Genomic DNA, 57671 nt, shown 5'->3' on the forward strand with positions numbered 1-57671 from the left:
CATCTCCATGTCGGGAATGTCCAGGTACTGGGCAGCATCTATGCATCGAACTTCAGCATGCTCAAACTGTACCTCTTCCAGCTCAAATATCTGATCATCCACAAAAGCAACCGTATTCGCTCCGATATTAATGGAAGTTATGATGGATTGAATGGAGCTCGACTTGGAATTCCAGTGAATCTGGGGGTATAGGAAATATTCATGAATTCCGAATTCTTCAAGCTTCTCCATGGCTGTCTGATGGTCATTTTTACTGGCGATGGATTGCAGAACCCCCCGCTCGTCCAGTGTCCGGATCACATCCATAATTCCCTCTCTCAAGACAACATTCTCATCTTCCAGAAGGACACCTTCCCAGATTGTATTATCCAGATCCCAGACGACCAGCTTCACCTTCTCTTGCTTTTGCTTGTCCATTACCGAACTTACCGATGGATCACCCATACCTGAACCCCTCCTTGGCATATTGTTCCAAACTATTGCTTCAAGACCATCAGGCAGTCTATGCTGTCTTTCGTTCAATCAGTTCATTAATCTTGTTCAACGTACGGAAGTTGCTCAGATCCATATCCTGGGTCTCAATCCGAATGTTGAATTCTTTCTCCAGAAACATCACCATCTGCATCGCAAACAGGGAATTGGCAAAACCCAATTCAAAAATATCCTCATCATCCTGAATTTCACGTTTGCGATAGAAACGACTCAGAAATGTTTTCACTTTGACTTTGGACTCCATGCACAGTCACCTCGTATAATTTATAGTCGATACACTTACAGAATCACGTGCTCAAAGAAGCCTTGACCGCTTTTTGCTCCTAACAATCCGGCATCCACCATCTTGCGAAGCAAGGGACATACTCTGTATTTCGGGTCCTGATAACTCTCATAGAGTACATCCAATGAATGAACTACAGTATCCAAACCAATCAAATCCGCTGTGTGAAGTGGACCCATCTTATGTCCGAAACATTTGACGAATATGTCATCAACCTCTTCCGGTGAAGCTACCTGATCCTGAACGACAAAGGCAGCTTCATTCATGAGCAGATGGGATATTCGGTTAGATACAAAACCGGGAAGATCTTGTACCAGTATGGCTTCTTTGCCCATGGAATGGAGCAGGGATCTGGTCGCTTCAATCGTTGTATCCGAAGTGTGATAACCCTGAATAGCTTCGACTACGGGCTTTAACGGGACCGGATTCATAAAATGTACACCGATGACCTTGTCAGGCCGTTTGGTGATGGAACCAACTTTTGTAATCGAAATGCATGATGTATTGACCAAATAAATGCAAGAATCGGGGCAATAGTTTTCAAGCTGTTGATAGACCTCTTTTTTCACATCCCATTGCTCAGGCACGTTCTCAATAATAAAATCAGCATCGCTGAGCGAGTCATAATGTGTCGTAAACTCCACACGCGAGAGCACCGTTTCCGGGTCTTCGGTCTCGGTATCCTTGTTGTAGAATCCTGAAAATCGGATATTGGTAAACAAGGCTGTTCTCGCCTGATCCAAAACTTCATCACTCACATCGATCAAAACCACATTGTGCCAGGACTGGGCAAGGCTCTGTGCAACCCCTTTTCCCATGACGCCTGCTCCGATTACACCAACCTTCATTCCTATCAACGCCCCTCTGTGATCTGGCTAGAAATTGAAATTCACTTCTTCATCTACAGCTTCATCCGTGATATCCGTGACACGATCAACTTCAATATCATAGATCAATGTATCCGGCTGCTCTGAAACTATCTCAAGAATTTTCACAAAATCTTTGGCGATATATTCAGCTGTGCCAGGCAAGAACAAGCTTGTATTATATTCCAGAATAAACTCGATCGTACCATCCCGCTCAATCGCATCCAGTGCCAGATCAAACCTTGAAACTCCACTGTCATAATCGATTAATGTGCCTTTGAAAGCCTCAATCTCTCCGGTGTACATCCCTACATTTTGCAGTGCAAAATACACATCAAACAGCGGATTTCTGCTCGGATCACGTGTACTATTCACAAGCTGTACAATTCGGTCGAATTGACAGTCCTGATGTGCAAAAGCCGATAACGTATGCTGCTTCACGTCCAGAAGTAACTCCCTGAATGAGTCATCAGGCACAGGGTGATTTCTCAGGACGATTGTATTTACAAACATGCCAATGGTGGCATCAAAGTTACCCTGTTGGCGACCCGTTACAGGCGAACCGATGAGTATATCACTCTGGTTCGTATATTTATGCAACAGGACATTTAAGGCGGATAAGAGCAACATGTATAGCGTGGTACCTGTACGTGCTCCGAGCTTGCCTATACGAGCAGTAAGTACTCCGTCGGCATAAAAAGTCATTTTGGCTCCATCATAGGTTTTTCGATCAGGCCGTGAAAAGTCTGTTGGAAGTTGCAGTGTGGGCAATGGCCCTTTCAGCGTTTCCAGCCAGAAGGCTTCCTGTGATTTAATCGAATCCGATTGCTGATACTGGTTGCTCCACTCCGAGTAATCCCTATACTGATAAGGAATATTCGGTAGAGGTGAACCACTGTACATTGACGTGATTTCGTGCATCATATTGTCCATCGACATTCCATCTGTAACCAAGTGATGCACATCGAACATCAACAGATGGCGACCGTCATCCAACGAACCAACAATCATGCGGATCAACGGTGCTGCTTCCAGATCAAACGGTCGGACAAACCGCTTCACTACATCTTCCACTGCTTCCGTTCCACGAATAACATCTGGCAACGTTTCGATCGAAAAATCCACGTTCTCGTGAATTCTCTGAATCGGCTCTCCTTGTTCCCAGTGAAATGATGTACGGAACGATTCATGGCGCTGAATCAGAGTGTTCATATAACCGTTCAACGTGAATGGGTCAAAATTCCCCTCCATAATCAACGCTTTGTTCAGGTTATAGCTGATGTTGTCCGGGTCCTGAGTGCAAAGGTAGAATATCCTTTTTTGAGCTGATGAAAGTGGATATTTTTCTTTGACTTCTGCATGAGGGATAGACTGTTGTCCGACTGTTGCATTCTCCACATCGACCAGAGATTGCAGGTGAACTCCCAGTCCCCAGATCGTCGGATATTGCAGCACATCTGAAGGATTAACCTGTATCCCCGTTTCCCTGTATATATCCGATGCCATCTTGAGCCCAATAATGGAATCTCCACCATATTCGTAAAAATCATCATACAGATCCATTTCTATCAGTCCCAAATGAAGTGACCAAATCCGGGATAACATCTGTTCCATGGCTGTATATTGACCATCATTGCGGCCGTGTAACGAGACTTCTTTGTTCAGCATTGCCTTTCTCATCTCCACTTCAGCAATCACGCTGGCACTTTGATCTTGAATCGTGTTGTATACGTCCTCCGACATCATCATTGGCATATCACCTACGTAGGCCATATATTCCGAGTCATAATTCAGTTCGCCGATGATAGATCGATGCACTTTACGCTGAAAAGCCTGGTCAAAGGCCTTTAATGCAGATTTTGTTAAGACAGACTTGAACACCATGTCATCATTTACACCAAAATCTTTGGCCATTCCGGTCTCTTTCCAGGCCACCCAATTGATCGTTAACGTCCGTCCACCCCTGCGATTGCGATACGCTGCATAAGCATCCAGATAACTATTCGCTGCTGAATAATCTCCTTGACCCGGAGAGCTGAATAATGTCGAAGTGGTTGAGAACAGAACAAGAAAATCCAGAGAGTCGTGGGCTGTTGCCTGATCCATGTTCCAGGTTCCCTGGACTTTCGGAAGCAACACACGGTTAAAGGTCTCCGCATCCTTGGACGCAAGGAATCCTTCACCGGCTACCCCTGCTCCATGAACAATGCCATCCACTTTGCCGTACTGCTCTCTGATGTTCTCCATGAGTCTTGATACTTGTTGAAGATCACCTGTATCCACGCTGTAGAGACCTACTGTGGAACCTTTGGTCTCAATCGAATGTATCCATTTAATTTTGTTGCATTGCTCCAGATCCTTGTTATCCTCCAAAATGGCTGGCCATGTTTCCCGATCAGGGAAATCCGATCTGCCTGCAAGAATCAAGGTAACGTTGTGTCTGTTGGCAAAATGTTCTGCGAATGCTCGGCCAATGCCGCCCATTCCACCAGTGATGAGATAGACCCCTTGCTCCTTAATGGTTACATCAGAGAGCTCAGCTCCCAACAGATCTGTCTTCCTAAACTCTTCCACATATCGTTGACCCTTCCGATAAGCAGTGGAGTAGAAAACATCATCTGCATTCATTGCATTGAGCAAAATAGGAATAGCGGTGTCATCATCTATATCCATGACCTTGCATTCCAGCTGAGGATGCTCTTGTCCAATGGCTTTGCCCAAGCCAAACATCGTTGCATATTCAGGAGCAAGATGTAATTCGTGGCCGCTAACTTCGTGAACGTACTGGGATAACAGCACAATGCGCATTCGATTTCGCAATCCTGCACCTGCAATGGCTTTTGTGAGGTAAAACAAGCTATGCACCCCTCGGCATAAGGCATCCTCCAGTTCCTTCGGACTCTCGGGTGCTGTATGACCGTTTATGGTAAAGGTGTGAATAATCTGATCTATTCTGTGGTTCTTCGTAGCCTTCAATAATTGCAGATACTGCTCCTCCGAACCATCGATCTGATAATGAACCGGAGAGATCTTCGCATATGTTGCACCAAGCGTAACTTCAATTACATGTGCTCCACGTTCAGTAAGTTCCCGGGAGAGACTGTCACATAACGGAATTGTCCCCTTCAAAAGCAAGACGGTTTGCGGATTCGGAATGAGCCGCTCAGGATTACTCGCTTCCACCCAGCCAATGGTGTAATGCATCGTTGGTTCTTCCTTCTGCACAACGGATGGTTGAACCGCAACTCGTTCGGGAATATCAATCCAGCAACGATTGCGCTCGTAAGGATACGTTGGAAGATGGAGCCGGAAGGTTTCCTCTTCTGCGTACAATCTGGACCAGTCAATATCGGCTCCCTGTGTATAAAGAATCGATATTTCCTCCAAGTGCTGATCTTCCCATCCGTGCTCGTTAATGAGCCTCAGTACCCTGTCTGACTGCTCGTTTAATTCACGAAGTTTTTGTTCCGTCAATTCACCAACACCCGGCTCCTTCGTCTCAGGAACCATTCGATGTTCAGATGCATAAGCAACAGGCGGTTTAATCTCGCTAAACGGGCACCCACGCAGCTTGCCCATTCGGGCTACCAGCTCTTCTTTGTCTTTAAAAGCAATGGCGATACGCAACTTGTAGTGTCCTCTTCCCTGAGCGGCTGTTCCACACAGGCTCAACAAATCCAGTTCATCGTAACTATCGAGATAATCATGATAAGCTGCGATCAATCTGGACAGAGAGTCCTTACTTTTGGCGGAAAGAGGCAGAATATAAGGTCTGCGTTCCTCTGCTTGGACAAATGTCTGTACTGGGGCCTCTTCCAAGATAACGTGACAATTGGTTCCACTAATCCCAAACGCGCTGATCCCACAACGTCGCGGTCCTTCCTCGGAATGCCAAGTACGAAGACGGGTATTCACAAAGACCGGTGAATTGGAAAATTCAATAATTCGATTAGGTCGATTAAAGTACAGTGTCGGAGGAAGCTTTTTCTCACGCAGCGCCATAACCGCCTTCACCAAACTAATCACTCCAGCAGCCTCCGAAGAATGCCCTAAGTTGGTCTTGATGGAACTCACCGCACAGAACTGCTTGCGATCTGTGTAGCTCGACAGTGCATCGGATATGCCCTTAATTTCAATCGGATCTCCCAATGTCGTGCCCGTGCCATGAGTTTCAATGTAGGTGATTGTCTCCGGTTCAACTCCTGCATCCTCCAAAGCAGATATAATTACCTCTGTTTGAGATGCCGGATTAGGTGCCGTGATGCCTATTGAACTGCCATCCTGATTCACAGCCCCGCCTTTAATTACAGCATGGATCGAATCATGGTCATCCAATGCCTGCTGAAGCGATTTCAGCAGTACCACTGCAACCCCTTCTCCAATACCTGCTCCATCTGCTTCATCATCAAAAGCTTTGGAGCGATGATCTGTAGACTCGATACCAAGTTTCATATTTTCATCATCCACCGGGCACAGATTAATCTTGATTCCGCCAGCCAGTGCATAATCACATTGCCCGCTACGAATAGCTTTGCAAGCCATGTCTACAGACACCAATGAAGATGAACAGGCCGTATCAATAACCATGCTTGGACCCTTTAGATCCAATAAATATGAGATCCGGGCAGACATCATTGCTGTCAGATTACCCACCATGGAGCTTGATCCGCTCCCAGGATCAACTTCATATAAGAGACGTGCATACAGATCTCGCAAGGTTGCCGCATATCCCAGATATACGCCTGTTTTACTACCGCTCAATCTGGTGCCGCCATACCCTGCATCCTCAATTGCAGTCCACGCAGCTTCAAGAAATAATCGCTGATTGGGATCCATTAGACTTGCTTCCTTAGGCGATAACCGAAAGAAACCTGCATCAAACTTGTCTATGTCTTCCAGATACGCGTTCTCGTTGTATTTCATCTGTGCCTGGTCATGACCTGTGAACGCAAAATGCTTGTCAATATCCACTTTTCTCGATTCCGGAAACGACCGAACCAGATCCGTGCCGTTGACGAGATGTTCCCATAACTCCTCAGGTGTGGAAGCAAGCGGCACATTCACAGCCATGCCGATAATCGCAATATCTCCATCTCGTTCTGCCACAGTACGCTTCTTGAGATGCATTGCAGGAGAAGGACGCTGTTCCTCCTTCTTGTTTTTTCCACTGATAAATTTTGCGAGATGATGTACATTCGAGTATTCGAACAGGTCCGTAACATTAATGGCTCCTGGAAAAATTCGCTCAATCTCACTCTGAATTTTCATTAGCAGAATAGAGTCCGCACCTAGTTCAAAGAAGTTGTCGTGAATATCAATTTGATCAAAACCTAATATTTTTCTGCAACATTCGGCCACACGTTTTTCCGTATCACTAAACTCTTCGTTGAGACTTCCTGTCAGACTTACTTCTCCTGCTGGATTTGTTGTTACACTCTTTGCTTTGTTCGCTTTTTCCTGCTTCTTTTTTTCCTTAAATAGTTCAATTTGCGCAGTCAGCACAGGAGAGAGCATCACCCCTGATTTTTCGAGCAGGAAGACTCCACCGTTCTCATAATTGAGATAACCTACAAGTGCTCTCGGTACATTATGGGATAACACCTGCTCAAACCCTTCAAGAGCCTTACCGGTTGGCAACGTCTTAAAAATGGTATCGATTGTGAAACCACCTTCAAGGGCCATACCGGTTTCTTTCCAGGTCGTCCAGTTCACCACATGTGTCCTTCTTCCGAGCTTGTTCCGATATTCCCCGTAGGCATCCAGATAAGCATTGGCTGCGGTATAATCTCCTTGAACGGCTCCGCTAAACATCGTTGCTACCGAAGAAAACAGAATAAAGAAGTCCAGATCATCCGAATGGGTAACTTCATCCAAAATACGAGTACCCATCACCTTCGGATTGAAAATGCTTTTAAACTGGTCATCCGTACGATTCATCAATAAGTCGGATCTTCCGATTCCCGCGCCATGGATAACCCCCCGGATCTTCCCATGACGTTGACGCAGCTCTTCTACAATTGGAACTACCTCTTCTTTTTTGGAAATGTCAGCGCTGTATATTTCAACGGTAGCTCCCATATTTTCAATATCAAGCACTCCCTGAATCTTTCGGCATAACGACTGATCCTGCTTTGCTTCCAAAATCGCTTCCCATGTTCTCCGGGGTGGAAAGGCAGTACGATTAATCCAGGCCAGATGTACCTTGTCCCTGCCAGCCAAATATTTGGATACTTCAATCCCGATACCTCCGGCTCCACCAGAGACAAGATATATCCCTTCTGAATGAAGAGCCGGAAATTGTCCATTGTTACTGTCCGACTCTGCAACAGGCTGGAGTGTACCGAATGACTGAATATACCGTTTGCCCTCTCGAATGGCGGTAAGGAAGTGATCTGTTTTTCTGAAAACAGACTCTGCACTCCCTTTGCTCCATAGCATATCTTCCAGGTCGATAACTCGACATTGTATGTTCAGATGCTCCTTGCGTATGACCTTGGCAAGACCTTCTAGGGGTGCGAGCTCGGGTCTAAGAACCTGTTCTTTGCCTGTGACATGATGGACACATTGGGTCAAAATCACCATATCCATATCATAATCAATACCATGTCTGGTCAAAGAACGAACCAGATACAGCAGGCTGTAAACGCCGCGTTCCTGTGATTCATTCAACTCCACCAGATTCTGAACAGAAGTGTCCGAAGCAAAGGTAGATGCATAGATGACCTGTGACCATGTTTTTGAATCCAAAGCATTGACTAAAGAATCAAAATCGACCTCACTGGAACCAATTCGAAAATCAGTATCGTTCCGCTGTTCAAAGTAATCTCCCGGGCAAACCATAATGACGTCCTTACCCGATTGTTGCAAAAGCAATGCAAGGTCAGCCCCACCTTTGTCATCGGCTGTAAAGAGTACAACTCTCTCGCTTGAATGAACTTCGTTATCCTCGTAATCTCCCTCAAGCTCATGCCACGTAAGAGAAAACAATCCGTTGTCATGGTGGACACTCTCTTCTGCTGGTCTGCTTCCCATGTCAATCCAGCACTTCTGCGAATCAAAAGGATAACCCGCCAGAGGTACGGTCTTCGTAGACTTGCCCTCATACAGACGCCACCAGTCCACGGATGCCCCTTGCACGTAAAGAGTACACAGGCGCCCCCAGTCGAATGTAGCCTCATTCATCTGGTTCAATTCTTGCCGGACCTCTTCACTTAACGCACGAACGTTTTTCTGAGTAATATCATGTACCCCTGAAACTTCCCGATTGTCGCTGATCAGTCGGTGTTCCCCATAATGAAACCAAGATGCTGTGAACGTATGAATGTCTCCAGATATAACCTTGGTCAGCTTAATGCGCAAATCCTCCAAGTGTTCAGCCAAAATGATCACTCGGTGAGCATAATGTCCGCGACATGCATTGGCTGTTCGACACACATCCAGTAATGAATACCTGTCGGGGAAGGTAGATACTCCGTCCAGATACTGTTTCATCAGAACTTGAATTCCATTATCTGATCCCGCAGACAACGTGAATGGATGAACACCCTTATGCCCATCATGCGTAACGTTCAAAGTGGCCTGTACAGGAGCTTCTTCCAGCACTATATGACAATTCGTTCCGCTCAAACCAAATGTACTTATCCCGCATCTACGCGGATCAGCACCTCGCTCCCACTCTCTTAACCTTGTATTGACATAGACGGGTGAATTCCCGAAATCAATATTCAGGTTTGGATAATTAAAATGAAGGGAAGGCGGGAGTTTCCGATGATACAACGATAAAAGTCCTTTAATCAGACTGGCCATACCTGCTGTTTCATACAGATGACCGACATTGGTTTTGACCGAACCAATTGCACAAAATTGCTTTTTATTCGTATATTTTCGGAAAGCACGCTCCAGCCCCTGAATCTCGATAGGGTCACCCAGATTGGTTCCTGTTCCATGGGTTTCAATATAGGCCAGGGATTCCGGGTGGATGCCTGCTCGCTTCCACGCCTCCTCGATCACTTCGGATTGAGCAACCGGATTGGGGGCCGTGATGCCCATGGACGTTCCATCCTGATTCAAGGCGATGCCTTTGATTACACCATAGATGTGGTCTCCATCCTTCTGAGCCTGACGAAGCGGCTTCAAAATTACTGCAGCCACACCTTCGCCCATACCGGACCCATCTGCTTCTTTATCAAAAGCTCTTGTCCGGTAGTCGGTGGATTCAATCCCTATCTTCAGAAAATCATTATCCACTGGCAAAATATCCAGCTTAACTCCTCCGGCAATCGCCATGTTGCAATCCCCGTTCATCAGCGATTTACAAGCCAGATAAACGGATACTAACGAGGACGAACAAGCAGTATCCACTACCATGGTCGGTCCTTTTAGATTAAGCAGATACGAGATGCGGGTTGGAAGCATTGACGCGATATTTCCAGTCATCGCAATAGACAACTCTTCCGGATTGGTATCCTTGATCATTTCCTTATAGTTGTTGCTATTGGCAAATCCGGTAAAGACACCGGTATTGCTTCCTGCAAGCCTTTGCCCGCCGTAACCGGCATCTTCGATGGCATGCCATGCCGTTTGCAAAAATAAACGATGACAAGGGTCCATCAGACTGGCCTCTTTTGGCGAGAGACGGAAGAACTTATAATCGAATTGATCCACTTCATCCAGAAAAGCTCCATCCAGATATTGAAGGAATTCGTCTGAATATCCGCTTAGTCTGAGGTACTCATCCGTTACAGATTTTCGATCAGATGGATAATCACCTATGCAATCAATCCCCTGCTCAACAATGTGCCAGTAATCCTCCGGGCGATTCGCATGGGGAAATTTAAGGCTCATGCCTATGACTGCTATATCCTCTTGATGATTTGCTTCTTCCTGCTTCAGCAGATTGATAACCTGAATCCCCGTCACTTTGTCAATTTTGCCGGAGGCTATGTTTTCAACAACATGTTTGTAGACTTTCTCCACAAGCTCACTCCCCTGGCCGTATTTCATCCAAACGATGAAGAATGTCTTCGACAGATACTTCCCCGTCCTGCAACTTGTCCAGCATATGGCTTAATGAGTCATTCCAATCTCCGTCCTGCTCTTCTGATGCGGATGTTATCGGTGCAGCTTGCAGGATATGTTGCTCATTGCCTGCAATGTAATTGCTGAGTTTGTCTACGGTTGTATATTCGAACAGATCTACCAGTTTGATCTTATTGGGGAAATGCCGATCCAATAACTCATGCATCTGGCCCAACATGATCGAATCTCCCCCTAATTCGAAGAAACTGTCATAAATATTGATCTCACTGAACCCTAGTACCGAACCGAAGATTTTGGCAATCAGATCCTCAGCATCGCTATATGCTCCTTCTCCTGTCCTGCCATCCAGAGTAACTTCTGCATAACCGGTCTGGTTCTGAGTTTCAGGAAACACAGTTTTCTCATCAGTAGCCAGGGATCTTAGGTCATCCGATAGTCTCACAGCAACACTTGACATCATGCCAAGCAATTTGCTTTCACGATTGATCTCGCCGACGATTACCCGATTCAAGGTCATTCCCATCGCACGATCCAGCCATGCAATGCCCTGCTCCGTAGGAATGGCAGAGAATACACCATCCACATTGATGCCGTAACGAACGCCCATCCCCGTATCTCGCCATGTGTTCCAATTCATAGTTAGTGTTCGTTTCCCGAGCTTGCTTCGATATGCAGCAAACGCATCCTGGTATGCATTGGCAGCAGCATAGTCCCCCTGGCCCGGAGCAGCAAACACCGAAGAGATCGTGGAGAAAAGCAGGAAGAAGTCAAGACTATCCTCAAGTGTGACCTGATCAAGCGCCCATGTTCCTTGGACTTTGGGACCAAACACCGCTGAGAACTGTTCCTCCGTCTTACGCATCAGCATGCCTTCACCAGGTACACCGGCACTGTGGACTACGCCACGAATGGGACCGTAGTTTTGTCGAAGTTCATCAAATACCTCACGTAGCCTATCCAGGTGCCCGATATCCACTTGATAAAATGAACATGACGTTCCCTTCTTCTCCAGATCCATCACCCGGTTTATCGTCTCGCAAACTTCCCTGTCTCTGTTCTGATCAAGCCATTCAGTCCACTGGTCACGCGGCGGAAAAGGTGAACGGGCCAGCAAAGCAACATGTCCTGCTCCCTTGTCAGCCAAGTACTGGGCAACTTCCAGTCCAATGCCTTTCGTGCCGCCAGTAATCACGTATACACCGTCATTTTGCATTGCTGGCGAATGGCCGATCACCGTCGTATCGTCCAAAGTCTCGAACTGCTCCTCATAACGGGTACCTTCCCGGTAAGCAACAAGATACAAATCAGACTTTCGGCCGATCTCTTGTAACACATCTTCAGCAGAGACAACATCATCAACGTCCAGGAACTTGCAGGATATGCCCATCAATTCCTGACCTACAACTCGTCCCATTCCCATAAAAGGAGCTTGTTGTGGCTGAAGGACACGTTCATTACCTGTCACTTCGTTCACATAATCAGATACCAGCGTAAGGCTCAGCCCGCGTTCATAACCCACATGTGCCAGCGCCTGAGTAAGATACATCAGGCTGCGAGCCCCACGTTGCTGGGTCACCTCTAATTGTTCGATACTCTCAGGAAATACTGCTTGCTCAGTCGTTGACATATGGATAATATGTGTGAATTGATACTCGGATTGAAGATCTGTTAACAAGTCCTCATACGCCTGTTTATTTGAATCAACGCCATACCATCCATCGCCTGGAGTAGAATCCTTTTGAAGTCCAATCTCTACTCTTACAACCTTCCGACCCGCAGCTAGTAATCTCTCATAGATCGATGCCGAAAGAGCGGTTTTTCCTGTGAACAATAACACATCTCCAGATTCGGAGGACATCCATGATGTCCCATCGTTGGATGGCGTGTTAACCCAACGAATAACATGAAATGGTTGTTCCATACGTTCCACTTTTACCGGGGCGACGTCGGGTATGTCCAGCCAGTGTGTCTTACGCTCGAAAGCATACACCGGGAGCCGCACTTTACGAGTTGCCTGTCCGTCATTCCATAATAATGGTGGCAAATCTGCGCCCGCCGAATACAACTCACTAATTTTGACCTGCATGGATTCGTCCCTGTACAGGCCGTCCCTCCACGCTAATGCCGCTTCTTGAATTGCGGTGTTCAAACTTTCCTTCTGAACCAGAGTTAGATCATCCGGACGTCTAATCCCATCCGTACCTGATACCAATCGGTGTTCTCCATAACGATAGAAAACCTTGCCGGTGTCGCCCATTTCAGACTCCCAAAAGTAGAGCCGGTTCAATTCATTCAACCGGGAAACAAGTTCCATTGTCGTATTCACTGCAAAAATTAATCGATGCGGATAATGACTGCGCCCAGCCTGGACCGTGTAACAAATATCCTGCAGATCCATTTGTAATAATTGCGGACCATATGCAACGTACCTCGTAACAAGTTGCTGCAAGCTCTCACGTGATTTGGCCGAAAGCATGAACAACTGTGGCCAAACGTGAGGAACATGGTCAGACAGTTCTTTATGGATATAGTCTGCCGGTGGCTCTTCCAGCACAATATGGGCATTGGTTCCGCTCATGCCAAACGCACTGACGCCAGCTCGCCGCGGATGGTCTTCAACCTCCCACTTACGAGTAACGGTATTGACGTATATGGCAGAATCGTAAAACGGGATATTTTCATTGGGTCGATTAAAGTGAATCGTTGCAGGCAATTCCTTGTTTTTAAGTGCCAACGCTGCTTTGATCAACCCGACGATTCCCGCTGCTTCAAGCAGATGCCCCATATTGGCTTTGACAGATCCAATCGCACAGAAATTTCGTTTGTCGGTGAACATACGGAATGCATTCGTCAAACTGTTTACTTCAATCGGATCCCCTAAAGGTGTACCCGTCCCGTGGGCTTCCACATAACCAATGGTCGCAGGATCAATGCCAGCATCATCCCATGCCTTGCGAATCACGTCTTCCTGAGCTGCCGGATTTGGTGCTGTCATCCCGGCAGAACTGCCATCCTGATTGGATGCTGATCCCTTAATGACCGCATAGATTTGGTCGCCATCCTGTTTAGCTTTTTCGAGTGGTTTGAGCATGATTACACCGATGCCTTCGCCAAATCCCGTTCCTTCGGATTCCTCATCAAATGCACGCGTGATTCCATCCATAGATTCCATGCCTATTCCCATGCGTGTATTCGTGTGATGAATTGGCATGGTATGGATTTTAATCCCACCAGCTATGGCCATTTCACATTTGCCGCTACGAATCGATTGACATGCTGCATCTACAGCAACGAGGGAAGATGAACAGGCTGTGTCTACGACCATCGATGGCCCCTTCAAGTCCAGCATATAAGATACTCTTCCAGAGGTAACTGCTGCTGTGTTGCCCACCATAGCGCTGGATAGCAGAGTCGGATTGGTTTCATAAATAAGACGTGAATACATATCGCGAATATTCGGCGAGTATCCAACAAACACCCCGGTATAACTTCCACTAATGTCTTCTACACAACCGGCATCTTCAACTGCTTCCCAGCATGCCTGCAGGAAGAGACGCTGATGTGGGTCCATCAGGCTTGCTTCCTTGGGAGACAAACGGAAAAAGGTACTATCGAACTTATCAATCTCATCAATATAGGACCCTTCCACAAGAGCAACGCTGCCCTCAGGAAACTGTTTATATCGAATATAGCGATCAATGGCATTCTTTCGTTCTGCAGACAATGCGGTCCTGCAATCCAACCCGTTACGAATATTTTCCCAGAATTCATCAGTGTTGTTGGCGTTAGGCAGTTTGACAGAAATGCCAATAATGGCTATGTCCTGTTCCGTTCCTTTCATCGTTGCATGATGTGTCATGTTGTTGCTTCCCTGGCGTTTATCTACCAGAAAACGGGCCAGTTTATAAACTGTTGCGTGCTCAAACAAATCCGTAATCATAAGTGAACCTGGATCAAGCAGTTCCAATCTGGCATGCATCGTTTTTAACAAGAGGGAATCGGCTCCCAGTTCAAAGAAATTTTCATGGATGTTAATTTCATCGAAACCCAATACCTGTCTGCAGACATCAGCGACACGTCGTTCTGCTTCGGTGTAATCCTCTTTTTCTTTTCCCGTGAGGATCACCTGACCCGTGCCATGTTGTGAAAGTGATCGGGTAGAAGCCATATCTGCTATAGACCTGGTCGTAGACTTCATTCTCTTCAGTCGTTCGAGCAAATGTGGAGCAACCCGAATCCCTGAACGTTCGAGTAAAGGAATGCCCCCACCATCTATGTTTAACTCCCCGATAATAACGCGGTCTACTTTTTGAGTAACAACGTCTGCAAGAGTATGGATTGCCTGTTCAGGCAAAATGGCCTTAAATATAGTATCCGCCGTAAAACCCGAACGTGCTGCCATTCCCCGGTCCCTCCAGGTCACCCAGTTAATGGCGAGTGTGTGAAGTCCCTGCTTGGTTCGTTGTGCAGCGAACGTATCCAGGTAGGCATTGGCTGCAACGTAATCTCCCATAGTTAACGTGCTGAATGTTGTAGCGACAGAAGAACATAACAGCATAAAATCAGGCTGATCTTGTCGGGTAAGTTGATCAAGCAGCCATGTCCCCCTGATCTTGGGAGCCAACGTGCGCTTGACGTCATCTTCACTCTTCTGATCGGTATACAGATCACTGCCCGTTCCTGCACAATGCACAATTCCACGTATAGAACCAAACGTTTTTCTGATAACATCCAACGTATGGGTAAGACGCATTTCATCGGATACATCTACGCTAAAATAAGTTACCATTGCTCCGAGACTTTCCATGGCATCTATTTCACGAATAATCTGCTGAACAGCCGTTTGGTCTTTCCCATTCTTACGAAGCAGCGGCCATTGCTCTCTGGTGGGTAATTCAGTCCGTCCCAGTATGACAATTCGTACCTTTGCCTGACCAGCCATCCATCTCCCAATCTCTGAACCTATCCCCCCTGCTCCACCCGTTATGATGTATACTCCATCTTCAACCAGTTGCCAGCCGCTATTTTCCTGAGTCTCTGTGTTCCATTCATCCAGCTGTTCAACATAACGAATCCCATTCCGATAGGCAAAATTTTCGTTGGAGAAGCCTGCGCCACTAACCAACTCCGGAATAGACTCAAGTGAACTATGTTCATCTCTGTCAATGCACTGACACCGGATATGCGGATATTCCTTTCCTATAACCTTAGCCCAGCCGATCAAGGCAGCGTGCTCAGGATACAGTTCCACTTCGTCCCCCGTCACTTGATAAGCAGTTGTCGTAGCAATTGATATGTCTACAGGGCCAGACACCGCTCTCTGCACAAGGGATTTGACCAATCTGAACAGACTCAGAGGACCCTCTATTTCCGCCTGAGAAAGATCTGCCAGATTATGCACCTGCATTCTGGGCGTTGAACTCAGTAGATGAATAATCCGGGTTATATCCTTGAAAGGCAGTGCACCAAGCAGGTGATCATAAACATCTTCTGAAGAAAGTTGCACTAGACCTGAGAGTCCTTCCATAACGGCAACATCTCCGTCAAATGTCACGGATACCAGCTTTCGTCCCAAATTACGCAAGGTGGTTTCAAGCCTTTCGCCTTCAAGGTCTTTATCTTTTCGCAATATCAGGGTTATCCCATCATCACTTGGCTGCTTCGCCTCATCGGGTATGGATGGTTCCAAATAATCCGCGATCCAGCGTTTTCTATACATGCTCCGATACATGTCATCTGTCTGGCGTTGATCCATGTCCGATTTCCAGTCCAGCCAGCATATGTTAGGTTCAAACCGGTATGACGGAAGTGGAATCCTACGCACAGACTTTTCTCTGTACAGATCTTCCCAACTCACATCGGCTCCCTGAACATACAAATCACAAATGGCCTCCAACAGCACTTGTCTCGGATGAACATGAGGTTCAGAAAGCCATGCTTGGGCCTTCTGTCCAAGTAGTCTGACCTCCTGCTCCGTGATTTCCCCTGTACTTCGTGTGGACTCCCCTGCACCGGCTGTTATTATCCGATGTATGCCTGTGTGTACTCCGTTTATCTCGAGATCAGGACCACAATTTGCGTCTGATACAAGCTTCAATTTTCTTTCCAAATCCTTGCGATCACTGAAAGTGATCGCAAGCCTTTGAGTGTAGTGCCCTCTTCCCGTATTAGCCGAGAATGATAGATCTGCCAGCGAAAGTTCAGGATTTGAAACGAGCAAGGCCTGATACGCTTGCACCAGCTTTGTTAAGCTGGCAGCACTTTTGGCAGAGATCGTTAAAATTTGCATATCCGGGGTCACTGCGGTATCTGCCCTGTGATAACGTGGCGGCTCTTCAACTACAATGTGACTATTGGTTCCACTTAGACCAAACGCGCTGACACCACATCTGCGTGGAGCCCCTTCGGCATGCCATATTCTAGGACGTGTGTTGAGATAGACTGGAGAATCTTCAAAGTTGATTTTTGAGTTTTGACGCTGAAAATGAAGTGTGGGTGGCATCATGCCTTCACGCATTCCCATAATGACCTTGAAAAGCGAAGCCATGCCAGCTACACAATCCAAGTGGCCCACATTTGTCTTCACTGAACCGATAGCACAGAATTGTTTCTTGTTCGTAAACTTTTGGAACGCTCTGCGAATGGCCTCAAACTCAATGGGATCTCCCATATCTGTCCCTGTACCATGTGTTTCAATATAATTTAGCGTCTCCGGGTTAATCCCCGCATTTTTCCATGCTTTCACCAGCAATTCTGTCTGTGAAGCGGTATTCGGCGCTGTGATGCCTACGGAAGTTCCATCCTGATTCACAGCACTCCCTTTAATGACTGCGTATATATGATCTCGATCCCTGAGTGCTTTGTTCAAAGGTTTGAGGATAATAGCGGCAGCGCCTTCACCCCACACCGTCCCATCCGAATCTGCATCAAACGCCTTCACTTTGCCATCTGGCGCTTCCACACCAAGCTTGTTCCCTTCATCCAGGGGAAACAAACGTATCTTTACGCCACCAGCGACAGCCAGATCACAATCCCCGTTTCGAATGGCCTGGGACGCGAGATGGATGGCTACGAGAGAAGATGAACATGCTGTATCAAGACAAAGGCTCGGCCCCTTCAGATCCAGCAAGTAAGAAATCCGGCTAGCCAGAATGGAGGCCAGATTACCTGGAACTGCACTGGGATCTGCCTGAGGTTCCAAGTCAGTGATTAATCTTTTGTAGTCATATACTTCATCGTTTCGAAACCCAACGTACACACCTGTGTTGCTTCCTTTAAGTTTCCCGCCCCCATATCCCGAATTCTCAATGGCATGCCAAGCCGTCTCAAGAAACAACCGCTGATTGGGGTCCATGAGAGAAGCTTCACGGGGAGACAGGTTGAAGAAACGATAATCGAATCGGTCAATATGATTCAAAAACCCTGCTTTGGTATACGCGACCGACTCTCCCCGTGTCTTCATATAATAATCTGTGAAAGATTGTCGTTCTGCGGGAAAATCGCTGATACTGTCCACACCGTTAACCAGATTGCTCCAATATGCCTCGAGTTCCTCTGCACCCGGGAATCTGCCGGACATTCCAATAATGGCAATGTCCTTAGTCGAAACACTTTCGATATCGACCGATTCTGCCCCGGATTCCAGGAGATCATCCAGTTTAATACTTCCCATTAATCCTTTTCTCATTTTGCTCTCCTTTACAGTCGGCTTGAGATCATTCGAGTATCGGGTTCAGTAGTTTAAAGTAGAGTTGCAAGAGTGACTCGACCTTGCTCTTCCGCCATTTCATTGAACGGAATCCACATACAAAGTGCAGGCTGTGCTCCTGATGAACCACTTGTAACGTTAAGTCGTACAGTTCAGACACCGGCACTCCCGAAGCAACTGCACCAGCGTTATAGAACAAAGGTAATGTTCCTGTACCGGGCTCCTGCAAGAGTGTACTAACATGCTTGGTGTGGAAGGTCTCTCTGCCATCTTGACCCTTGGATTGATGGATAAGCTGGAATAATTCATTAAATTGTTCCAACGAGCCGAAATCCAGATCAAATACTTGAATATAGTCGGACTGCCCAATGGCTGCATGCACACTTATCCGATCACTGTTGGAGGTCTGTGCGAGAAGGTACGCAAAGCCGGCAAATAAAATATCATCTACCTCCACGTCCCACCTGCTGGCAGCATTCACCACACGATCATAGAGTTCTGCTGATAAGGCAAACTGCAACTCTTCTATTTCGTTTGATGTTGAATCTCCTTCCACGAAATAATCCATGGACAAGGGAATGTGGGAGCGGGATACATGGGTTACATCCATCTCGTCCAACTGATTCTCGATAAATGCGGTAATATCCGAAATAGTTGGCAAATTAAACATGTCGGTTATTTTCACAATTCCTGGATATTGGTCATCAAGTCTGGCATGTGCTTTGATCATCAGTACAGAATCGCCGCCGATCTCAAAGAAATGCTGATTCACACCAATGTGAGCATTGCCAAGTACTTCGCTCCATATCTGTACCAATTGTTTTTCAATATCATTGACGGGAGCCTTGTACTGGACCTGAGCTGTGTGTAGAGCTGTTGGTTCAGGTAATGCATTACGATTGATTTTTCCATTTGCTGTTAGAGGGATGGCTTCCAACCGGATAAAGAATGAAGGCACCATGTACTCTGGCAATCTGGATATCAGAAACTCTCGCAATTCAGCAATGGAAACTTCTTGATCAGAGACATAATAGGCACACAGATATTTTTTCTTTTGCTCGCTCTGCCTGTCCATTACATACACACGCTTCAAGGCGTGGTGTTGAATGAATATGGCTTCAATTTCACCAAGTTCCACGCGATGCCCCCTGATTTTGATCTGGTTGTCCTTTCTGCCCAAAAATTCAATGTATCCCTCTTTGCGCATGACGCCATGGTCGCCCGTTCTATACAATCGGCCAAGGAGCGGATGCTGAATGAATGCTTTCTCCGTTTTATCCAAGTCATTCACATATTGATTTGCAAGACCTACTCCGCCGATAAACATCTCACCTGGAACATCAACCGGACATGGACGCAGTTTATAATCGAGCACATGGAATGTTTGATTCGCTAACGGATACCCGTAAGGGATACTGTTCCACGCATCAGATATTGAATTAATAGGGTAATAAATGGACCAAATACTAGCCTCTGTTGCACCACCGAGACTCACGATGCTTGCATCAGGACACAGATTTCTGACTTTTCCCGGTAACGATAGAGGTATCCAGTCACCGCTGAGCAGTATAAGACGAAGACTGCTTTGATGGTTACCCTCGTTTGTGATGTTTACTGCTCTTTCTATATCAGAACTTTGGATATTTAACTTAGCCAGCGGAGCGGTCTGTGCACCCAGGACTGCTACGGAACGTTCCGATAATAGGGATGGGTCAGCAGCCATTGGGTTTTCGCCATAGGATACCGATACGCTTGGACTTTGTCTGATATAATTTCTGCTGCTCCATTCTTCTGGGGAAGCCATTTCATTGTCTGGCTTCAATCCTGCTTCCACCGTGTGAAGCCAAATCTGATTTTCATTTAAATTGAATAACGGTTTTACTTTCTCAAAAGGCATATCTCCGATCGAACACATCCCAATGCCCAACATCTCTCCAACACTGTTTAGTGTGGATACCATAATTCCGGTATCGATAAGGGAGTATAAATAACCTTGCGCGCCATATTTCGGCATGGTTGCTTCCGCGTTGTAAATGAAGAAAACAGTAAACGCTGAAGACTGATAAATGGACCTGTTTGTGTAATAGTGCATTTCATCAGTGAATGACTGATTCCCATGAATAAGGCGTACCGTGTAATCCACTGGACTAAAGTAGTACAAGCCCGCCTCCATTCCCGCAACTCTTCCTTCCTTCACATACACAAACACATCTATCGGGTACAGTCCTCCCGCAGAAGGATAGTAATAACGAATTTCCTGTCCTTGATCATACTGACCCAGTACTCCCATCAGATCGGAGAACTGTTTCATGGTAACAGGCTGATCCTCCTTAAATGAACGATGAGAACGTCGCTTGGAGATGAAATCAGGGTATTCAACACCACGCTCCAGTGAGACCTCAAGTGTGGTGTTCTCACCGAAATTACGATGCAACTGTATTTTTTTGAATGCCTCGTATGCCTGTGCATCGTATGCTACCTTTTCGTCATACGGATTACGGAATAACTGCGTCTGCTTCTTGAAAATTTCCGCTGGCTCCATAAGTCCGCTGACCAAAGCACGTTTGCGAATGAGCAGTTCCATGAGCGAATTCACTTCACTAGCAGGTACATTCGGGAAGAAAGAAGCAATCTCGGATTGCCGAATCCCCTTTTGTGCCAGGAAATACAGTTCAGGGAACATACCTGTTGCATATCCAGGGCATTTGAACTCATCCACGTAGATATGCTTTCCATCCATTCGCCACAGCGTGGAGAATGACCAATGGTACACCGACTCTACTGACTCTTTCTCCACAGCCAGTTGGGTTGACGCCTGAATCTCTTCATCACTTGCCCAACGGTAGCTTCGTCCAGCATCGGATTCCAGTCGATCCATAAACATATCCATAATCGCTGGAACCGAATTCCAGATTGTAACCTGATGGCGATCAACGGCCTCTTTCATCATTCGGATATCTCTTTGGTCGGATACAATTACGAGAGCTGCACCCGAGGAAAGTGCACCGAACACGTCATATACGGATAAATCGAAACACATGGAAGATACGCCAAGCATGCGATCCTTCTCATGAACACCGAACTTTCTGTTCATATCCTGAATCGTATTCGTTACAGCCCCATGAGTAATGGCAACACCCTTCGGTCTACCCGTACTTCCCGAGGTATAGATTACATATGCAATATCATCAGGTGTTCCAGATGGCTCACCTTCGAGTAGAGGATAACCAGAAGCCGAGACCTGATCATAGGCGTCCACGTCCAATACAATTTGACAATCACTATTTTTAAGCATGTAAGCTTGCCGATCTTCAGGATAATCCGGATCAAGTGGTACATATGCCGCACCAGTGCGAAGTATAGCCATTACATTTACAATGGTCTCCATACGGCGCCTTGCTACAACGCCAACTCGATCCCCTCGCCCGATCTCCTGTTCAAGTAAATATCCTGCCAGTTGACCAGATCTTCGGTCCAGCTCCGAATACGTCATCCGTTCATCCTCAAACAACAATGCGTCCTGATCTGGATAATGTTTAGCCATGCGGCTAAACAAATGTTGCAATGTTGTTGGCATGATATTTTCTTCTGATTGGTTATACCTTTCCAAAATGCTGCGATCGACTGAAGGAATGTCAGGCCCCGTAATCGTTTCTCCTACAATTAGGCCATCCAGCAGTGCAATATATTGCGCAAACATCGTTTCGATCACCTGTTGATCAAACAAGTCATCCACGTAATCCCAGGTTAGCGTTAGCTGCCCTCCCGCATCCGAGGCCTGATGATCCAGATATACCTGCGATGTTTGGCTGACCCCAGTTCGAACCTTTCCAATCAGTCCCTGAGTTGCTTCAGATGTCTCACGTTCATTAAAGATCATACTTGTGAAGACAATTGGCATTACGGTCTTGTTCCCCATTTGATGATGCTTGGAGAGATCACGTATGAATTCGATTCCTTCATAATGCCTGTGCTCCAGCGCCTCCAGTATACTGTCCTGAACATGACGCACATGCCCCATAAAATCATTCCCCGAAGCCATGTCCACATCAATTAAAATCATGGAAGTAAAGTCCCCAATGATATCCTGTATGCTTGGGTGGAATGGATAACGATTGAAGACTGTCAGGTTCAGTGCAATCTTCTGTTGATTGCTCCAGTACGATAAGATCTGGGCATAGGCTGCACAGAGAAGCGCTGAAGGTGTTAGCCCGTGTCCATTAGCAACCTTTTTCAATATCTCCCAACGCTGTGGTTCAAACACTTCATTAAGTCGCTTGAATTTTGGTTCACTGATCTGTGCAGGATCTGTTTTCAATGGGAGTGCAGGTGCTGCTGGGAACTCCTCTACTCGGGCAAGCCAGTATTGTTTGTCAGCCAGGTACGTATTCGATTTACGGAATTCATTGTAAGCAAGAATATAATCGCGGAATGTAAATGGATTAGGCTCCGGATTAATCTCGGGATGATGATAGAATTTCAATAGATCATTATTGAAGATCTGTATGCTTGCCCCATCAGCAATGAGGAGATCATATCCAAACAATAGCAAATGTGTATCCTTAGATATTTTTTTCGCACGTATTTCAAATAATGGCCATTGCTCCAATTCAAAAATATGATGAGACATGCGTTCTCTTTCGGCTATGATCACCCGTTCAATCTCGTCAGGACTCAAACCACTGATATCTTCAATATCCATCCGGTATACCGGTACATGTGGCAGGATTCTTTGCTCTCCGGTAGGCAGGATAATTGCCCGCAGCATAGGATGATGTTCAATCAGCTTGATTAGTGCTTCATTGAAGCGAGTCATCTCCAGTTGAGTTTCGAATTCGAGGTACCCGTGTGTCGAAGTGCCCCCCATTTCAAAAGCCTGACTTCTTCCTGCGACATAAGCCATCTGTACCTCGGTCAGCGGGAATGGTCGGCCTTCAGGATCAGGGCATGGATCATGCTGCGGATAATGAATTGTTCCCACTGACTCTTCATTTTCCACAGAGCTCTCAAGCAGAGCCGCCAGTTCATAAATATCTCTCAGGGCCATAAATTCCTTGAAGCTGAGACGCTGATTGAATTCCTGCCCAATTCGATTTACCAGCTGCACCATTAGAATTGAATTGATCCCCATCTGGAAAAAGCTGTCGTGAGTTCCTATTCCATTCATACCAAATACCGATTCACAGAGTTCAATCAGCTTTTGCTCCGTTTGGCTTTCTGTTCCTGCAAGTGCACTGGACTGTTGTCCAAAAGTTGGTTCCGGTAACGCTTTCCGATCAATCTTTCCATTGGGTGTAAGTGGAAATTCAGACAACTGGATTAAATGCTGAGGAACCATGTAATCCGGAAGTGCTTTTGCCAAAAGACGCTTCATCTCCAATTCGTCATAGCTGCGCTCCGCTGAGTAATAGGCCACCAGTACCTTTGTTCCTTGCATGTCCACTTTATCTATAACGACAGCCTGCTTCACGCTAGGAATTGTAGATAGTCGGCTTTCAATTTCTCCAAGTTCAACCCGATAACCCCTGATTTTCACTTGGGAATCCCGTCTGCCAAGGAATTCAATGTACCCTTCTCTTCGCAAGACTCCAAAATCACCTGTGCGGTATAAACGTCCCAATTCCGGATGATTAAAAAATGCATTGTCGGTCCTCACCGGATCATTAAAGTATCCTTGAGCCAATCCTACTCCACCGATACAGAGCTCACCAATGACATCGACTGGACTCAGGCAACCCGTGTAGTCAAGCGTATAGAATGTCTGATTCGCAAGTGGTCTTCCATAAGGAATGCTCCTCCAATCCGACTTGACAGTATCAATGGGATAATAGATAGACCAAATGGATGCCTCTGTCGCACCTCCCAAGCTGATAACCTGTGCCGAAGGAAAACGCCCATGTACTTGCTCTGGCAATTTCTTTGGTATCCAGTCTCCACTGAGCAGGATGAGCCTTAATTGTTCATTGGTTTGATCGGTTACGTAATCTGCCATCAGTTGCATAATGGCTGGAACTGAATTCCAGATGGTTACTTTATGCTGTTGTATCGCGTCGTACATGTCATGAATATCACGCTGATCAGCAATGATCACAAGTGCTGCACCCGTCGCAAGTGCACCGAAAATATCATAGACTGACAGATCAAAGCACATTGAAGATATACCAAGCATCCGATCTTGATCCGTCACTTCAAACTTCATATTGATATCCCGAATGGTATTCATTGCCGGGCCATGGGCAGTAGCTACCCCTTTTGGAGTTCCCGTGCTGCCAGACGTATAAATAATGTAGGCAAGATCGTCAGGTGCTGCGTTATTTTCCAGTGGCTCCACCGGCAATTCAGCCAGTCCCTCAAACGTATAAAGTTCGGGTAATAACAGCATTTTGCAGTTACTATTTTGTAAAATGTATTGCTGACGATCTTCAGGATAATCGGGATCAACAGGCACGTATACCGCTCCTGCTTTGAGAATACCGATGGTATTCACAATTGTCTCCATACCACGTTTGGCTAACAACCCCACTCTGTCTCCCCGTGTTATTCCTTGTTGCGCCAAGTAATGAGCGAGCTGATTGGAACGTTCATCCAGCTGTTGATAAGTCAATTGCTGATTACCGTAAATCAATGCTGTCTGATAAGGAGTCTTGGTCGCCTGCTCCATAAAAGACCCATGCAGTGTAGATATAGGAAATGATTGTGCTGTTGCATTAAATGCATTCCAGATGGCCTTATCCTGTTCAGGCAAACCTGGTAAAAACTCGATATCCTCTTGCTCACACAGATGAGTAATCATCGCTGTATAATCATCGAACATGGCGGAAAGTGTATCGTAATGAAAAAGATCCTGAATATAGTCCCAGTTAATGGTCAGTCTCCCGTCAGTCTCCATTACCTGATTATCAAGGTAGACTTGGGAGGTCTGACTGATACCCATTTTCAGATCTCCGATATGCTGCCAGCTTCCGATGGCATCCACAAATAATGTGCTGGTATATACAATCGGCATAATGGCGGAAGTACCCGCTTCTCGATGACGGGCCAGTTCTCGAATGAACTCCACGCCGTCATAATGTCGATGTTCCAACATATTGAGCATGCCACTCTGCACGTCTCTTGCTTGTTCCCAAAAAGGCTTGTTTTTTTGTTCGTTAATTTCGAGCAACATGATGGATGTAAAATCACCGATAATTTGATTGGTTTCTTCATGAAATGGAAAGCGGTTGAACGCCGCCAGATTGATGGCAAGTCGATCCTGATTGCTCCAACGGGCCAAAACTCGAGCAAAGGCAGTACATAGAAGCGCGGAAGGTGTTACATTTTTTTGCTGCGCCTTATGCTTTAATTGCTCCCACGGATCTTGTTCCAATATCCAGCTTAGCCGTGAAAATTGTGGTTTCTTGATATGTCTGGGCTCCTGCTTCAGCGGAAGTGCTGGAGCGGAAGGGAATGTGTCCAGCTGATCCATCCAGTACTTCTTGTCACGTGCGTACATCTCACCTTTTTTCAGTTGTCCGTATGCCATCATATAATCCTTGAACGAAAACTTGAGTGCAGGAAGTTCCTTTTCCGGATCACGGCAATAATGCACCAGGTCCTCTCCAAGGATCTGGATACTCGCACTATCACAGATCAGCAGATCATAACCGAATAACAGGTAATGCCGTGTATCATCTATTTTAAAAGCTTTGAATTCAAACAGCGGCCATTGGCTCGGCTCAAACACATGATGGGACATTCGATCCCGTTCCACCTCAATGTGTTTCCACTTTTCCTGCTCATTCAGATGGCACACATCAACGATTTCCAGTTGATAGTCTGGTACCTGTGGCAATATTCGTTGTATGCCCTCCGGCAATATGACCGCTCGCAGCATTGGATGACGCTGAATCACTTTTTGCAATGCAGTCCGGAAATGCGTCATGTTCAATTTGGTTTCCAATTCCAGATAATAGTGAGTCGATGTTCCCCCCATTTCAAACCGCTCGTCTCGACCTAACAGATAAGCCATCTGTACTTCTGTCAAAGGGAAGTCCTCATACTGGGTCGCCGGTTCCGGCTCTTGCTGGGGATACTCGGATATCGCTCCAGTTTCCTTGAGTGCACCAATCAGATGAATTGCAAGCTTTGCCAGATTCATACCTTCAAAGAACGTGTGGTAGTTTAGGTGAACATGGTAGCGTACCCGTATTTCAGTAATAATGCGCATCATTGATATTGAATCAACGCCGAGTTCAAATAAGTTGTCGTATACATCTAACCCGGTAAACCCGAGAACGTGTCCAACCAGTTGGGCAAGTTCCTTCTCCGTAGTTGTATATATACCGTTATCTCGTCCGTGCAGTTCAACCTTTTGTTCATATTCAGTTATCGTCAGCTGGTTGTTATGATAATTCAAATGATTACGTTCCTGTTGAATTCGAGCTGTCATGGCTTCCGAAAATTGGATAACCCTTGACGACTCTAACAACGGTAGGAGTTCACTCGCATAATTGGGCTCACCGATCAACACTCGGCGTATACGACGGCTCAATACCATGTCAAAAGCACTGATCGCTTGATGAGTTGCTAATGTCTTGAATGCTGTATCCACATTCAGACCAAATCTGGCAGCCATCCCGGTTTCCTTCCAAGCAGGCCAGTTAATGGTTAGCGTTCGGCCCGACCCATTTGCACGGTAAGACGCAAAGCTATCCAGAAAACAGTTTGCAGCAACATAATCGCTCTGCCCCGGTTCTCCTAACATGGATATGCCAGAAGAAAACATAACGAAGAAATCGAGTGGTTCCTGCGCTGTTACTTGATTCAGAACCCAGGTTCCCTGAACCTTCGGTCTCAGAACCTCTTGGAATGCAGTCTCTTCCTTACGGATAATCAAGCCATCATTGGCAACACCAGCGCTATTAATTACCCCATAGATTTGCCCATATTTTGTTCTCAACCTCTGCACAACCTGAGTCATCTGCTTCAGATCGGAGATGTCTGCACTGATTAATTCAACACTTGATCCTCCGGCTTCAAGCTCCATAATGGTTTTCATTCGTTCAATCATTTCCATGGATATTATCTTTGGATCTTCTTCTTGAATAAGCTTGTCCCACACAGTGCGATCAGGCATCACCGTACGACTGATTAGTGCCAGACGAATGCAGCGTTCATCAGCCAGATGCTTCGCGAACTGCAAGCCAATTCCGCCTGTTCCACCAGCAATAAGATATAAACCGTTCTCACGAATAGTCACTTCCTCATGACTGGCTTCCAGAATGTTGGCAATATCCAATTCTTCAACGTATGACTGATTATGGCGATACGCCACTTGGAAACGGTCATGGGAGCTATTCAATTCTGCATAGATCGTATCCGCATCGGTATCTGAATCCACATCAATGAATCGGCAGGATATTTCCGGATACTCCTGTTCAATGACTTTTGCGAATCCGTTAAGCGTTGCATTTTCCGGTCGTACCTGACTTTCATAACCCGTAACTGCATTCGCTAGAGAGGATATGAATTGAAGCTGAAGTCCCTCTGTCATATGATGATGTAGAATCGCACGGGTCAAGTAGAATGCACTCTGAATTCCACGGTCCTGGCTTAACTTCAATTGTTCCTCGCTTTGTAAATAATCATCTGAATCATTCTCTGCCAGAGTAAACCCGTGAATAATACGGATTAGCCCCCGACCCTTCATATCATCCAATAACTGAATGTAATCACTTTCATCACCACGAATCACATAGTGCGAATCATCATACTTCTCGTAACGATCCCCCCAGGCTACCTGAATGACTCGTGCTTCGGGCTCACGCTCCAATTGGACCGTCAAGGCAGCACTGACTTGATCGTTTCCGCGGAAGAGAAGTACGGTGCCTTTCATTTTTGTGACGACAGAATCGCGAGATACGGGCGTGTATCGTTGCCATACAGCTTGATAAAACATGCCCTCTGCCTGTACCTTTTCCGATCTTCTGTTCCGTTTTGGAATGTCGATCCAACATCTGTGCGTCTGGAATGCGTAAGATGGCAAACTGACCTTGAATACACTCTGGTTCGCATAAAGCGCTTCCCAGTCAGCATCGCCCCCAGAGACATAGAATGAAGCAGCCTGATGTAACGCATTGATGTCTTGCTGCCCACTGTCCATGAATTCTCCAAGAGCTTGTCCCAGCGATACGCTCATCTCATGCCTGGATGAGAGCGACATTCTGAATTCCTGATCCGCTGCCTCCTCATCTTGAACCAGCTTGTGAAAGCCTGTATAGATGTGCGAACCATGTGAAGTACCAAATAGCTGTTTTGAACGCTCCAACTGAGTAAGTTTCTGATGCAAATCGATGTTGCTGTTCATTATGATTGCTACCCGATATGGAAATTTTCCTCTTCCCGTGTTGGCGGTATAACATATATCTTGTAATGTTGGCAGTTCATTTTTTTCAAGAAAATAGATATACTTACTGATCATCTGACGTAGCGATTCCTCAGACTTGGCGGACAACGTCAGAATGGATGGGCCTGTTACAGAAGCGTTCGCTTGATGCGCTGCAGTTGCCCGATCAGGTGCTTCCTCAAGCACGAGATGACAGTTAGTTCCCCCAATGCCAAAAGAGCTGATACCACACCGTCTTGGAGTTGTGCCATCCGTGTTCCACTCTCGTAGTGTAGTATTTACGTAAACGGGTGATCCACTGAAGTCAATCGCTCTATTTGGCTTTTCAAAGTGCAAGGTTGGAGGGAGTTTTTTATTTTTCAACGCCAGAATTGCCTTAATTAAGCCAGCAGTTCCAGCTGCTTCGTACAGATGACCGATATTGGTTTTAACCGAACCGATCGCACAAAATTGTTTCTTGGAAGTATATTTCTTAAACGCGTTCTGAATTCCCTTAATCTCAATGGGATCTCCCAATTCTGTCCCCGTACCATGCGGTTCGAAATACGAGATCGTTTCGGGATCGATGTTACCGTCCTCCCACGCTTTTACAATCAACTCTGCCTGAGTGGACGGGTTTGGTACAGTCAATCCGCCAGAACTTCCATCCTGATTGACGGCCAAACCTTTAATTACCGCATAGATCTGATCACCATCACGCATTGCAGCATCTAGTGGTTTCAGCAACAAAGCAGTGACTCCTTCGCCCATTCCCGCCCCATTTGCAGAATCATCAAATGTTTTGGTCCGGTAGTCTGGAGATTCCATCCCGATCTTCTCATTCTGATTCTCGCGTGTCATGAGATGAAGTTTCACACCGCCCGCGATTGCCATATCACATTCCTTGTTCCGGATGGCCTGACATGCCATGGCGACAGCTACGAGCGAAGAGGAACACGCTGTATCAACAACAATACTGGGTCCCTTCAGATTCAGAAGATACGAGATTCGATTGGATAATATGGAAGCCAAATTCCCAACGATGGACAGTGCACTTGTCTGCATCGTTTCGGTAATATATCGCATATACATATCTTTGATATTGTTGGAAAAGCCTACATAGACACCTGTATTGGTGCCCGATAATTTATCGTTACCGTATCCTGCATCTTCCATGGCATCCCATGCCGTCTCCATAAACAAACGCTGATTAACATCCGTTAAACTGGCTTCTTTGGGAGGCAAACGAAAGAATTCATGGTCGAATTGGTCAATATTGTCCAGGTACGCCGCCTCGTAATATTGAATATCTCCCTCAGGAATATCCATATAAGAGAGAATAGCGTCCATATCCGATTTTCGTGTCTTGGGAATGGGACGTATGCAATCTACACCACTCTGGATATTATCCCAGTAGTCATCCAGTGTTTCCATATTGGGCAACTTGGCTGAAATACCGATGATGGCGATATCCTTGACGGGTTTCTTTTCCCCTTCTTTTAGCATTTTCACGATCTGAGCCGCCGTTGTTTTGTTCATCTTCTGGTCCTTGACACTCTCTACCAGGAGCTTCAGAATTTTCTCCACGCTTCACGTCCCCCTACATCTTTTGAAGGTTGATGATTGCTTCATCCAGATCCATTGCTCCACGTTCGATCTCATCGAACAGATTCTCAAGATCTGTATCCCGTTCCTCTTCGAAAGTTTCCTTTTGAGGAGACTGGTGAGGCTTCTGCTTTTCTGTGGTGCTCATATAAGTAGTTAGTCTGGAGATACTTGGATATTCAAACAGATCGGTCAGTATGAGTTTTCCAGGGTAAGTTTTGTCCAATTTCAAGAAAATCTGCTTAATCATAATAGAGTCTGCACCGAGTTCGAAAAAGCTGTCATGTACATTCATCTCTTTAATGCCTAAATATTGTCCAACTATATTGGCAATAGTCCGGTCCATCTCCACGGATGATTCCAATTCAAGTTCATACTCTTCCGTTGGGATCTGAACAGTAGAAGCGGATTCCTTATTCATTGATATTTGCTTTGCTCTCTCCGGCATTCTCATCCATTTTTGTAACTTTTGTCCGATGTTGGCATCAAGATGAAAGTGGTAGTTATTCAAAATGTTTAAATAGGGTGAATTCCAGTTCATTTCCCCCACCAGCAGACGGTCGGTCTGTTTTCCCATTATTTCGAACAATCGATCCAATGCCCACTCTTTGGGCATCGCTTTGAATAAGGTGTCAAAATCAAACCCGGCTCTGGAAGCCATGCCTATCTCTTTCCAGGTAGTCCAATTCAGCGTTATCGTACGCATCCCTTTGCGGTTCCTCATTGGGGCATAGGCATCCTGATATGCATTCGCGGCGGCATAAACAGCCTGTCCAGTAGAACCAAATAACGTAGCGACGGACGAGAACATGACTAGAAAATCCGGCTGATCTTCGGCTGTTAGCTGATCCAGCAGATGAGTCCCCTTCACTTTCGGAGCCAGCATTGCTGTAAACTCTTCCTCAGTCATCTGGTCAGCTTGTTGTGTACTCCCAACGCCTGCTGCATGGATGATGCCACGTATACATCCAAAACGACTTCTTAATTGTTCAATGGCTTGACTTAACTGATCCGCATCGGCAACATCAGCTCCAAAATACATCATCTGTCCGGCCCGTTTCTCCATATCAAGTAACCGAAGAAGCTTACTTTTTAGATCTGGTGAAGTATTTTTTGCATTTAGAATGATGTCCCAATTGTGACGTTTGGGCAGTGGCGTTCTTGCAATCAAAGCCAGATTCATACGTCCAAATGATAGCAAGCGTTCAGCGATCTCCATCCCCAGACCACCAAGTCCACCTGTAATAATGTATACGCCGTCTTCTTTCCAGTTCATCTCAGCATCAGGCATGGAACCCACATCAGCAGGTGCGAATTCAGCTTGATATGCTTGTCCATTTCTAATCGCCAAAGACTTCTTCTCCAACGGCCCCAAAATGTAACGCATATACTGAGAGGTATCCCAATCTTGGTCAACATCTATACAGAAGCATTCGAGATTCTGAATCTCACGCTGTACCGTATGTCCGAAAGCCAGCATCGCTGAATTCTCCGGATACAGAACTTTCTCGTCACCCGTCACTTCATTAGCAAAGCTTGTCACCAAAATCATCTCAACCTGCTCTGCAAAGACGTGTGAGCATGCCTTGGTAAGTCTCCATACAGACATAAGACCTTTGTCCAGCCTGTTCTCCTTAATTTCTGTATGGTCAAGTGATGCTATATGCACGATCCGATAGGGACCTCCAAAGGACACTTCCTGCAAAAGTTTGATATAATCACTCTCGTTATTTCGAATTACATATGTCTGTGCATCCTGTTGAAGGTAAGATGTTCCCAATATCACTTCGATAACTGCTACTCCAGCTTCACGAATTTGGTTCACCAACTGGGTTGCATGTAGCTGTGTATCATTTCGTATTATTAAAACACGTTCAACATTATGGATGATGGATGAGTTAGTCTTGCCGATCTCGCTCCAAGGCTTCCATGACAATGAATAATACATCGCTTCTTCCTCAGTCTGTACCGAATTATCGGGGTTAGTATCAATCCAGCACTTACTCTCCTCAAATGAATATGTGGGCAAGCTCAACTTGTTATAGGTCACATCTGGATAGATTCTTGACCAATTGATCTGAGCACCGCCTTGATAATGTGTGCACAACTCCTCTAGCACGGTTGCTCTATCGCATCCTTCGATATGCCATTTCGAGATAAGTTCTTCCGTAGTGAATATCTGATTACTTTTCCTGAATGTATCTTGTTCATATCTACCGGTCTTGGGTTCTGCAAGAAAGTCGTTTAAATGCTGCAGCAATTGATCCAACGAATTGACCACCCACACCGCTCGGTGTGCATGATGCTGTCTTCCAGTAGCTGCTGTGCAGCATACATCCCTCACATCGGCCTTCGGGTTCTCATTGATCCACTTCACATATGATTGCACCTGACGGGAGAGATTTCCGGATGATACGCTGGAGATCAAAAAGGGATATTGGTCATCGCGCCCCAATTCCACTGATATGTTCGGAGCTTCTTCCAGTACGACATGACAATTGGTGCCGCTTAACCCAAATGAACTGACTCCACATCTTCGAGGAGTGGCCGCTTCCCACTCCCTTGAAATGACATTGACATAGACTGGTGATTTATCAAATTCGAATTTTGGGTTTGGCTTATTAAAATGAAGTGTAGAGGGAATACGTTTGGATCTGAGTGCCATAATCGCCTTCAGCAGACCCGCCAATCCTGCACTGTCGTACAAATGGCCCACATTGGACTTAACCGATCCTATCGCACAGAATTGTTTTTTGTCCGTAAATCTGCGAAAAGCCGATTGGATACCTTCCAGTTCAATCGGGTCCCCAATGAGCGTACCTGTTCCATGTGCTTCCAGATAGGAAAGACTCTCTGGATGAATTCCAGCATCACGCCAAGCATGCGTCAGTACTTTTTCATGAGCTACCGCATTGGGCGTTGTAATCCCTGCCGAATACCCATTCTGATTCACAGCTGTGCCTTTTATGACTGCATACACATGATCATGATCCCGCAATGCCTGTTCCACAGGTTTTAGTACAACACTTACTACACCCTCACCCATTCCTGATCCATCCGCATCTTCATCAAAGGTTCTTGTTGTTCCATCACTGGATTCAATACCGATTTTGTAATACTCTTTATCCAGTGGGATCATATTCAGCCTGATCCCTCCAGCGATAGCCATATCACAACTTCCTTCACGTAATGCACGTACTGCCATATCCAGAGCAACCAGCGAAGAAGAACATGCTGTGTCTACAACCATAGCCGGCCCCGACAGATTAAGTAGATAAGCAATTCTTGCAGGAATGATGGACGAAAGATTACCTACGGTGGCGATTGGTAACATGTCCGGACTTAATTCCTCGACCATCTGTTTGTACTTGTAACCTTCTTGATCTCCGATTACACCCACGTACACCCCAGTTGAACTTCCAGCCAAACGGTCACCACCATAACCTGCATCCTCAACCGCACGCCATACCGTTTGCAAAAACAATCGTTGGACCGGACTCATCAGCTTGGCTTCCTGTACACTCATACGGAAGAAGGAATAATCAAATTCATCGATTTCGTCCAGATAAGCTCCGTTCAAATAACGCACATGCTCCAATGAACCTTGCTTGTGAAGCAAGTATTGATTCAACTGGCCCTTTCGATAATTGGGCAATTCACGTATGCAATCAATTCCATAATCAAGCATCTTCCAAAATTCATCCAGCGACTCTCCGGTCGGCAACTTCGCACCGATACCTATAACAGCTATATCATGTCTATTATCCGTTGTTATATCCAGTTCAATAGTAGTGTCCTGGTCATCTTCTTCCCATTGCTCTCTGTCGAACAACTGATCAAGCATGGCCGTCCCCCTATGAAATTTCATTTCAATTCCGGTTGTACCAATAGTTGAAGTCCTCTCACATAATTGGCAATAAGACGCTTCACACGGCTCTGTTTTAATTTACGTCCATTAAAACGACAATTGCACTGCAGAGTTTCACCTTCGTCCGACACCAGGATAATCAGATCGTAATAGTTCAATACATCGTCCGATGCCTTGAACAGATGCTGTTCACCATATAAAGGATTAATTGCCCACTCCGTGCTGCTTGTTCTGATCTGGCCCATCTGCTCGACGGAAAACGCTCGATCCGAAGGCATGGTTATGATCTGTTGATGAACATTTTGAAAGAGCTCTTTCATTGTCTTGTATTGATCGAAATTCAATCGTACAGGTGTAATCATTCTCGCTGTACCATAGGATACGTGCATATCAATAGAGGTTTGTTCTGACAAAGTGTGTAACAAGTAAGCATACATAGCTGACGCCAATACATGAATACTGATCGCTTCAGATTGTGCAATCAGTCGCATATCCTGTACCAATGAAGCTGGGAGAGTGAATTGATACGACAAGGCTTCGTAACCTCGATCCGTATGGAAAAAGCTCCGATCCATCTGTACAGGCTCCAGTTCCACTCTATCTTGTCTGATCAGATTCGCCCATGAGACAATAGAGGTATGTGAATACAAGCTGGAAATTGCCATTTTGTCTGGAAATGCATCATCGATTGCCTGATGAATCTGCGTTACTTTTAGCGAATCGAATCCAGCTTCAGCCAGGTTGTCCGTTACTCCGACATTCCTAAGTCCCGCTACGGACTCAACAATCTCAATCAGCTTTTGTTCGATATGATCACGAGCTGGTTGTACTTCTTTGATCTCCTGCATATGACTTAATATGCTCTGAATGGATTGTTCGATTTCACTAAATTCTCCTGTTTCGTACCGCTCCTGAAGCCTGTAACGTTGAAATTTTCCACTCGTCGTTTTAGGAATTTGCTTAATGGGCAGCACGGACTTAAGTTCAATCCCCATCCGCTGCTGAATATGTGCTTTGGCTTCTCCAACTCTTGGAATAAAAGATGGCAAGTCCTTTTTATACAGTACAAACATTACAACGCTTTCCGATCCTGTAAGTGGATTGGAGACACCACATACAGCGACTTTCCCCAGATCAAACTGCTCCAGTTCCTCCGTTACACGTTCAATATCATGCGGATACACGTTTTGACCATTGATGAAAATAATGTCCTTGGTTCTGCCCGTAATAACTATTGCGCCATCATTCATAAATCCAATATCTCCAGTTCGAATCCATCCATCGGCTGTACTTGCTTTTTCCGTAGCTGCCGCATTGTTGTAATACCCGCTTGTTACACTCAATCCTTTAATTTGAATACTGCCCAGCACCAATTCCTTGACCGGCTTATCATAATCATCACATATTCGTACATCACAATATTGAACCGGCTTGCCTACTTCCACAAAAGAAACAGCATGTTCTGAGCCCGGTTCAACTTCTATGAATGGTTTCCCGGTCTCCAAATATCTTCTGTCCAGTACATAACAAGTCAAATCACCGACGTTACCAAAGGAAACACCAACGGTTGCTTCGGCCAAGCCGTACGCCGTCAGCATTGTATTGGAGGCCAGCCCATAAGGACTCATCGCCTCCAAAAAATTGAAACAAAGTGCCGGAGATATCGGCTCAGCACCGTTCATAATAAAACGTACCGTAGACAAATCCGTTGATGAAAAGGTTAGTGGATTATATGAATCCAGAAAATATTTATAAGCAAAATTTGGAGCATATAGTTGGGTGACACGGTGTTCAGAAGTTTTGGTTAACCATAATGTAGGGTGACGGATGAATAAGGAAGTCGGCATAATAAACTGTTGCAGGCCTTGGAAGGTACTTGTAAGATGAAACGCAATCAGACCCATATCATGGGTCAGGGGTAACCAACTCAAAGAACGGTCTTTAGAGGAGATTTGGGTTGCTATATTCATAGCTTGTATATTTATCATGACATTGCGGTGTGTAATTACTACACCCTTGGTTTGTCCTGTAGAACCTGAAGAAAATTGGATAAAGGCTATGTCATCCGGCTGGATGCTAGCTTCAAATCCCTCAACAATAGGTTCTTCTCGTACGTTCGAGACGCCCTGTACTATAAAGATTCGGGCATGCATTTCGCGGACAACGTCTTCCAATCCATTCTTCCGGGCAAACTTGTCCAAACTTTCCGTGAGATCCTGATCAGCAGCAATAAACGGATGATTCAACGTTTTCCACACATTGTAAAGCTTCATTCTTTGCTCCTGATTTCCGCCTACGGTTATCGGAACCGGTATGATTTTTCCAAGCGTGCAAGCCCAAAAGGTGACAATAAACTCTTCTTCCGAGTTCAGTTGGAAGATCAATTCATTACCCGGTTGCATCCCAAATGCTTGAAGTTCTCCTAATCGGATTTTGGCTGATTGCAGAAGGGATTGGTACGATACAACCTTTTCTTCCTTGCTGCCATTCAGAAAAGTAATACCTCTGTCTGTGACTGAACCAAGGGAGTTAAATAATTGAGCCAAGTTATCCATGCTCATAACTGGAACACACTCCTTGTCAACTAGATTACGTAAGGTTGCAGCTTTTCATTTATAATTCTCGTTGTTTCCTGAATATTTTCCTGGATATAGAAGTGTCCTCCATCCAATTTGACAATGTCACATTGTGAACCAGCGTACTTTTTCCATCCGATCAGATCGCTAGATTTCACTCGGGTATCGCTTCTGCCAGTTAACACAGTAATATCACTCTGAACCTTGAAAGGTTTAGGCTGAAAACGATAGAGTTCGACAATCCTGAAATCGGCTCTAAGTACAGGTGCAAATAACGAAAAGAGCTCTTTATTGGTAAAGACCTCATCCGACGTTCCACCCATGTTCTGAATCGTCTCTCTGAACTCTTCGTCTGGCAATGTGTGAATATTCTCATCCTTGAAAATATGTGGTGCACGATTGCCTGAAAGCATCATATGTTCAGGCAATTGTTTCGTTGACTGTGCAAGTCGGTAATATAGTTCGAGCGCCATCCAGCTTCCCATGCTATGTCCGAAAATAGCATAAGGCCCATGAATTAGCGAGGAAACCGCAGGGTAGATATCCTCAATCGCTTCTTCAAAGCTTTCATAGAACGGTTCTCCCACTCGAGCGCCTCTTCCTTTTAATTCGATCGGTATTACGTCAATAAAAGGGCTTAAAGATGATTTCCAGCGATGAAAAATCATGGCTGATCCACCTGCATGAGGCAAACAAAAAAGTTGAATTTTCTTCATTAGCCCTATCATTCCTCGTATTCTTATTTTTATCGTAATTTATCATTTTACGTAAAAAAATACAATATTTTCTGTGTTATTGAATACATTATGTAGATTGAATAGATAGGGACAAATCTCCCTTGTTACTTCTGAATTGATTGCGATGTTCGGTCGGACTTTTGCCTACTTTTTTCTTGTACATTGCACTAAATTGTGTACTAGAACTGTACCCTAGCTTCGTTGTAATTTCAGAGATTGGAAGATCCGTCTTGGTTACGTATTCCTGTGCCTTATCCACCCGAATCTGCTGTAGGTACTTCAGTGGCGAAACATTGAAAACCTTAGAAAACAGATTACACAGATACACTGGATTATAACCAACCATATCCGCCAGAAATTGCAGAGTAATTGGCTGCTCATAATTGTTTTGGATATACTTGCATATCATGACCAAGTTCCGTTTGACCGAGTCCTCCCGATCCGTTTCCGGTCGCATCAAATTAGCCAGATTCGTTTGATAGTAACTGGAGTATACTTCAAGAAAATCTCTTTCAGCTATTTCGATGTCTTCTCTACTCTCTACCGTTCGGTTCAACAGGCTTACAGCAAGATCATAGTGTTTACTACCATTCTCACTTAATATGTGACAGCTTGGCAGTCGCTCAAGCAGATCCGATCCAAAAATAATACCTCTCATTTTCAGAACAGGCTTATCGTAATTTTGCAGTCTTATTTTATTTGCCAGCAGCACAGCCCCTGCCTTAACCTGCACCGTTTTGCTAAACACACTGATTTCCAATGCATCCATAACCTCAAATATGGCAATCTGTCTTCTGAGAGACAAGTCAAATAGATGTTTTTTTTCACGGACGACCATATCATAAGAAACAACAGAACGTAGTTGGAAATCCATTATCGTTAACCTCCTGATTGTTTTTCGGACGGTTTTGACAAGTACGGTGCTATACATTCATCCCTAATCTTGATCTAAGTTGTGTTAAATTTTTTAAGCTGATTACGAATGTAATCCAATAAATCTTTTTTTTCCTCAGGTGGTATCCACTCCGTTAGTCTGGCTGCAGCAATGGGAAGAACCCATCGATGTATCTCGCGAATGTCCATGCCCGAGAGAGACAAGTAATACTCAATATACGCTTTACTCATCCTGCTTTTGATTATCTTCAGCAGAACTTTCATCATCAATGGAGCGCCTTTGGGCAAATTTCCGTATTTTAATAACACTAGCGTCCTTGCCACATCTGCTGCTGGACAGCCCGATGCGCCTGTCATCCAGTCTATGATCCAGGATTCTTTGCCTGTAATCACATTATTGGGATGGAAATCCCCATGACATAGAGATCTGCCTTCCGGCAAACTATGTACATAGTCCATAATCTGTTGCTTCTCAATGTCCGATAGATCACTTGCGTTTGATATATTCTTTTCTAATACAGTCTTATGCTTTTGTTGAATCCGTTCACCCGATTGCTGGTGTATTTGATGATGAAGTGCTGCCATCTGCCTTGCTCTGCGCTCAATGGACCATGGTTTAATAATCATCTCTTCCAAAAGTGTCCTTCCACTGGCCAACTCAAATATGATACCTTTACGATTATTGATCGTCACCATATCAATTGTTTGTGGGCATTTAACTCCAAGTTCCAAAACGATTCGAGTATTATCAAACTCATGCTGAATCGCTTCCGCAGAGAAATCTTCTCTGAAAAGTTTCAAAATTGAAGTTTCACCATGTCTGAATATTTCCGCTGTCTGTCCCTGCCCAATCCGTTTCAATCCTAATCAACTCCGTATCTTTCCTAAATCAATTATGGTAAAACATCAAAGAACCTAATGATCAAGCCCTTTTTTCATAGCATAATGAATGATCCTGCCTAATGCAAAAAAAGGGCTCTTCCTTAGGTCCTGCAATGCAAAATCTAAACGTTTCGATTCGCGCTATCCTTAACTTTTTCCGCTTTATTTGAACGTCTCATTTCACGGCGGTGTGTTACAACCTCCTGTGTTGCGATTAAAATCTCATGCATTTGAGTCGTGCCTTCGATAATCTCATTGATTCGGGCATCCCGATAATATCTCTCTACGGGATAGTCTCGATGGCAACCATTGGCACCATGAATCTGCACCGCATCACTGGCAACTTTATTCACCATGGTTGAAGCAAAATATTTGGCAGTCCAAGTTTCCATAATGCTCTCTGGATCACCCACATCTCTTAAATATCCTGCTCTGTAACACAGCATCCGTGCCGCTTTCATATTCACTGACATTTCAGTGATCATTTTTTGTATCATTTGATTCTCGCGTATAGCTCTTCCGAATTGGATTCTGGAATTGGCATAATGTACCGATGCATCCAGACATGCCTTGGCTAAACCTACACAGCCACAAGCGATCGTGTATCTTCCATAATCCAGACAAGGTAAAGCTACATGTGATAACCCTGTACCAACTTGACCCAGGAGGTTTTCCTTCGGAATACGACAAGAATCCATTTTTAGTTCAGCAATCATTGATGCTCTCGCTCCAAGTAACCCGCTCATAGGTTCAACGCTGAACCCAATGGAATCTCTCTCCACGATAAACGCTGTCGGCTTGTTCTCACATTGGGCAAGAATCAAAAATACGTCTGCAAGCTGCCCCATAGTAATCCATTTTTTATGACCGTTAAGTATGTATTCGTCTCCGTCTAATACGGCCGTTGTTTCAATGCTTTTGGCATCGCTTCCAACACTCGGTTCTGTCAATCCGAATGAACCCAAAGTTGTTCCCGTAGCTAATGCTGGCAACCAGTATTGTCTTTGTTGCTCCGTTCCCCAACGCAAGATCGCTAAACCCACCATCCCCTGAACGGTTAACAAACTTCTAACAGAGGAGCAACCACGTCCAACCTCTTCGTTAAGAATCCCGATAGTGATATTGTCCAGTTCCATCCCGCCATATTCTTTTGGCAACATGGAGCCCAGATAACCAGCCTCAGTTATTTTCGCAAGGAGTTCCGGATGAATTCGTTCTTCGCTGTCGTTTAAACTAGCGTATGGAATAATCTCGCTGTCTACAAAATCCTTGAATTGTTCCTGCCACATCAATTGCTCCGCATTCAGTTCAACTTTCATCACATATCACTCCTGATTTTGAGGTTATAAGTCCAATAAACGGAACTCGATGCTGTGATTGTCTGATATGAGCTTGTTTCGTCATTTTCCCTTTATGACTCATTGGGAATCTCATAATTGATGCACTTACGCAAACTGTCTTTCAGATGTTGCAATGTTGTGAAGTTCTCCAATTCAAGATACTCATCGTCCATCTCAATATTGAATTCGTTCTCCAAGGCAATGATCAGTTTGATAAATGAAATGGAGTTTAATCCAAGAACTCTTAAATCCTCATCCAACGCACTTACATCCAGCTTTTGTTCAGAAAACATTTCCACGACCTGATAGAAGTGAATATCAAACTGATCATAAGCCACAGGATATTCTTGCAAAAAAGATTCCTCCTCCATATGAGACATGTAATCTTTGAAAATCCATTTTTGTGACACCATTTCTGTGATCAGAATCTGGTCGAACGTTTGCCTAAGAGTATAGGAATCGGAATAAAAAAGTCCTACATTTTGTAAATATTCCATATATTCTCTGACTTCGATACTATCATAATCTTCCTGAGTCAAGCAATCACTATTGCCATGTATTCACAAATATTTAATAGGTTTCCACCTTCGAGATGATATCCCTATCTTGCGACAAGGATTCATTCTCTCAAAGGTGCTTTGACATAAATACATCGACCTCATCTTCACTGTCCAATATAAATCCAAATCGTTCATACAATCGCCGAGCAGGGCTTCCCTGCAAAACATTTAAAATAACCCGTTTCCCCTGAACTTCATCCTGTTCCAGCAGCATGTTCAGTACCTGAGTTCCTATTCTCTGGCCTTGATAATCGGGATGTATATAGAAATGTTCCAATAGATATGCCTCAGACTTGGGCTTCAAAGCTACACAACCTACCATTGAACCCTCCACTTCAATAATCTGTGTCTGGGCAGGATTGAATGTATTCCGAAAACGTTCACGCACCTTCACATCATCGTACCTTCCCAGCCTGGTTAAATCATCGTATAATACCAAGGCTCGCAAATCAGCGAGTTGCTCTTGGTCTGCCTGTATAGCTTGACGCATTGTTATTGGGTTCATTTGTTGAATTCCTTTCCATTAGAGACACGTTAATTTTTGAATGTCTTATCGCACTATAGAACACTAAAAATCATACCTTTGGCAGCTCACTTGAGCAACATCGGATTTTAGAATGCACTATATTTTTCAAACATATTGAACTCCTCAAAAAAATAAAAAAGCCCAAAAAGGGCGGTGCAGTCTTGCTTATAGAAATAAGCGAACCCGCAGCCATCCCTTCTGGGATGTAGATTACTATAGAAAACTATGAAACATGTGAAGCTTGTGCTGCAAGTTGTAATGCTTCCAGACCCAATGCTAGCGCACCACACAAGCCTGCATGCTGGCCCAATCCGGGCTGCACAATATATTGGTCGATATGTTGCGTGATTGGGGCTGCATTCACATAACCATTGAGATTCCGCACTACCTGCTCCCGGATCATAGGAAACAGATGATCTTGCTGCATCACACCACCGCCTAGGATGATCTTCTGCGGCGAATGAAGCAAGATGGCCGTAGTAATCGACTCCGCAATGTAAAAGGATTCGATCTCCCACGCCGGGTGATCTGCCGGCAGTTCACTGCCAGGGATCTGCCAGCGAGCTTCAATGGCTGGACCGGCTGCCATCCCCTCCAGACAATCGCCATGATACGGGCATAATCCGGCAAAGTGATCGTCTGGATGGCGTCTTGTGCGAATATGCCCACCCTCGGGATGTAACAATCCGTGTACTCGTTGGCCCCCTGCCACAAGTCCGACACCAACTCCTGTGCCAATCGTGTAATATACACAGTTATCCAGCCCTTGCGCTGCTCCCCACGTCACTTCACCGAGCGCGGCAGCATTCACATCCGTATCCCATCCAAAAGGAACCGGAAATTCATGCTTCAAGGTTCCAATCACATTACAGTTTCCCCACCCAGGCTTAGGTGTGGTCGTAATATAACCATAGGTGGGACTATCCGGTTGCAGATCAATCGGACCAAAGGAGCCGATCCCTATGGCTTCCACGTCTTTATCCCTGAAATAGTCGATCACCTTGGCAAGAGTGGTCTCCGGATGTTCTGTTGGAAAGCTAATCCGATCTTCAATCTGTCCATGCTCATTCCCTACACCACATACAAACTTCGTTCCGCCCGCTTCTATAGCTCCAATACGCATCGTTCTGGGCTCCTTTCCTTCATTACAATTAACCTGTAGCCTTGGTTGGTGATATCTCATAGATATGAAGTGAAGAGAAGACCAGATCAGTATTTTCGGAATGAGCAGAGATGCCCTTGGAATCCCCATCCGGATAGATCAGATCCGTAATAACGGCCTGACCATCATTTGCAAATACCTCCACAGATGAATGATCTACAAAGATACGCAAACTTTGATTCCCATTTACATCTTTTAACTCAGCTGTATGGCGGCTCAGGAAATGTTCATGAAAATCGCCGATACCCGATCCACTACGATCGATATATACTTCCCCTCGGTTGGCGTCTACGCCAACGAGCGTTTCGTTGTCAGCTCCGCTTCTTAAGGCAAAATGAAACGACTGATCCTGAGCCCACTCTGCATGGATCTCATAGTTCACTAGTTGCAAAGCGTTCAACTGCTCACTCACTTGCTGAATCGAAGCATCCTGTAGGGACAATACTGGCGTACGTGCTTGCTCAAGTTCACGTACAGGACGTTGAATCAGTATTACTTCTCCGGATCTTGTCTCCAGTGACAGCTCCCGTGCAATAGTCATTGCTCCACGATAATCATTGGTTGGCGTCTGATTGGCATACATCCAGTTGCTCATCCACCCCATAAACAGGCGTCTGCCGTCTTCAGCCGGAATGTCAGACCAACTAACTCCAGCGTAGTTATCCCGGCCATGATCAATCCAGCGGATCGTATGGGATGCCTCGTCTGGGATAAATGTACTTCCATCAAAATCTCCGGTAAAATATTGTGTTCTGGATCCTTCTTTAAAAGCAGGATCTGCACCGATGCTAACGAGCATCACCCATTTCACCTGCTCAGAATCTCCATCCACTGCAAGCGGGAACAAGTCCGGGCATTCCCACACGCCATCGTGTGAACCGATCCCTTCGCCAAATTCACTTCCTAGCGTCCAATCCTTCAGATTAGGAGATCGGTACAGACATACCGTTTGACCACAAGCGATAATCATAATCCATTCCTTGGTCTGCTCATGCCAGAACACTTTGGGATCACGGAAATCAACAAAGGACTCATGCTTTAATACCGGATTACCCTCGTATTTAGTCCAGGTTCTACCGTTGTCTTTGCTATACGCCAGACTTTGACGCTGTAAAGGATGATCATTTGGTACTTCCAGATGATGTGTAAAAATGGCTACCAACCCCGGCTCATCTTCGAAAAATCCGGAAGTATTGTTCCAGTCCACCACCGCACTGCCGGAGAAAATCATGCCATGTTCATCCGGTGCCAGAGCTACAGGAAGTTCCTCCCAAGTGACGAGATCTCGGGTTACCGCGTGACCCCAATGCATCGGCCCCCATGTAGTACCAAATGGATGATACTGGTAGAACAAGTGATACTCCCCATTGAAAAACACCATGCCGTTCGGGTCGTTCATCCACTTCTCTTTCGGTGAAAAATGGTATTCATTTCTGTAATCTTGTTTAAGAATTGTCGACATTATGGTTTCTCCTCCGTACTTTTCTTTATTTGTTATTACGGTCATATCCTGCTTGTTTAATCTGTAGCCATTCTTGCAATCCAAGGCGATCCAACTCTTTCAAGTAAGCATCCCATTCCTGATCTACTTTCCCGTTTTGATACCATTCTGTACGCAGACGTAACACGTAGGCGAAGAGATCGGTCTCAATCGTGGACAATCGATCCAGTTCATCAATGGAGAAGAACACACTTGGATATACGTTCTCCGCTTTCATATGCGGAACCATAACCTTGTCGAGAAGCTCCATCCGCCAAGCCGCATCTTCCGGTTTGGTTGTGTATTTGTCATAATAACTGTCGAGAATGGCCAATGGTCCTGCGATACTGGTTTTTTGTCTGAGTTCCACAGGTGCAGATCCTTCCAGCGGAAGATGCTTCAGCATCCCTTTGGCTTCATCGAATTCAAAAATATTTTGCTGACTCTCGTCTCCATAGGTACCCCAGTTGTTCTGCACAGATTGGAGCGGATCGTACAGTTGGTCTACCCACTTCGCTGTGGATTCCAGGTTTTTATTGCTGCTGGTAATGACCATGCGACCACGATCAAGCCCAATCCCGTTTGTTCTTGTGACATTGACCTCTCCGTTAGGCCCGGCAACCGGAGGCAGAACATCATACGTATCATTCATGCCTGTAATGTTAGCCTTATCCCATGTGAAGTACATGCCGTACTTGTTATCCTTGCCTTTCGCCAGGTACGTGTTCCAATCCTGCTGGTACGATTCGACATCGATCAGCCCTTCCTGAACCAACTCATGAATGTATTTAACCGCTTCCTTGTAGCCTTCATCAGCTGCTGTGAAGACCACTTTCCCATCATTGGTTACCACGGTATGATCCCAGTTCTCTCCGAGTCCAAATGCCGCAAAGAGAAATGTCAGATCTTCTCCGCCCGGTTTGTTAATGAAAGATAACGGAATTTCGTCGGCCTTACCGTTGCCGTTTGGATCTTGAGTTTTGAACGCGATCAATACTTCTTTCAGTTCTTCGGTTGTCGTTGGCATCTTCAGTCCAAGCTTGTTCAACCATTCCACATTAATCCAGGGCAAGTTATCCACTGCCTGAATCCGTTGTTTGCCACTTCCGAGTTCTTCAATCCATGGGAATGAATAGATATGTCCGTCTGGAGCCGTGATCATGCTCTTGTATTCGGGAGCTTCCTCCAGCACCTTTTTCAGATTGGGCATGTGTTGTTCAATCATGTCCTCAAGTGGAATGATCGCCCCGTTCTTCGCCAGTTTCAGGAGATCATAATCCCCGTAACCTGCATCAAAAATGGCATCCGGCAAATCACCGCTGGCGACCGCCAGATTTCTTTTTTCTGCAAACACATCACTCGTATAGTTCTTCCAGTTGATATGCACATTGGTTTTCTCTTCGAGTCGCTTGTTAATCAGCTTGTCGTTTGGATCAGCGGGAGCCAGCGGAGAGCTCTGTGTTATAAAATTCAATGTCACCTTGCCATCAGGGGATTGCGCCTCACTTGCCGCGCCGCCTCCACCCCCGCCACAGGCGGTTAGAAAGAGCATTGCAGATAACATTGAAATGGACGCCGTTGTAACGGCTTTTCTGGACTTGTTTACTTTTTTCATAATAATGACCTCCATGAGTTGGATTGGATCAACTTACTGTATCGCAGGCTGTTCACTATTTGAGGGAACCGACCATGACACCTTTTTCGAAATACTTCTGGAAGAACGGGTACATGATGATGAGTGGCAGACTCGAAATGACAATTGCTGAGTATTTAATCATCTCGGAGAGCCGTTTCAGTTCTGCCATCGCGAGTTGATCACTGATCATGCCAGGTGCAGCCTGATTCTGAATCAAAATGGAACGTAGAACGAGCTGTAACGGATGCAGGTTCGGATTATCGAGATAGATCATTGCATCAAAATAGGAATTCCATTGCCCAACGAACGCATAAAGTGCGAGTACAAAAATGATCGGTTTCGACAACGGAATGACGATCTGGAAGAAAATCTTCATCTCAGAAGCGCCATCCACGTTTGCAGCTTCTTTCAGTTCTCGAGGGACTCCTTTGAAAAAGGTTCTGGAGAGAATGATGTTCCAGACGTTAACGGCTCCAGGGATGATGATCGCCCACACCGTATCAAGCATGCCGAGATTACGTATGAGTAGATAAGTAGGGATTAATCCCCCGCCGAAGAACATGGTAATGATAAAGATAATCATGAAAAATCCACGTCCCGCGAGCCTATCATCCGACAATGCATAACCTGCAAATATGGATACGGTCACGGTGATCAATGCAAAGGAAACCGAGTACAATACCGCATTTGCAAACCCCCGGATCATGGCTGGATTGGACAAAATCATCTGATATCCGTCCAGACTCCAGTCCGATACATTAAAGGACAGTCCACGATTCAGTAACACCGTGGGGTCCATGAATGAGGCGATAACAATATAAATCAGGGGAACAACCACAACCAGTACAGCACAGGTGAGAAAGATGGCATTGAGTGTGAGGATCAACCGATCCATTCCCGTGTGTTTAACAACCATGGATAATACTCCTTTCCTAATAGAGGCCTTCGCCTTCATTCAATTTCTTCACAATCAGATTCACCGTCACCAGCAAAATCACATTGATAACCGAGTTGAACAATCCAACTGCCGCAGAATAAGCGTAATCTCCAGACTGTAACCCCACCTTGTAGACATACGTGGCAATAATCTCGGAGGACGGCAGGTTCATGGACGTCTGCATCAGATAAGCCTTCTCAAATCCAATGGACATAATCCCGCCAGCTGCAAGAATAAAGACGATAGCCATTATCGGACGAATCGTTGGAAGGTCAATGTGACGAATACGCTGAAGGAGATTGGCTCCATCCAGATTAGCCGCATTGTGAAGCTCCGGATCAACATTAGCCAAAGCCGCGACGTATATGATGGAAGCCCAGCCCGCTCCAGTCCAGATATCGGACAAAATGTAGATCCAGCGGAAATATTCCGGTTCAGACATGAACATAATCGGCTGACCTGTAATCCATGTGGCTAATTGATTAATCGGCCCTGTCGGTGAGAGGAAGATGAACAGCATACCCACAACCACAACAACCGAGATGAAATTGGGTGCGTACAGAAACAATTGAATATTTTTCTTGATGCCAGCTTTGCGTACCTGATTCAGCATGAGTGCCAGTAAAATGGGCACCGGGAAACTGAATATCAATCCCAAAAAGCTGAGTTTAAGCGTATTCATTAATATGATATCGAAATTGGGTGAAGCTATAAATTTCTCGAAATGCTTCAGTCCTACCCAATCACTTCCCATGATGCCTTTGATCGGACTGAAATCCTTAAACGCAATGATGGCTCCGTACATCGGAATGTACTTGAAGATAAGAGTCAAAATTAAGGCTGGTGCAAGCAACATATATAAAAAGTAATTTTTTTTGAGCTGCTGTAACCTATGACCGCTTGTCGTCCTCACTTTCAGTACCCTTCCTCCGCCCTTTTTGCTGTCGGCTATGTTATCCAACACGATACCCCCGTTCATTCTAGAAGTTGACAATTGTTTTCAGTAAGGGCTTTCAAAATTTACAATTGCCTATTTGATATTTTACAATTTATCAGGTTCCAATGAATTTAGTCAATACATTTTGTAAAAAAATATTTGTGCATTTGATCATTTTATCTTTGCATCAATGTAACTAAAGAGGATTAAATTTTCATATATACAGCACTGAATCGTTAATACCCGCATAGATATTTCTATATCATTACTGTAATAGATTATCATTGTTACACTAATTAACAAAACTTCTGGAACAATTATGAAAATAGAATTCGACTATCTAAATGTAAATGCAATTGTGCATTTGTAAAACAGAGATTGCTATTTGTCCCGTTCTATTATACATTTGACTTAGAGAAGAATATGGATAACTATTGATGATTAGAGGTGAAGCATTAGATGGCAAAGGAAAAAGTCACGATACAAGACATTGCTGATGCTTTGGGGATTTCCAGGAATACGGCTTCCAAAGCATTAAATGATAGCGGAAACATCCCGGATGAGACCCGAAATCGTGTAATTAAAAAAGCAATTGAACTTAAATATAAACAGTTTGCCTATATGGACAATGAGCATGTTCTAACCAAGGCTCCGGGCAATATCGCCCTGTTAACTGAAAACCTGCCTAATACATCTCACTTTGGTTCGTTGTTAATCAGCGGTTTGGAGAAAAGAATCAGTGCGGAGGGATATAATCTCTCGATTCATATCGTGCGTGAAGACGATCAAGATGCACTTACACTTCCCAACAATTTTGATATAGCCAAAGTAGACGGCATCATTTGCATTGAATTATTTGATCTGGAATATACACAGCTGATTACCGATCTGGGCATTCCCACCATCTTTATCGATTGCGCTTCCAACATATGTTATCCCGAATTCCAAGCAGATCTGCTACTCATGGAGAATGAACATAGCATCTATCAGTTAACCACAAAATTAATTGAGAGCGGCTACACAAGTATTGGATTCGTCGGAGATTACAATCACTGCAAGAGCTTTAATGAACGATGGGTTGGATATCAGCGTGCTATGCTGGAGGCGGGGTTGCAGGTCGACCTGTCCCATTGCATCGTAGATAATGATCGCCTGTGTTTCTCCAAGCCAGGATGGTTGAACCAGCGAGTGGCAGAGCTGGCCTCCCTGCCTTCCGCTTACGTATGCGCTAATGACTTTATAGCAGTTGATCTGATCAGGGCGTTAAAAGACAGAAATGTCGCTGTGCCACAGGATATTGCGATATGCGGATTCGATAATGCACCCCAATCTCGAATTATTGAGCCAGCATTAACAACGGTTCATATTTATAGCAATGAGATGGGCATTAAGACTGCGGAGATGCTGTTATCCCGGATTAATAGCCCGACACAGCCGTATCAGGTCTCCCACATTGTGACTAAACCCATCATCAGGGAGTCCACACCAGCAATCATGGACGATCATTCTCAGATGGTTCATAGTTCTGCAAAATAAAAAAAACGTATGTCTCACGAGTAACAACTCGTGAAACATACGTTTTTTTGTGGTTTCAATTTGGTTGGATGAAAACTCTATCCTATCCATCGTGGCCTAGATAAAAAATCATCTCGCGATTAGATCTCTTTCAAAATGCCTTTCACAAGTCCGATAAAGGTTGTTTTCACTTGCGCAGCCACTTCAATAACTTCATCATGACTTAACGGCTGATCCAGAATACCACAGGCCATGTTGGTCAGACAGGAAATGCCTAGTACTTTCATACCGCCATGAATGGCAACAATGGCTTCAGGTACTGTGGACATACCCACTGCATCCGCACCCATCGTACGAATCATGCGAATCTCCGCTGGTGTCTCATATGCCGGGCCACTCCACCATGCATAGACACCTTGCTGCAGGCCAACATTCTGCTCTTCTGCAACCTTAAGGGCAATGCTGCGCAGTTCACGATTGTATACCTGTGATACGTCTGGGAAACGAACACCCAGTTCAGCGTTATTCGGTCCCATCAACGGGTTATTGCCTACCAGGTTAATATGATCTGTAATGAGCATCAGTTGACCCGGCTCAAAGCTTGTGTTGATGGCTCCGCACGCATTGGTGATAAGCAATTGCTCGACACCCAGCGCCTTCATGATCCGAACGGGGAAAGTCACTTCGTCCAATGTAAAACCTTCATAATAATGAAGGCGGCCTTTCATCGCTACAACCGTTTTGCCCATGAGTTCACCAATAACCAATTCATTGGCATGACCGATAGCCTCCGATTGAGCGAAATACGGAATATCTGTATACGGGATAACGGTCGCATTTTCAATCTCGTCCGCGAGCGCTCCCAGTCCCGAACCCAGAATCATGCCTACGGCAGGTTTGGTATGGATTCGGTTTAATATGTAATCTCTTGCTTCCTGAATATGTGCGGATTGATGCATAATGATATCCTCCTGATGATCTGAATTGAGTTAACGAAAACTGAGTTAAAGAGGTACTACTCATCAAGTTTAATGAACAATGGTCTTGATGTAAATGGAAGCTGTTCTATACGCAATAAAAAAAACGACCCTGTGCTCCAGAATCGTTTAAAAACATGGACATACCCTATTCCAATGTATATTTGTTTCTACTTTTCATGTAATCGATTGTCATGATCAGTAACAGCATGAATGTTGCAAACATCAGCGGTTTGGCAAAAGTACCTTCTTCAAAGATATAATACGCAGCGACCAAGTTTCCTGCAAATATTAACAGATAATTGCGGGTGCGATCCATCTTCTCAACTCATTTCGGAAAAGAATATTGTTCGAGATTGCCTTTCTTTTACCCTATCATAAACTTCCATAAAAAACCATATACTTATCATCCACACAAATCAACGCCTCAATCATGCACGAGATGGTCGTAATGTACAATCTATATTGAGTACAGCAAAAAATCGGCCACATCGTGACCGATTCTCTCCACTTCCCTGATATTCAGGACATAGGGTTAATGATACGCCAAAATGATTCCTTAGGCTGCAACTGCTGATCAAATACAAAGGGCCAGTTTTTGCGTCCACGTACCGGAAAATGGTCCAGCCATGTATAATTGTCCGCTACTCCCCAGAAAGTCACAGAGGTAATGGATGATTTATACTCACGGAACAAATTAAAGATTTCTTCATATCGACGCTCCTGTAGCTCAGCCATCTCCGAAGTTGGCGCAGTGAGATCCGTTCGACGATCCTCATAACGAAACACGGACATATCCAGCTCCGTAACATGCAACTGCACATCCAGTGAAGCATAACGCTCAATAGCCATTCGGATCTCCTCAATCGAAGGACCATGAATATTCCAATGCCCTTGCATCCCAATCCCGTGTACAGGCGCTCCCTTGTCCAGCAAAGACCGAACCAGATTGTAGATCTTCTCCCGTTTGACCGGATCCGTCTCATTGTAGTCATTATAGAAAAGAAGGGCATTTGGATCAGCTTCATGAGCCATATTGAACGCTTGCAGCAAATAATCTTCCCCCACCAGCTCTAACCACTTCGTGTCCCGCATGAACAGGTCGGTCTTATCTTCAACAGCTTCATTGACGACATCCCACGCATATATTTGCCCCTTATACCGACCTACTACCGTATCAATATGTTGCTTCAATCGAGATAATAACAGCTCTCTGGAAGCGGGAGCACCTGAGGTATCCTCAAAGACCCATTTCGATGTTTGATTATGCCAGACCAAAGTATGTCCGCGAACCCCAATCCCTTGGGCAACAGCAAAATCAACAATTTTATCCGCCGCCTCAAATGTATAACGATCCTCTTCCGGGTGAATTTCTTCAAATTTCATCTGATTTTCAGCCGTGATGCTATTGAAGTGTTTGGCGATGAAATCCCCTTCGGACTGCAACATTCTGGTATGTACAGCAGCACCTATTTTGAACGTATTAGCGTACGCAGCATGTAGTGATGGAACTTCTGTTGGCATTTACAATTCCTCCCTGCCAGTTTTTATCCATCATATCGTTTGTTGAATACGCTTACAATGAACAAATTATACTTCTTCCCCCTCATATTTAACTATTTATGATCCTCGGCCCTGCTCGCGCAACAAAAACACCTCCACGTATGTTCCACTGCTCATCGCAACAGAACATTTCTCGGAAGGTGTTTTGTGATCGGGATGTTCAGTTAAATTCAACTCATATACAAAGAGGGTATGAAGCGTTACAGCTTGTCCACCTGTAACAAGGTCACCTGTTTCACTGTGCATGCCGGGTTAATTTGCTCCTCGGACAGAATGTTCAGCTTGATGAGGCTTTTCAGCTTATGGCTGTCTACCTTGGACAACAATCGCCAGATGTCCGGGTCTGGCAGAGAAGCATACAGCTTCTGATCATCGTATTCCTTCCGGTTCTGAAGCACTGTTTTCACGGTGTAACCACCAACCTGCGTCTCATACACCCCTTGTTCTGCACAATACGCGACAATCTCATCTCGTAGTACAGACAACTGCTGCTCAATATCTTTTTGCTGCTGTTTCAGTTCAAAGTAGGTTTGCACTTTCTGCTCCATATCGATCACGCTCCTCTACTATCATAGGTATGCGAGGATCGCTAGTTTAGGACTGACTGTTTATTTTATTTAAAAAAAGTGGTCTTTCTATTACTTAATCGTATACTGTCGTCATTGTGTATCCCCGTACTAGATTACAGCAGATTTTCATTCAAATACGGATTATGGACAGCCATGCTGTGAACCCTTTCCATTACATCCGGCCCCATGGGTACATCCCCAACGCGTCTTAACAGAATCCAGCGAAGACAAGCTACAGCTTCAAAAACCTGCTCCTCTTCCAGCGTGTACGTATAACTTGCAGAGCGTGCAAATTGAGCGTGATACATCTCGCCATAACTTTCCCCATTATAGATAGTGATCAGAAAAACAGACCATGCCATATCGTACCTTGGATCACCATACTGCCCATTAGTCCAATCGATGATGGTGTAATGGTCGTCCATCTCAAGAATGTTTCCCAGATTATAATCGCCATGAATCAAGCGCTCCTGCCTGATCTGGACCTGCTGGATCAAGTTTGCCAGAAGATCATTTATATCGTCATGTAACTCAATTTGAGGAAAAAAGTATTGAACAAAATCGTACCTGAATATGTATTCTTCATCTTCTCCAGTACCCACTTCATTCACCGGATAACGATGGACCTCCATTAATCGCTCAGCCAAATGTGTCAGTTTGGTTTGTGTTAATTGGGTAACCGGCTTCCCATCATAACTCGTTAACAGCACTTGATTCTCTTGCTCATCTAATCCCCAACCGTAGGGTTTGGAAACACGAATGCCACTTTGATAAAGCTTGGACAATAATCGATATTGTTTGGCGATATCCGGTTTGGAATCCTTGTCCCAGACTTTCAATACGTACCGCCGATCTTCCATTTCAATTCTCATCACAGTTGCTTCCAGTCCAGGTGGCAAGGAAATGATCTGATAATCCTGTTCCATCACCTGTTGGATACGTTCGTCCAGTTCTATCCAATTCATCTGGCTAAGTTGAATCGTCATCGTTCTCCTCCGTTCATTCATGTCATGCCGCTCTCTCCCTGTTAGTCAGGTATAATCAGGCCTTTGCCAATGACATTGGCGGATACTGGCTGTTTGCCCAATTCTCTGGCCCATACTGACAGCTGTCCCATATGGTGAATCTCATGGGCGATCACATGTCGCATAACTTCTCCCCATGAATCTGTACTGGCCTTGCCAGCTGAGCGATGATCAATAAAAGCTCTTTTTTCCATACTCGAATCCCATGCTGTAACCAATGCCTCCACATCAGGACGTAACTTGCGATCGAGTCGTCTTACTGCCTCAAGATTCTGGTAGTTTGCAAAATCTTCTGCATCATCCGGTTTGCCCTGAAGCAACTGAAGCCAGCTCCACTCTACATCAATGATATGAAATAACGTTTGTAATATGTTGCCTACTCCGCCCGTGCGAGGCCGAAGCAATTCTTCAAGCGGCACATCTTCACACCATACATACCATTGCTCACGCACCATCCAGTTATAACGAAAGAATGTTTCCATTGGTATATTCCCCTTTATCGACTATGTTTTTTAGAGAGATTTGATCAATTCTGTATTGGCAAAGGTATCATCCGAATGTTCAAGATCACCATAAATACTACTAATTTGATTAAATCCGGATTTGATCCAGAAGCGTAATGCAGGCCAATTTTTGAGTGACACGTTGATTCGAATTTCCTTGTAACCAAGTTCGGAACAATGCAGAGTTAGCGCCTGAATTAATTCTTGTCCATATCCCTGCTTCTGGATCTCGCTCTGGATATATAGAAATTCGAGATAGATCGAATCCTCGGAGGGATACCCATGGTATACACTTAACAAACCAATATAGCGGTGATCCTCATTCGTGCGAATGGATTGAATTCGATAATTCTCCAGCCTGCCTCCCGGCGGAAGGTGGCCTTCTTCAAAACATTCTTTCACATAATTCCGATCATGCTCTTGTCCATCCCATTGATGCAAGTACCGACTGGTCTCATATATGGACTCAAGTTCAGGAATATCGGATTCTTTCACATTCGAGACAATAAGTCGGTCTGACTTCCATTCTACTGGAAGTTGTTTCATCGTAATCACTCCACCTTTATATCTATATAAATTAAACTATTGAATTTATTTAGTTAATTTCTTTTTTATATACAAGATTACATGAATACCTGCATAAATAAACAGGACATTGAACAAATATAGAAGTACATTTAAATAGATGCCAGATATAAACCAGATTGTTCCCTCAGAATTAGCATAATGATAATCCGTAAAGAATCGGAGCGGGAAACCATACTCTGTTCGGAGCGGTCCATCTTCAGTATGTAAAGTTCCAGGAATACATAGGATGGCTAATACAGCAAGCCAGGCTGATAGATTCATTATTCTTTTGTTAATCGTCAATACCTCTCCTCCTCATTCATCCTTAACGAAATCTTTACCAAAATACGTGCCTTTCAACTTTTGATCCATAAAGTCTCTTAAGTCCTTTTGATCAACTATATATCTCGAACTTCTATTAAATCTGTTTTTTCTGGTTACTATAATCTGTTTCCGATTGTATTGAATCGTAACTTTAGCGTTATGCTTTAATTTCAAAGCAATTCCTGCACTAATGCTTCCTGTGACATCATCTACTGGTATTTTGGCTGATTCGGGGGCTGCATTCAGCCAGCCGACTATACGGCTAATGTCTTCTTTACTTAACGTAACATTGTCAATGCTAGTATGTGCTCCACCGTCGCCTGTCCTGGTGTACACGACTATGCTCATCTCTGTGCTTATCACTTGATTTCTTGAAATCGGCTTATTTGGATCAGGGTTACTCGTGATTAGAAAATACAAAAACATGATTGCCGCACCTATGAAAAACCAGAATCGCCTACGTTTTCCTAGCATTACAGCGCATTCTCCATATCCACCACGTTGGCAAACAGTCTCAGTACCGTATTGTGATGTGCAATAATCTGCTCTGCTTGAAGTGTCTTTGAATTCCATGTGCTGTGCGCATCTTGAACCAGATTGACCGTGTAACCCAGACTGTACGCTCTGCGGCAAGTCGTGTCTACACATACCTCGGTCTGCATTCCCGTAAGGACTAATTCCTTCACGCCATTATCTTGCAATTTCAGATGCAGATCGGTTTTGTGAAACGAATCCGGTGTCTCCTTTTCAATAACGAGGTCACCAGCTATAGGTGCAATGGATGGATGAATGGCCCACCCCGGAGTTCCTCGTTCCAGTGGACTGCCTGACCCTTCGCTGTGTTGGATATATATGATGGCATGCCCTGCTTCACGGGCCCTGGCAATTAATACCTGGATCTTCTGAAGCAATCGTTCCCCTTGATAAACGGGATCTGCTTCATCAAACATCGCTACCTGTACGTCAATGATTAGAAGTGCACAATGCGTTGTCATTTTCCTTTCCTCCTGACAAATCAATTTAATTCAACTCTTTCTTCTTTGCTTTTTTAACAAAACTTCCAATCCCATATCAATCAGTACAAATAGAATAGCAGCAAGAACGCCAAATAAGGTCAGAACTAACGTCTCTTTGAAATCCAAGATTGCTTCTCCTGCGCCCATGACCAGATAATAGATGTACATGCCCAAAACTCCAGCACATGCATAGCCTAATATCCTCGTACTTAGATACAACACATGATTAGGGAATTGTATTCGGCTGAGCAGATAGTCTAGCAATATCGATAAAGGTAGCCCGATCAACAGGATCAAGGGAGTCGCGTATAACAGATAAATTAGAATGTAAAAATCAAAACTGTACGATTCATTCATCGATATGAGACTTGCAGCCAAAGTAAAACAAATGATGGTTAGAAGCGTTGTCATTAGCTTTCTTCCCATGTTCATCTCATCACTCCAAGTAAGTTATCTCTATTCATTGGATGTGCTCATACATCAGATTTTGCCGGTTGCCATCCGATTTCTTGAGACCAACTATGTGCTCTCTGTAATATCCTCCACACCGTTGGCCCTTTTCCTTCAACATATTTGGGACGCTCATCTTTATACAGTGACATGAGTCTGTGCTTTTCTTCTGCATATCTCAAACAATCTTCTGGGTGCTCCCTTAAATAGTCTCTGAACAGCAAGGTCATCTGCTCGGAGAAACTGCCTGCCTGTCTAACGTGTATATGTATCCTTCTGTTTCCGGGTTCTTCACGAAAGTAACGTTTAGTCTTATCTGGATTTTCTGCTCTGAATACAAATCCGACTGTTTCGATCTCATGTTTGTAGTCCAACAGATTCTCATACTGGGAAACAGATATTTGTATATCTATGATGGGTTTGGCATCTATTCCAACAATTGAAGTGGACCCAACATGGTCAATCCGCACGGCCTTTTTTCCTAACGCTTCTCTTAATTTCGAACCGGTTTCGAGAAACAAATCACGCCATGCCGGGTCATACTTTGCGATTCTCCATTGATCCTCCATACAACTCCTCCTTGGTTATCCAATCAAGCTTTATAATTAAATAACACGTTCTTTTACCCTTTTGTTACATGTAGATTATTTAGTGATGCCATATTGATATCATGCAAAATCATCATTATTTATCCCTAGTTCTATTTGTTTTTGGGATTCGATCATATATTCGTACACATCATCAATTTCTGTTATACCTTTAATATTCTCTTTTAACAGTTCAATAATTAAATTATAATCACTCTCTCGCATCTTTATATCTTCCATATAGTTATCGTTATAGTCGTTCATAAAATCTAATTTGTTCTTATAAAATCGAAATTTTTCCAGAACATACACTTCCTTAAGATTAATAAATAATGCTATAAAATCCTTAAAGTTTCTGGCCACTAAAGTTACTTGATTACCAAACGCCGTAGGTTGGATAAAGATAACCGGAGCTTCTTCCAAATCACTAATGGATCTGTTAAACGTGAAAAAAGCAAAATGGTCACCCTCTGCCCCTGTTCTTCCAAATATGATGGCATCATCTGGCGTACAATAATATCTATCATCATCATTGTTAAAACTAATATAAAACCCCATATAATCCTGAAGGGTCGCATCATGTTCTTTACGTAATTCCTCATCTATTCGAACGATGCCTTCTAAGGATTCTGGCATTTTATAATGTACTTCCACGTTTGCATACCTCTCTTCTATTGGCATTTA

At 44.7% G+C, this 57671-nt stretch carries 33 protein-coding genes (1 of these 33 running past the window's edge); 1 reads left to right on the forward strand and 32 read right to left on the reverse strand.

The window, feature by feature from the left end; genetic code table 11:
• The 19 genes from MKY44_RS21255 to MKY44_RS21345 form a co-directional block, all read right to left on the reverse strand.
• On the reverse strand, positions 1 to 444 hold the 5' end (the start) of the coding sequence (locus MKY44_RS21255) for an HAD-IIIC family phosphatase (protein ID WP_341008483.1). Its footprint begins 627 nt before the window's first position; the window shows 444 of its 1071 coding nt (coding positions 1-444); its start codon is at positions 442 to 444; its stop codon lies beyond the left edge, outside the window.
• A 58-nt stretch (positions 445 to 502) separates the two neighbouring features.
• Positions 503 to 736 carry an acyl carrier protein gene (locus tag MKY44_RS21260; protein WP_017686948.1) on the reverse strand — a complete coding sequence of 78 codons (234 nt, stop codon included), beginning with the start codon at positions 734 to 736 and terminating at the stop codon, positions 503 to 505.
• A gap of 35 nt (positions 737 to 771) precedes the next feature.
• A complete protein-coding gene (locus MKY44_RS21265; RefSeq protein ID WP_341008485.1) occupies positions 772 to 1623 on the reverse strand; it encodes a 3-hydroxyacyl-CoA dehydrogenase family protein in 852 nt (283 codons plus the stop codon).
• Between the two features lie 27 nt (positions 1624 to 1650).
• The gene (locus MKY44_RS21270) at positions 1651 to 10617 is read right to left on the reverse strand and encodes an SDR family NAD(P)-dependent oxidoreductase (protein ID WP_341008487.1); all 8967 of its coding nucleotides are present in this window, start codon (positions 10615 to 10617) and stop codon (positions 1651 to 1653) included.
• A gap of 4 nt (positions 10618 to 10621) precedes the next feature.
• On the reverse strand, positions 10622 to 18367 hold the full coding sequence (locus tag MKY44_RS21275; RefSeq protein WP_341008488.1) for an SDR family NAD(P)-dependent oxidoreductase: 7746 nt from the start codon (positions 18365 to 18367) through the stop codon (positions 10622 to 10624).
• 28 nt (positions 18368 to 18395) lie between these two features.
• Positions 18396 to 30338, reverse strand: a complete 11943-nt coding sequence (locus tag MKY44_RS21280; RefSeq protein WP_341008489.1) for an amino acid adenylation domain-containing protein — start codon at positions 30336 to 30338, stop codon at positions 18396 to 18398.
• A gap of 13 nt (positions 30339 to 30351) precedes the next feature.
• Positions 30352 to 34200, reverse strand: a complete 3849-nt coding sequence (locus tag MKY44_RS21285; protein ID WP_341008490.1) for a type I polyketide synthase — start codon at positions 34198 to 34200, stop codon at positions 30352 to 30354.
• Between the two features lie 20 nt (positions 34201 to 34220).
• Positions 34221 to 36785 (reverse strand): non-ribosomal peptide synthetase, encoded by a 2565-nt coding sequence (locus MKY44_RS21290; protein ID WP_341008492.1) that lies wholly within the window; start codon positions 36783 to 36785, stop codon positions 34221 to 34223.
• 23 nt (positions 36786 to 36808) lie between these two features.
• A complete protein-coding gene (locus tag MKY44_RS21295) occupies positions 36809 to 37516 on the reverse strand; it encodes a thioesterase II family protein (RefSeq protein WP_341008493.1) in 708 nt (235 codons plus the stop codon).
• Between the two features lie 88 nt (positions 37517 to 37604).
• Entirely contained in the window at positions 37605 to 38411 is an 807-nt protein-coding gene (locus MKY44_RS21300) for a helix-turn-helix domain-containing protein (RefSeq protein ID WP_192133308.1), read from the reverse strand.
• 74 nt (positions 38412 to 38485) lie between these two features.
• Positions 38486 to 39292 carry a phosphotransferase family protein gene (locus MKY44_RS21305; RefSeq protein ID WP_047843976.1) on the reverse strand — a complete coding sequence of 269 codons (807 nt, stop codon included), beginning with the start codon at positions 39290 to 39292 and terminating at the stop codon, positions 38486 to 38488.
• A gap of 143 nt (positions 39293 to 39435) precedes the next feature.
• Positions 39436 to 40632, reverse strand: a complete 1197-nt coding sequence (locus tag MKY44_RS21310; RefSeq protein WP_047843977.1) for an acyl-CoA dehydrogenase family protein — start codon at positions 40630 to 40632, stop codon at positions 39436 to 39438.
• Positions 40633 to 40724: 92 nt separating this feature from the next.
• A complete protein-coding gene (locus tag MKY44_RS21315; protein WP_076252870.1) occupies positions 40725 to 41006 on the reverse strand; it encodes an acyl carrier protein in 282 nt (93 codons plus the stop codon).
• Between the two features lie 274 nt (positions 41007 to 41280).
• Complete coding sequence (locus tag MKY44_RS21320) at positions 41281 to 41718, reverse strand: GNAT family N-acetyltransferase (protein ID WP_341008495.1); 438 nt, start codon at positions 41716 to 41718, stop codon at positions 41281 to 41283.
• Between the two features lie 244 nt (positions 41719 to 41962).
• Positions 41963 to 42862: an ROK family protein gene (locus MKY44_RS21325; protein WP_341008496.1), complete on the reverse strand. Its 900-nt coding sequence runs from the start codon at positions 42860 to 42862 to the stop codon at positions 41963 to 41965.
• Positions 42863 to 42890: 28 nt separating this feature from the next.
• Positions 42891 to 44363, reverse strand: a complete 1473-nt coding sequence (locus MKY44_RS21330; RefSeq protein ID WP_341008497.1) for a glycoside hydrolase family 32 protein — start codon at positions 44361 to 44363, stop codon at positions 42891 to 42893.
• Between the two features lie 25 nt (positions 44364 to 44388).
• Entirely contained in the window at positions 44389 to 45996 is a 1608-nt protein-coding gene (locus MKY44_RS21335) for an ABC transporter substrate-binding protein (RefSeq protein ID WP_341008498.1), read from the reverse strand.
• Positions 45997 to 46051: 55 nt separating this feature from the next.
• On the reverse strand, positions 46052 to 46933 hold the full coding sequence (locus tag MKY44_RS21340; RefSeq protein ID WP_036617174.1) for a carbohydrate ABC transporter permease: 882 nt from the start codon (positions 46931 to 46933) through the stop codon (positions 46052 to 46054).
• 16 nt (positions 46934 to 46949) lie between these two features.
• On the reverse strand, positions 46950 to 47810 hold the full coding sequence (locus tag MKY44_RS21345) for an ABC transporter permease (protein ID WP_223200008.1): 861 nt from the start codon (positions 47808 to 47810) through the stop codon (positions 46950 to 46952).
• Positions 47811 to 48350: 540 nt separating this feature from the next.
• Between MKY44_RS21345 and MKY44_RS21350 the strand changes: the two genes are divergently transcribed.
• Positions 48351 to 49427, forward strand: coding sequence for a LacI family DNA-binding transcriptional regulator (locus tag MKY44_RS21350; RefSeq protein ID WP_341008499.1), 1077 nt, complete (start codon positions 48351 to 48353; stop codon positions 49425 to 49427).
• Between the two features lie 119 nt (positions 49428 to 49546).
• On the opposite strand, the gene MKY44_RS21355 is transcribed toward MKY44_RS21350, so the two are convergent.
• The 13 genes from MKY44_RS21355 to MKY44_RS21415 form a co-directional block, all read right to left on the reverse strand.
• Positions 49547 to 50365 carry a purine-nucleoside phosphorylase gene (locus MKY44_RS21355; protein ID WP_036617166.1) on the reverse strand — a complete coding sequence of 273 codons (819 nt, stop codon included), beginning with the start codon at positions 50363 to 50365 and terminating at the stop codon, positions 49547 to 49549.
• Between the two features lie 166 nt (positions 50366 to 50531).
• Entirely contained in the window at positions 50532 to 50702 is a 171-nt protein-coding gene (locus tag MKY44_RS21360; RefSeq protein WP_017686928.1) for a hypothetical protein, read from the reverse strand.
• Positions 50703 to 50905: 203 nt separating this feature from the next.
• Positions 50906 to 51907: an endo-1,4-beta-xylanase gene (locus tag MKY44_RS21365; RefSeq protein WP_341008500.1), complete on the reverse strand. Its 1002-nt coding sequence runs from the start codon at positions 51905 to 51907 to the stop codon at positions 50906 to 50908.
• Between the two features lie 239 nt (positions 51908 to 52146).
• On the reverse strand, positions 52147 to 52494 hold the full coding sequence (locus MKY44_RS21370) for a hypothetical protein (protein WP_081746078.1): 348 nt from the start codon (positions 52492 to 52494) through the stop codon (positions 52147 to 52149).
• Positions 52495 to 52628: 134 nt separating this feature from the next.
• Positions 52629 to 53501, reverse strand: coding sequence for an aminoglycoside phosphotransferase family protein (locus MKY44_RS21375; protein ID WP_341008501.1), 873 nt, complete (start codon positions 53499 to 53501; stop codon positions 52629 to 52631).
• A gap of 41 nt (positions 53502 to 53542) precedes the next feature.
• Positions 53543 to 54022 carry a DinB family protein gene (locus MKY44_RS21380; RefSeq protein WP_340387238.1) on the reverse strand — a complete coding sequence of 160 codons (480 nt, stop codon included), beginning with the start codon at positions 54020 to 54022 and terminating at the stop codon, positions 53543 to 53545.
• Between the two features lie 30 nt (positions 54023 to 54052).
• Positions 54053 to 54589, reverse strand: a complete 537-nt coding sequence (locus MKY44_RS21385; RefSeq protein ID WP_341008502.1) for a GNAT family N-acetyltransferase — start codon at positions 54587 to 54589, stop codon at positions 54053 to 54055.
• Between the two features lie 45 nt (positions 54590 to 54634).
• Positions 54635 to 54913 carry a hypothetical protein gene (locus MKY44_RS21390; protein WP_036617151.1) on the reverse strand — a complete coding sequence of 93 codons (279 nt, stop codon included), beginning with the start codon at positions 54911 to 54913 and terminating at the stop codon, positions 54635 to 54637.
• 12 nt (positions 54914 to 54925) lie between these two features.
• A complete protein-coding gene (locus MKY44_RS21395; RefSeq protein ID WP_341008503.1) occupies positions 54926 to 55408 on the reverse strand; it encodes a hypothetical protein in 483 nt (160 codons plus the stop codon).
• Positions 55408 to 55929: a cysteine hydrolase family protein gene (locus tag MKY44_RS21400; protein ID WP_341008505.1), complete on the reverse strand. Its 522-nt coding sequence runs from the start codon at positions 55927 to 55929 to the stop codon at positions 55408 to 55410. The genes MKY44_RS21395 and MKY44_RS21400 overlap by 1 nt, the downstream gene beginning before the upstream one ends.
• A gap of 30 nt (positions 55930 to 55959) precedes the next feature.
• Positions 55960 to 56361 (reverse strand): hypothetical protein, encoded by a 402-nt coding sequence (locus MKY44_RS21405; protein ID WP_315938505.1) that lies wholly within the window; start codon positions 56359 to 56361, stop codon positions 55960 to 55962.
• 62 nt (positions 56362 to 56423) lie between these two features.
• Positions 56424 to 56969 (reverse strand): GrpB family protein, encoded by a 546-nt coding sequence (locus tag MKY44_RS21410; protein WP_341008507.1) that lies wholly within the window; start codon positions 56967 to 56969, stop codon positions 56424 to 56426.
• Positions 56970 to 57068: 99 nt separating this feature from the next.
• Entirely contained in the window at positions 57069 to 57641 is a 573-nt protein-coding gene (locus MKY44_RS21415) for a hypothetical protein (protein ID WP_341008508.1), read from the reverse strand.
• Positions 57642 to 57671 lie beyond the last annotated feature (30 nt).

Source organism: Paenibacillus sp. FSL R7-0026 (genome assembly GCF_038004485.1).
Classification (GTDB): Bacteria; Bacillota; Bacilli; order Paenibacillales; family Paenibacillaceae; genus Paenibacillus; species Paenibacillus xylanexedens_A.

Bases quoted from the DNA above. Each gene is read 5' to 3' on its own strand.
- MKY44_RS21300 (WP_192133308.1), bottom strand. From the start codon at position 38,411: ATGGATTTCCAACTACGTTCTGTTGTTTCTTATGATATGGTCGTCCGT.
- MKY44_RS21355 (WP_036617166.1), bottom strand. From the start codon at position 50,365: ATGCATCAATCCGCACATATTCAGGAAGCAAGAGATTACATATTAAAC.
- MKY44_RS21320 (WP_341008495.1), bottom strand. From the start codon at position 41,718: ATGAACCCAATAACAATGCGTCAAGCTATACAGGCAGACCAAGAGCAA.
- MKY44_RS21285 (WP_341008490.1), bottom strand. From the start codon at position 34,200: ATGCTTGATCAGTTGTTCGACAGAGAGCAATGGGAAGAAGATGACCAG.
- MKY44_RS21345 (WP_223200008.1), bottom strand. From the start codon at position 47,810: ATGTTGCTTGCACCAGCCTTAATTTTGACTCTTATCTTCAAGTACATT.
- MKY44_RS21410 (WP_341008507.1), bottom strand. From the start codon at position 56,969: ATGGAGGATCAATGGAGAATCGCAAAGTATGACCCGGCATGGCGTGAT.
- MKY44_RS21360 (WP_017686928.1), bottom strand. From the start codon at position 50,702: ATGGATCGCACCCGCAATTATCTGTTAATATTTGCAGGAAACTTGGTC.
- MKY44_RS21275 (WP_341008488.1), bottom strand. From the start codon at position 18,367: ATGAGAAAAGGATTAATGGGAAGTATTAAACTGGATGATCTCCTGGAA.
- MKY44_RS21325 (WP_341008496.1), bottom strand. From the start codon at position 42,862: ATGCGTATTGGAGCTATAGAAGCGGGCGGAACGAAGTTTGTATGTGGT.
- MKY44_RS21365 (WP_341008500.1), bottom strand. From the start codon at position 51,907: ATGCCAACAGAAGTTCCATCACTACATGCTGCGTACGCTAATACGTTC.
- MKY44_RS21380 (WP_340387238.1), bottom strand. From the start codon at position 54,022: ATGGAAACATTCTTTCGTTATAACTGGATGGTGCGTGAGCAATGGTAT.
- MKY44_RS21395 (WP_341008503.1), bottom strand. From the start codon at position 55,408: ATGCTAGGAAAACGTAGGCGATTCTGGTTTTTCATAGGTGCGGCAATC.
- MKY44_RS21335 (WP_341008498.1), bottom strand. From the start codon at position 45,996: ATGAAAAAAGTAAACAAGTCCAGAAAAGCCGTTACAACGGCGTCCATT.
- MKY44_RS21265 (WP_341008485.1), bottom strand. From the start codon at position 1,623: ATGAAGGTTGGTGTAATCGGAGCAGGCGTCATGGGAAAAGGGGTTGCA.
- MKY44_RS21375 (WP_341008501.1), bottom strand. From the start codon at position 53,501: ATGACGATTCAACTTAGCCAGATGAATTGGATAGAACTGGACGAACGT.
- MKY44_RS21330 (WP_341008497.1), bottom strand. From the start codon at position 44,363: ATGTCGACAATTCTTAAACAAGATTACAGAAATGAATACCATTTTTCA.
- MKY44_RS21295 (WP_341008493.1), bottom strand. From the start codon at position 37,516: ATGAAGAAAATTCAACTTTTTTGTTTGCCTCATGCAGGTGGATCAGCC.
- MKY44_RS21310 (WP_047843977.1), bottom strand. From the start codon at position 40,632: ATGAAAGTTGAACTGAATGCGGAGCAATTGATGTGGCAGGAACAATTC.
- MKY44_RS21290 (WP_341008492.1), bottom strand. From the start codon at position 36,785: ATGAGCATGGATAACTTGGCTCAATTATTTAACTCCCTTGGTTCAGTC.
- MKY44_RS21405 (WP_315938505.1), bottom strand. From the start codon at position 56,361: ATGACAACGCTTCTAACCATCATTTGTTTTACTTTGGCTGCAAGTCTC.
- MKY44_RS21370 (WP_081746078.1), bottom strand. From the start codon at position 52,494: ATGGAGCAGAAAGTGCAAACCTACTTTGAACTGAAACAGCAGCAAAAA.
- MKY44_RS21385 (WP_341008502.1), bottom strand. From the start codon at position 54,589: ATGAAACAACTTCCAGTAGAATGGAAGTCAGACCGACTTATTGTCTCG.
- MKY44_RS21260 (WP_017686948.1), bottom strand. From the start codon at position 736: ATGGAGTCCAAAGTCAAAGTGAAAACATTTCTGAGTCGTTTCTATCGC.
- MKY44_RS21350 (WP_341008499.1), top strand. From the start codon at position 48,351: ATGGCAAAGGAAAAAGTCACGATACAAGACATTGCTGATGCTTTGGGG.
- MKY44_RS21340 (WP_036617174.1), bottom strand. From the start codon at position 46,933: ATGGTTGTTAAACACACGGGAATGGATCGGTTGATCCTCACACTCAAT.
- MKY44_RS21400 (WP_341008505.1), bottom strand. From the start codon at position 55,929: ATGACAACGCATTGTGCACTTCTAATCATTGACGTACAGGTAGCGATG.